A 48,183-nucleotide genomic window follows, 5' to 3' on the forward strand; every position below is an offset into this window, starting at 1 on the left:
CGCTCATCTTCCTCTTCGCCTCGCTCGTGCGCATCGCGATGAGTGCGACCTACGCTCCCATCGCGGCGCTGCTCGCGCAGATGTTCCGCCCGCAGTCGCGCTACACCTCGATCGCGCTCTCGTACGGTGTCGGCGCCGCGCTCTGGGCCGGCTTCTCGCCCTGGTTCGCGACGCAGCTCATCGCCTGGACCGGCAGCATCTGGTCGGTCATCGCGATGTTCATCGGCATGGCCGTGATCGCCGGGATCTGCACCCGTCTCGCACCGCAGCACTCCGACGAGGCTCCGGTCACCGCCTCCTTCACCGCCCGCACCGACACGACCGCGAACAGGCTGCCATGAGAAAGCTCACCCCCTTCGACCGTTCCGCCCAGACGGCCCCGCAGCTCGTCACGGCCCGCGTGATCCACACGGTGGACGCGGATGCCGCGGCGGCGACCGCGATGCTGACCGACCGTGGCCGCATCGTCGCGATCGGCACACGGGCAGAGTGTCTTGCGGCGGCCGAGCGCGCCGGCCTCGTGCCCGAGCACGTCGACCTCGGCGACGCGGTCGTCGTCCCCGGGTTCGTCGACGCGCACGCCCACCCCCTGATGTACGGGCAGCTGATGACCTGGGTCGACTGCGGACCCGAGAAGGCCGGCAGCATCCCCGAGATCGTGGCGCTGCTGCAGGCCGCGGCGATCGACGCCCCAGCGGGGCGGCCGGTGCGCGGATACGGCTACGAGCAGCGCAATCTCGCCGAGAAGCGGCATCCGACCCGCTTCGAGCTCGACGAGGTCGCGGCCGATCGCGAGGTGTACCTGATGAACGCCTCCGGTCATGGCGGCGTGGTCAACTCGTTCACGCTCGCGAGCAACGGCGTCGATCGCGATACCCCGAACCCCGACGGCGGCGAGTTCTTCCGCGACGCCGACGGCGAGCTGACGGGCGAGCTCTCGGACGCCGCCTGCAACATCCTCACCGGAGTGCACGGGGTGAAGATCGGCCACCACGGTCCGAACTTCCACCTCGCCGACGAGCCGGAGGAGCACCTGCGACAGCTGGATGCCGCGACGCAGCGCTTCCTCGCCGGAGGCGTCACCTCGATCGGCGATTGCCAGGTCACCCGTCGTGAGTTCGACATGTACCTGCGCCTCGCCGAGGCGGGCCGCCTCGAGCTGCGGGTGTCGATGTACCTGCTGTCGCACCTGCTCGACGAGGCGCTCGAGATGGGGCTGGTGGGCCAGTTCGGCAACGCTCACCTGAGTTTCGCCGGCATCAAGCTCTACGCCGACGGCACGCTCGGCGGCTGGACCGCGTACTTCCCCGACGGCTATGTGGGTGACCCGTGCCGCACGGGGCAGCTGTACCACGAGCCCGCCGAGTACACCGCGCTGATCAGCCGGGCGCACGCCGCCGGCCTGCAGACCGCGACCCACGCGCAGTCGCCCACGGCGATCGAGATGGTCGTGTCGGCGATCGAGGCGGCTCTCGCCGAACGACCCGACTCCGATGCGCGGCACCGCATCGAGCACTGCGGTCTGCCGACGCCCGAGCAGATCGATCGGATGGCCGCCTCCGGCATCCGCCCCGTCAACCAGACGCAGCACTACTTCAACTGGGGCGAGGGCGTCGAAGAGGCCATCGGCACCCCGGGGGAGCGCTTCAACCCGCTCGGCGAGTTCGAGCGCGCAGGCGTGCCGTTCACGATCTCGTCTGATGCCCCGGTCGCCGAGCCGATCCCGCTCGAGGCCATCCAGACGGCGGTCACTCGCGTGACTCGGCGCGGGCACAAGCTCGGGCCCGACGACCTGCGCGTCTCAGCCCTGTCGGCGCTGCGCGCCCACACGATCGAGGGTGCGGTGTCGATCGGCCGCGAAGACGACCTCGGCTCTCTCGAAGCCGGCAAGTACGCCGACTTCGTGGTGCTCTCCGACGACCCGCTCGGCGTCGACGCCGAGGACATCGCTTCGATCACGGTGCGCGAGACCTGGGTCGACGGCACCCGCCGCCACGTGGCCGCTGCGGTGATGGCCGGCGCATGAGCGAGGATTCGACCATGACCGAAGACCGCTTCGCCGACACCGCCGGTCGGGCGGTGCTCGAGACGATCCGCGGCTACGGGGTCGACGCCGTGTTCGGCATCCCCGGCACCCACAACCTCGAGCTGTACCGTCCGCTGGCCGACCTGGGCATCCGTGCGGTGACCAACCGTCACGAGCAGGGCTCCGGATACGGCGCCGACGGCTGGGCGCAGCAGACCGGGCTGCCCGGCGTCGTCATCACGACGTCGGGCCCGGGGCTGCAGAACGCGATGAGTGCGATCGGCACGGCGTTCTGCGAGTCGCGGCCGATGGTCGTGCTCTCCCCGGGAGTGCCGCTCGGGTCGGAGTTCGCCGACGTCGGGACTCTCCACGAGACGAAGGATGCCACGGCCATGGTCGGCGCGATCGCCGAGTGGTCCCGCCGCGTGACCAGCGCAGCCGAGGCGGTCGAGGCCGTGCACGACGCTTTCACGCTGTTCCGCACCGGCCGCCCCCGCCCCGTGCACATCGAGATCCCCCTCGACGTGCTCGAATCCGCGGCCGAGGTCCCCGCCGAAGCGCGCCGCCCCAGGGCGCTGCCGCAGCGGGCATCGGGCGATCCCGCAGCGCTGACCGAGGCCGCGCGCCTGCTGACCGGCGCCGAGCGCCCGGTGATCGTCGCGGGCGGCGGGTCCGTCGATGCGGCCCACGAAGTGACGATGCTCGCCGAACGCCTCGGTGCTCCGGTGCTCACGACGCTCAACGGCAAGGGGGTCGTCGACGAACGGCATGCGCTCTCGCTCGGCTCGAACCTGCGTCTCGCCGCAGCCCGAGAGGTCGCAGAAGACGCCGACGTCGTGCTCGTGATCGGCTCGAAGCTCGGCGAGGCCGAGCTCTGGGCTCCGCGGCTCGAGGCGCGAGGCGCAGTCGTGCGCATCGACATCTCGCCGCTGCAGCTCGACAAGAACCTCGCCGCGACCGTCGGCATCGTCGGCGACGCGGCCGCCGTTTCGGCAGGACTGCTCGCGCTGCTGCCGGCCGATCACCGCGTGCCGCGTGAACTGGCCGTCGAGCGAGCGGCGATCGACGCCGAGATGCGCGAGACCGCCCCCGACGCCGTGGCGCTCGCCGAGATCATCGTCGATGCGCTGCCCGACGACGCGGTCGTCGCCGGTGACTCCTCGCAGATCGTCTACATGGCGCTCGGCAGTGTGCTGCGCTCGGCGCGTCCGCACGCCCTGCTCTACACGCCCACCTACGCAACGCTCGGCTATGGCCTGCCCGCAGCGATCGGCGCCAGGGTGGCCCAGACCGAGCATCCCGTCGTCACCGTGATCGGAGACGGCGCGCTCATGTTCTGCGTGAACGAGCTCGTGACGGCGGTCGAGCAGCGCCTCGACATCACCGTCGTGTGCGTCGACAACGGCGGCTACGCCGAGATCCGCCAGAACGAGGTCGACCGCGGCATGACCCCGATCGGCGTCGACCTGGTGCAGCCCGACTGGGCGGCGCTGGCGACAGCGTTCGGCGCCACAGGGCGGCGGGCCGAGACCCCCGACGACATCGCACCGAGCATCCGCAGCGCCATCGCCGCCGGCGGCGTGCAGCTCGTGCACATCCCCACGCAGAGACAGGACTGATCATGACCGAGAACGTGGGCCCCATCGACGCCTCCGTGAACCCCCGCTACTCGGGGATCGCGACCTTCGCCCGCCTGCCGAGGATCGAGGACGTGCCGCGCGCCGACATCGCCGTCGTCGGCATCCCCTTCGACTCGGGGGTGAGCTACCGTCCTGGCACCCGCTTCGGGCCCTCGCACGTGCGCGAGTCGTCTCGGCTGCTGCGCCCCTACAACCCGGCGCAGGACGTCTCGCCGTTCGCGGTCGCGCAGGTGGTGGATGCCGGAGACATCCCCGTCAACCCGTTCGATCTCACCGAGGCCGTGACCGAGGTCGAACGCGCTGCGCTCGCACTCGGCGAGCAGGTGCAGCGGATCGTCACGATCGGCGGCGACCATACGGTCGCGCTGCCGCTGCTGCGTGCCGTCGCGGCGAAGCACGGCCCGGTGGCGGTGCTGCACTTCGACGCGCACCTCGACACCTGGGACACCTACTTCGGCGCACCGATCACCCACGGCACCCCGTTCCGCCGGGCGAGCGAAGAGGGGCTCATCGACCTCACCGCGAGCTGCCACGTCGGCACACGAGGACCCCTGTACTCGAAGAAGGACCTCGAAGACGACGAGCTCCTCGGGTTCTCGATCGTCTCGAGCGAGTACATCGAGGAGCACGGCGTCGAGGCCGGCATCCAGCGCATCCTGCAGCGCATCGGCGACAAGCCCCTGTACGTGTCGATCGACATCGACGTGCTCGACCCGGCCCATGCCCCTGGCACCGGAACCCCCGAGGCCGGCGGGCTCACCAGCCGCGAGCTGCTGCGCATCCTGCGTGCCCTCGGCGACAGCGACATCGTGGGCGCCGACGTCGTGGAGGTCTCTCCTGCGTACGACCACGCGCAGATCACCGGGATCGCCGCGAGTCACGTCGTGTACGAGCTCGTGTCGCTGCTCGCCGCCCGAATCGGTCGCAGCTGACAGCTCTCACGCATACGATGCGGCGAGCATCTCGGCGAAGAGCTCTTCGGCGTCGCGTTCGACGCGGCGGCGGGTGAACCAGTCGCAGATGTTGACGCAGTCGCGGTGCAGCAGGTCGAGGCCCTGCGGGTTCGCGATGATGTCGACGATCTGCGGCAGGTCGATCACCCGCACCCGGCCGTCGTGCACGAGCAGGTTGTAGGCCGAGAGGTCGCCGTGGGCGAAGCCGGCCGCGGCGAAGATGCGCATCAGGTCGACGATCTGGTCGTACAGCTCGGCCAGCTCGGCGCGGTCGCTGCGCACCGCCGCGAGTCGGGGAGCGGCGACGCCGTTCGCATCGCCGACGAACTCCATGAGCAGCTCGGTGCCGTTGACCTGCACGGGGTACGGGACGGGGGCGCCGAGCTCCCACATGCGGCACAGCGCATCGAACTCCGCGAACGACCACTGCGCGGCGGCGACCGCCCTGCCGTGCTCGGACTTCTTGGCGAGCGCCCTGGTGTCGCGGGTGTTCCTGGTGCTGCGGCCCTCGGTGTAGACGCCCGAGCGGTGGAAGCTGCTGTGGTCGGTGTCGCGATAGCGCTTGGCGGCGAGCAGCGTGCGGTGCGCGGGGTCGTCCGGCACCGCCCGTTCGAGCAGGAACACATCGGCCTCCTTGCCGGTCTTGAGGATGCCGAGCTCGGTGTCGAGCGCACCGGCGCTCGTCACGACCCACGCGGGCCACGGCAGGGGGCCGCGCTCCGACGGGGTGATCGCCGGCCAGGTGGTCCAGCGCTGGTTGTCGCCGGGTTCGACGTCGGCGAAGGTCGGGACGGATTCGAAGGGAGAGGCGTCGAACGTCGAGGCGGCCGACGAACGGGCGAAGAGACGGGAAGAGGATGCTTCAGAAGAAGCGAAGAGATCAGACACGGTATGTGGCTCCGAGAGAAGGAGGCCACCGCGGATCAGGAGCGGGCGGCCTCGAGAGGAAGGAAGTCGGCGAGGGGCGCGACAGAGACGGCGTTCATGTCATCCACTCCTCTCGCTGAGACCTTCCGGGAGAACCCCGGTGCGTCGTCGAGCCTAGAGGTCGCGGGCGGATGCTGTCCAGACCCGATCCGGTGCTTGCCAGGCCCGATCCGGTGCTCCCCGGGCCGAAGCCGGACGAATGGTCGGATGCCGTGGACGCCGCGTCGGGTGCAGCAGCCCCGCGACTGCGAGTGTTGAACCATGACCACGACCGCGCCCGTGCCCGTGACGACCGCCCGCACCGAGAGCATCCGCTACGGCGGGCTCATCGTGCTGATGCTGATGGGCTTCCTGCTCGTCACGGCGGAGTTCCTGCCCAACGGCGTGCTCACCGAGATGGCAGACGCGCTCGGCGTCACGCCGGGACAGGCCGGGCAGACCGTGACGGTCACCGCTCTCGTCGGCCTGATCGTCGCACCCACGGTCGGTCTGATCTTCCCCCGCCTCGACCGCCGGTCGCTGCTCATCTGGATGGCGCTCGCCGCCGCCGCATCCAACCTGATCGTCGCGATCGCGCCGAACCTCATCATCGTCCTGCTCGCGCGGTTCCTGCTGGGAGCGGCGATCAGCGCGTTCTGGGCGATGTCGATCACGGTCGCTGTGCGGCTCGCGGGACCCGAGCACCTCGGACGCGGGGTCATGTTCACCTCGGCCGGCGTCTCGCTCGCCACGGTCGCGGGCGTGCCGCTCGGCGTCATGCTCAGCGAGATCGTCGATTGGCAGACGGTGTTCGCGATCGCCGGCGTGCTCATGGTGCTGCTGTCCGTGGCGCTGCGATTCATGCTGCCGTCTGTTCCGGCCGAGCAGGCATCGAGCATCCGTCTGCTCGTCGACACCCTGCGGCGCCCCGGCATCGGGCTGGGCATGGTCGGGCACGTGCTCGTGGTGCTCGGGCACTTCCTCGCCTACACGTACGTGCGGCTCGCGCTCGAGCGCATCCCCGAGGTCGAGCCGTCGACGATCATCCTGCTGCTCGCTCTCTTCGGAGTCGGCGGCCTCGCCGGCAACCTCGGGCTCGGATTCTTCATCGACCGCACCTTCGCGTTCTTCGCGGTGTTCGCGCCGCTCGTGATCGCGGTGTCGGTGCTGTCGATGATCTTCCTCTCAGGGTCCGTTCTCGGCGTCGGCATCGTCGTGTTCGTCTGGGGCTTCTTCTTCTCGTCGTGGCTGCTCGTGGCCAACACCTGGGTGGGCCACCGCATGCCCGACCGGCTCGAAGCCGGCGGCAGCCTGGTCGTCGTCGGATTCCAGGGGGCGATCACGATCGCGGCGGGCCTCGGAGGACTGCTCGTCGACACCCTCGACGTCGAGTTCGTCTACGTTCTCGGGGCCATCTCGCTGCTCGTCGGCGCCGTGCTCTTCGGAATGTCGAACCGCAGGAGCACTGCGGCGGCGGCGCTCGTCTGAGTCGCCTCGTTTCCCACCCTCACCCGGGCACGGATTCGGATCGAGCGTTCGACACACCGACCGTCCGCCCACCGCGGGCGGCGTGTCGGGCTCGGACTCCGAAGTTGTGCCCGGCGTGGGCTGGCAGCGCAGGGCCGCAGCGGGCCGGGTGGGCTCAGACGGGGACGGCGGTCAGCTCGCCCGCCCGCCACGCGGACGGTGTCAGGCCGGTGCGGCGTCGGAACGCGCGACTGAATCCCTCGTCCGAGGCGTAGCCCAACTCGCGAGAGGTCTCGCTGACGGATCGGCCGGCGCTCAGCATCCGCTTGGCCGTGTCGATGCGCACCTCGGTGACGTAGTCGGCGGGGGATCGACCGATCGCGCTGCGGAAGCGCTCCGCGAAGACCGAGCGCGACATCGCCCCGACGCTCGCGAGGCGCTCGACGGTCCACTCTCGACCGGGCTGCTCGTGGATCGCGTCGACGACGCGGTCGAGGAACGGGTCCTTCGAGACCGACGGCCAGCCCGCGGGCGCGCAGCCGTTCGCGGCCCAGGCGCGGATGACCGAGAGCAGCACGGTCTGCGCCATCATGCGGCAGATCACGGGGTCGCCCTGTCTGACCGGGTACGACGGCGGATCCGTCGGCCCCATGCTGCCGGCGAGCGCCGCTGCCGCGGGTTCGAGAGAGTCGAACGACATGACGGTGATCGGGTCGGGGAGCACGGCGGCGAGCATCGACGCGCTGTCCGAGAACTCGAGGTCGACCACCACCAGGTCGGTCGCAGCACCTGCTTCGAGAGCGATCGGAGCCCGGCCGAGCGTGAGGAACGCATCGCCTCTGACGAGACTCGCACTCAGGGGCCGGTCATCGACGGCCACGATCTGTGCCGTGCGGTCGACGTCGAGGCGGCATCCGGTGGTGAGGGGCGGATGCCCGCTCACCGAACCGTCGGCGATGTAGACGAGGGTGGCTGCGCCCGAGGGGAGCGGCAGGAGGCCGCCCGCCGCCAGCGTGACGCGTCGAGCGATGCCCACGCGCAGGTCGACGGAGTCGAGCACCTGCCCGAGGGCTGCGGAATCGACGGTCACCATGCCTTCGGCAACGCTCGGGGGCGCACAGCTATTCCGGATACGCTGGAAAGACCCCCACCCGAGGAGTCCCGTGTTCCGCACACCCGACCGCCTGTTCCGAGTCCTCGCGATCGCGGAGGCGATCACCTGGACCATCCTCATCTCGGCGATCATCGCCCGTGCCGTCGGTGCGCCCGGCATCGTCGTGACGGTGGGTGGGGGCATCCACGGGTTCGTGTTCCTCGCCTATGCGGCGACCGCCGTGCTCGTCGCGCTCAACCAGCGCTGGCACCTGGGCGTCGCGATCCTCGCCGTGGTCAGCGCGATCGTGCCCTACGCGACGATCCCCATGGAGATCTGGCTGCACCGCACCGGGCGTCTCGCCGGCGACTGGCGGCTCGAGCAGACCGACGATCCGCGCGACGCTCGCTGGTACGACAGGCTCATGCGGTGGTTCCTGCGTCGCCCGTGGGTCCTGGCGATCCTGCTCGTCGTCGGCATCGTGGCGCTGTACGTGATCCTGCTGCTGGTCGGCCCTCCCGGCGGCAAGTGAGGCCCGACCGGCATCACTGCACGACGACGGCGTTCTTGTCGATGACCTCTGCCATCGTCGCGTCGATGTCGCCACCCGTGCAGTCGACGATCACGTAGAGCCCGACGCCGGTCGCGGTGAAGGCCCGCGCCGCCATGCTCCACCTGCGCTCACCGGCCTCGCCCTCGACCTGACGGTTCTCGACGTCGGTGTTGCCGCCGATCTGGTAGCTGAACGCGCCGGTGGTGGAGAGCGGGGTGATGGCCGCCGCATCCGCCTCGCCCAGGATCACGGCGAGCATCGCGTCGGAGCTGACGCTGTCATCGCCGGCGACCGTCGGCACATCGGGGATGAGCCCCTGCCAGAACTGCGCGGTGCACGTGTCGTCGATCGTGCCGTAGGTCCAGCCGCCGTTGCCGTCGTCGGGCTTGACGATCTTCCAGCCGTCGTCGACGACGAAGCCGTCTCCCCACTGGATATAGGCCGTGGCCGGCAGATCGGCACCCGCAGCGAAGGTCAGCGACGCGGGCAGGTCACCCGATGGCTGCTCCGTCGGGCTCGTGGTCGGTGCCGGGTCGGGGCCGTCGCCGTCAGGGGTGTTCACCGGGATCTGCGCATACAGGCATCCGCTGAGCGGCAGCACCGCCAATGCGACCGCCGAGGCGGCAGCGAGGCGGACGAGCGGAGAGACCTGCGAGATGCGCGTCATGCGGGTCAGCCTAGCCGGGGCCCGCGCGATCCTGCGGGACGATTCGCCCGGGCAGGGCCGTCAGTGCGCGGACGCGATGCCGACGGCATCCTGCACCATCACCGACGCGACGCGCGCCCCCGCTCCCGCCGCGACGATGAGCTGCTGGGGGCCGGGGATCGCCGCATCGCCGGCGGCGTAGAGCCCCGGGATGTCGGTGCGTCCCGAGCGGTCGGTCACGAGATGTCCGTCGTGATCGATCGACGGCGCGAAGCCGCGCAGGAACGACAGATCGGTCTCCCACTCCGGCCGGACGAACCCGCCCTCGACCTCGATGACGGCTCCGTCGTCGAGTCTGATCGCCTCGATGCGGCCGCGATCGCCGACGAGTTCGGAGATCGGACGCCGAACGACCGCGACGCCGGCCGCGGCCAGCTCGGCCTCCTGCGCGCTGGTCACGGTGTCGGCGCCGAGCGTGAAGACGGTGAGATCCTCGGTCCAGCGCGCGATGAGCCGGGCGCGGTCGGCGAGGTCATCCGTCGTGCCGATGAGTGCGAGTCGTCTTCCGCGCATCTCCCACGCGTCGCAGGCGGCACAGCTGAACAGGCTGATGCCGTAGAACCCGCGCAGGTTGGGCACGTCGGGGAGGGTCTCGCGCAACCCGGTGGCCAGCAGCACCGAGTGCGCGGCGACGATGTCGGTCGGATCCTTGCGGCCGATGGATGCCGTGAACCGGGGGCGCTGCCCACCGGCATCCGGCGCGAGCTCGGCATCCGCCCCGACTCCCGGTCCCCGCCGTGCGAGATCGAGCACTCGCACGCGGGTGCGCACCTCGATGTTCGGGTAGGCGGCGAGCTCCTCGCGCGCGATGCGCCGCAGCTCGTGCGGGGGCACGCCGTCGCGGGTGAGGAACCCGTGCGAGTTCAGAGTGGCGGCGTTGCGAGGGCGGTCCGCATCGACCACGAGCACGCGCATGAGTGAGCGTCCGAGATTCAGGGCGGCGGAGAGCCCGGCAGGGCCACCACCGATCACGAGCACGTCGTAGGCGTCCGTGTCAGTCATCAGTGCCCTTCTGTCGCGTCCAGTCTGCCACCTTGCGACTGAGGGTCACCTAACTCGGGGCGATCCCGGCGTGCGGGCTGAGTGCGACGACGTCGCCGATCACGACGACGGCGGGGGATCGCACCTGCCGGGCGGCGGCGAGGTGGGCGATGGTCCCGAGTGTGCCGACGGTCACCCGCTGGCGCTCACCGAATCCGTCTTCGATGATCGCGACAGGGCAGTCGGCGCCGCGCGCCCCCGCGGCGAGGATGTGCGCGGAGTGCCCGAGGGTGTTCACGCCCATCAGCAGCACGACGGTGTGGTCGCGCCCTCCGCCCAGCGCCTCGATCTGGTCGTGGGCGCTGGCGACGGTGAACGTCTCGGCGACGCCGCGCTGGGTCAGGGGGATGCCGGCGAGGCCGGGCACGGCCACGGCGCTCGTGACTCCGGAGATCACGTCGACAGCGATGCCGGCGGCTTCGCAGAACAGCTGCTCTTCGCGCCCGCGGCCGAAGACGAACGGGTCGCCGCCCTTGAACCGCACCACGCGGCGCCCCTCCAGGGCGAGCGAGACGAGCAGTTCGTTGATGCCGTCCTGGGGCACAGGGTGGTGGCCGGGGAGCTTGCCGACATCGATGACCTCGGCGTCGATCCGCACGCCCTCGTCGGCGAGCTGGGCGAGCACGGCCCGTGCGCCGAGGCGGTCGGCGACGATCACGTCGGCCGCCTGCAGCGCGCGGAGCCCCCGCACGGTCAGCAGCCCGGCATCACCAGGACCCGCACCGACGAGCGTGACGGTGCCGGGTGCTGTGACGGTGTTGGTGTCGGTGCCGGTGCCGTTCGTCATGGGCGTGCGGCTTCGGCGATCGGGCCCGTGGTCGAGAGAAGGCGCGCAGACGCCTCGTCGTAGCGGGCGACGACGAGGTCGATCAGCGGCTGCGGCACGATCGTGCCGTCGAGCAGGGGAGGCGTGATCGTGCGGCCGTCGGCCTGGCCCGCGGTCATGTCGAAGAAGAAGCCTCGGGCGAGCAGATAGGTCGAGACGACCGCTTCGGGATGCTGTCGCAGTGCACCGGGCAGGTCTGGCTGACGCGCGGCGAGGTAGGCGAGTTCGACCCGCGCACCGAGTCGGAGCGAGAGCAGCGAGGCCATGGCCTCGGCGTCGGTCAGCGAGGCCGGGTCACGGGAGCCGGCGACCGCGAGGATCACCGGCTGACGGGAGTCGAGATCGACCGCGGGTGTCTCGGCCGATGCTGCAGCCAGGCGATCCGCCAGCACCTCGGCGAGACGCGGGTCGGGCCCCATCGGGTCGCTGACCACGGCATCCGCCTTCTTCGCCGCCATGCCGTGCAGGTCGTGGTGCACGTGGAAGCCGCGCGAGAGCAGCAACGGCACGATCACGACCGGACCCTCGATCGTCGGCAGGAGGTCGGCCGCGTCTGGCTGCTGCACGTCGACGAAGGCGCTGCGCACATCGACGTCGGGGAGGGCCGCTGCGACGGCGTCCACCAGATCGGCGATGGCTCGGGCACCCTCGGCATCCGAGGTCCCGTGCGAGACGGCGAGCAGGATCGGGCGGCGCATGCTGAGACTGTAGGCGAGCCGTGTGACGACGGTGTTTCGAGGATCTCGCCTCGAGTCGAGAGCTGATGTGCAGTGCACTGCAGTGCAGTGCTGACTGGGCGCAGCCGCCCGGTCAGGTGGCGGGCGCGGAGCTCCGCCACGTGCGCAGCGCGAGGAGGACATCGGGGTCGAGCCCCGCCGACTTCGACCATTCCTCGAGATCGAGCGACTCGTACGCGTCGGTGAACGCTGATTCCGGTGTGTGACCGAAGCGCGCCAGCACCGCTCGGCGTTCCTCGGCGTGCTGCGATCTGCTGCGGAGCGCCTCCATCGCGGCCGCGTTCGCGAATGAGGTCGCGTAGTCGAGCCGCGCGGCCTCGGTGGTCACGTCGAGGGCGCGCAGCAGCATCATCGTGACGAGACCGGTGCGATCCCATCCGGCCGCGCAGTGGAACAGGATGCCGCCGGGGCGCGCCGTCGCGATCGCCTGCAGCACCCCCGCCATGCGATGCGGCAGGTCTGTCAGGTGCGGCACGTAGTAGAGGGGCGTGCCCCAGCGCCCATCGGCCTCGAGCGGCTCCCAGAAGTCGCGTTCCGCTCCGTCGAGATCCACGGCGATCACGTCGATGTCGCCTGGCGCACCGGGCGTGCGCTCCTCCGGTCGGCGCAGGTCCACCACTGTGGCGATCCCGCGTTCGCGCAGGAGGTCCCACCCCTCGGGCGATACGAGATCAGGGGCATCGGAGCGGATGAAGACGCCATGCGGGGTGACAGTGCCGTCCTGGCGCTGAAGGCCCCCGAGGTCGCGCGCGTTCGCGAGGCCGGGGATGTCGAGGGGAGGGTGGCTCACGCGGGGATTCTTGCACGGCGGCCTGATTCCGCACCCGGAATCCAAAGTTGAGCCAGTTCATATCAACTTTGTTTGACAGCATCCGGAGGTCGGAGTACAGTTGAGTCATCGCGACTCAGGTTTGCCTGATCGCCCCGGATTTCCAGACCACATCAACCTCAGCAACAAAGGAGAATCACATGGCACGTGCTGTTGGAATCGACCTCGGTACGACGAACTCCGTCGTCAGCGTCCTCGAGGGTGGCGAGCCGAAGGTCATCGCCAATGCCGAGGGCTTCCGCACGACCCCCTCGGTCGTCGCCTTCACGAAGGACGGCGAGGTGCTCGTCGGCGAGACCGCGAAGCGCCAGGCCGTCACGAACGTCGACCGCACCATCGCATCCGTCAAGCGCCACATCGGCACCGACTGGACGTTCGACGTCGACGGCAAGAAGTGGACGCCGCAGGAGATCTCCGCGCGCATCCTCCAGAAGCTCAAGCGCGACGCCGAGTCGTACCTGGGTGACACGGTGACCGACGCTGTCATCACCGTCCCCGCGTACTTCAACGACGCCGAGCGTCAGGCGACCAAGGAGGCCGGCGAGATCTCGGGCCTCAACGTCCTGCGCATCATCAACGAGCCCACCGCCGCGGCTCTCGCGTACGGCCTCGACAAGGGCAAGGAAGACGAGCTCATCCTGGTCTTCGACCTCGGTGGCGGAACCTTCGACGTCTCCCTGCTCGAGGTGGGCAAGGACGACGACTTCTCGACCATCCAGGTGCGCTCGACCTCGGGTGACAACCGCCTCGGCGGCGACGACTGGGACCAGCGTCTCGTCGATCACCTGATCAAGCAGTTCAAGGAGACCACGGGCGTCGACGTCTCGGGTGACAAGATCGCCCTGCAGCGTCTGAAGGAGGCTGCGGAGCAGGCCAAGAAGGAGCTCTCCTCCTCGACCTCGACCAGCATCAACCTCCCGTACCTGTCGCTGACCGAGTCGGGCCCCGTCTCGCTCTCCGAGACCATCACCCGCGCGAAGTTCGAGGACCTCACCAAGGACCTGCTCGACCGCACCAAGAAGCCCTTCGAGGACGTCATCCGCGAAGCCGGCATCAAGGTCGCCGACATCGACCACATCGTGCTCGTGGGTGGATCGACCCGTATGCCCGCCGTCGCCGAGCTCGTCAAGCGCGAGACCGGCAAGGAGGCGAACAAGGGCGTCAACCCCGATGAGGTCGTCGCCGTGGGCGCAGCCCTCCAGGCCGGTGTCCTCAAGGGCGAGCGCAAGGACGTCCTGCTCATCGACGTCACCCCCCTCAGCCTCGGCATCGAGACCAAGGGCGGCATGATGACCAAGCTCATCGAGCGCAACACGGCCATCCCGACCAAGCGTAGCGAGACCTTCACCACAGCAGACGACAACCAGCCGTCCGTCGCGATCCAGGTCTTCCAGGGCGAGCGTGACTTCACCCGCGACAACAAGCCGCTGGGAACGTTCGAGCTCACCGGAATCGCCCCGGCTCCCCGTGGCATCCCGCAGATCGAGGTCACGTTCGACATCGACGCCAACGGCATCGTGCACGTGTCCGCCAAGGACAAGGGCACCGGCACCGAGAAGTCGATCGTCATCTCCGGCGGCTCGTCGCTGTCGAAGGAGGACATCGAGCGCATGGTGCGCGAGGCCGAGGAGCACGCGGCAGAAGACAAGGCGCGCCGCGAGGCCGCCGAGGTCCGCAACCAGGCCGAGACGCTCGCGTACTCGATCGACAAGCTGATCACCGAGAACGACGACAAGCTGCCTGAAGACGTCAAGACCGAGGTCAAGGCCGACGTCGACGCGCTCAAGACGGCTCTGGCCGGCGATGACGACGAGGCCGTGAAGACCGCGTTCGACAAGCTGAACCAGTCGCAGGGCAAGATCGGCGAGGCCATCTACGCACAGTCCCAGGCAGAGGGCGCTCCGAGCGCCGACGCCGCGGGCGAGGCTCCGGCCGATGACAGCTCCTCCGACGAGGACGTCATCGACGCCGAGGTCGTCGACGACGAGGACGAGAAGAAGTAATCATGACGGACAAGAACTTCGAAGGTGACGACGAGGTTCGCAGCGAGGGGTCGGATGCTCAGGCATCCGGCCCCGCGCCGCAGAACCCCGACTCGCGCGAGGCCGCGGCCGCGGAAGGATCCGACGAGACGCCGGTCGACGGTGCACCCGACGATCTGACGGTCGACGACATCCTCGGCGCCACCCAGACCGGCGAGGCCGCGGCAGAGGATGCCGTGCTCGCCGACCTGGAGTCGACGCTGCTGAACGACCTCAAGCGCCTCCAGGCCGAGTACGCCAACTACCGCCGCCGCACCGAAGAGCAGCGCCAGGTCGAGATCGAGCGCGCGAAGGGCGAGGCCGCCAAGGGCCTCATCCCCGTGCTCGACGATCTCGACCGCGCCGCCCAGCACGGTGACCTGGTCGAGGGCACACCCTTCGCCGTCATCGCCGGCAAGGTGCGCACGGTGGTCGAGCGGCTCGGTGTCGTCTCGTACGGCGAGAAGGGCGAGGAATTCGACCCGCAGCGCCACGAGGCGATCTTCCAGCAGCCCACGCCGGGCGCCGACAAGACCACGGTGCTCGAGGTCGTCGAGGTGGGTTACCGCCTCGGTGACGTCGAGCTGCGTCCCGCGAAGGTCGTCGTCGCCGTACCCGCAGAGTAGGTGATCGATGGCTAGCCAGGACTGGTTCGACAAGGACTTCTACAAGACCCTCGGGGTCTCGAAAGACGTCAGCGACGCCGATCTCAAGAAGACGTACCGAAAGCTCGCTCGCAAGTACCACCCCGACTCCAATCAGGGTGACGAGAAGGCCGAGGCGAAGTTCAAAGAGGTCAGCGAGGCGTACTCGGTGCTCTCTGACGCGGAACAGCGCAAGGAGTACGACGAGATCCGCGCGATGGGCTCGGGCGCACGCTTCACGGCGGGCGGCACGGGCGCAGGCGGCTTCGAAGACGTCTTCAGCCGGTTCGGGCAGCAGGGGCGCGGGCAGCAGCAGTCCGCCGACTTCGAGGACATCTTCGCGATGTTCAATCAGGGTCAGGGCGGCTCGTTCGGCTCCGGTCGGTTCGGGCAGACGTCCGGCGGGTACCGAGGCTTCGGAGGCCCCCAGAAGGGCGCCGACGTCACGGCGCGCACCACGCTCGACTTCGCCACCGCCGTGCAGGGCGAGACGATCAGCCTGCAGGGCGACGACGGCAAGCCGTTCAAGGTGAAGATCCCCGCCGGTGTCGCCGACGGTCAGAAGATCAGGCTCCGCGGACGCGGCCGCCCCTCGCCCGACGGTGGGGAGAACGGCGACGTCGTGGTGCAGATCGCGGTACGACCGCATCCGGTGTTCACCCGTGAAGGGCTGAACCTCCGCGTGGTCGTGCCGGTGACGTTCACCGAGGCCGCGCTCGGCGCGACCATCGAGGTTCCGACGCTCGGCGGCGACACGGTCAAGCTGCGCGTCGCCCCCGGCACCCCATCAGGACGCGTGCTGCGCGTCAAGGGACGCGGCGTGACCACAGCGAAGGGCACGGGCGATCTGCTCGCCGAGCTGCAGATCGCGGTGCCGTCGCACCTCGACGAGGCCGCTCGCGAGGCGCTGGAGAAGTTCCAGTCCCTCGAACCCGCCGAGAACCCGCGGGCAGACCTCATGGCCAAGGCCCGACGGTAGAGAAACCGCGATGAGAACGATGATGACGAACGCGAACACCGAGGAAGAGGTGATCCACAGTGGCTGACCAGCGCATGGATGCCGACACCCCGGTGTTCGCGATCGCCGTCGCCGCCGAACTCTCGGGAATGCACCCGCAGACTCTGCGACAGTATGACCGCATCGGACTCGTGGTGCCCGGTCGCACATCCGGCGGCTCGCGCCGCTACTCCACCCGCAACATCGAGCAGCTCCGCGAGGTCGCCCAGCTGTCTTCCGAAGGCATGAGCCTTCCGGCCATCGCGCGACTCCTCGATCTGGAGGATGAGAACCGGATGCTGCGGCGCCGCGTCGTGGAACTCGATGCCGCCCTGCGAGCCGAGCGAGAGAGTCGCCCCGGTGTCCGTGTGTTCGCCGCCGGTGCATCGGGTGTCATCCCGATGCCGAACGGCCGCCGCATGCGCCGCTCTGCCGAGGTCGTCCTCTGGCATCCGGGTGGCGGAAGGGACTGACCTCCCGCTCGACTGCAGCTAAGACGACCGCCACACCTTCGTTGCGAGGTTCGAGACCTCTTTGTCGAGGGCGTCGAATCGATGGTCGAGTATGTCGATGCGACCGTTCAGATGCGCATCGAGCGCTTCGATCTGGCCGGACAGTTTTCCATCGAGCGCTTCGATCTGGCCGGACAGCCTTCCGTCGAGCGCTTCGATCTTGCCGGTCAGTGTTCCCTCGAGGCGGCCGATCTCGGCGCGCACCACCCTGCCGAAATGGGTCGTCACGAGGGTGAAGCCGCCCAGGAGCGCGGCGCCGAACACCCCTATGAGCGTCCAGACCTGAGGCTCGTTCATCGTCATGACTCCATCCTGTGAGCGTGGCGCCAGAATGGCAGTGTTGTGTCGTCCGACACCTTCTGCCCGCGCCCGATCCCGCGGTTCTGAGGACAGCTCGAGCGCGATGCGGGATGGTGCAGGAGGGGTCGGCGCACCCGCGCATCCATTCGCGCGCGGTATCGTTGCGACACGATGAGGATCACGCGTCGCACACTGCTGATCGGCGCCGGAGCCGGTGTCCTGGGAGTCCTGTTGGCCTCCTGCACGCCCGAGCCGGCGCCGTCGCCCACGCCCGACCGCTCGCCGACCCCGAAGCCGACGAGCGACGCGATCACCCCGGCGGCGTTCGCCCGCAGCTCGTGGTCGACCGACCCCTTCGCGCTGGGAGCTGCGAGCTTCACGCCGGTGGGCACCCAGGCGACCGCCCGCGACGCGCTGGCCGAGCCGATCGATGACCGCCTGTTCCTGTCGGGCGAGGCGACCGACTCGGAGGCTCCCGGCACGATGGCCGCCGCGCTCCGCTCGGGTGAACGGGCTGCCGAGCAGCTCCTGCGTGCGGCAGACGCGGGTGAACGCGTCGCGGTCATCGGCGCGGGACTCGCCGGTGCGACCGCCGCCTCGCGACTCGTCGCCGACGGGCTGCAGGTCACCGTCTTCGAGGCGCGCGACCGTGTCGGGGGCCGCATCCACTCGGTCGTCGACGACAAGGCGTGGCCGTTCCCGGCGCAGCTCGGAGGCTGGCTCTTCGTCGCCTCCGACAACGCTCTGCTCGACTCCCTGAACGCGCTCGACATCCGCACCGCGCCGATCGCCGGATCGCTGTGGCGATCGAGCGAGGGCGACGTCGGCGCGGTGTCCGCCGAGCCCGTGCAGGCCGCCATCGCCACGGCCCAGCAGGGGCTGACCGACACGTCGCTCGAGGATGCGCTCACCGCGGCCGGCGCCGATCCGACCGAACCCGGGCTCGCGGCCCTGCTCGCCTCGATCGCCGCATCGTCCGGGGCCGACGCCGACGAGGCGTCGACCTGGTTCCCGCCGATCCTCCCCGCCGACGAGTACACCGCACCTCTCGCCGATCTGACCCCCGTCGTCGAGGGCCTGCTCGAGGGCGCCAAGCTGAGCCTGTCGTCGCCGGTCAGTCGGGTCGCGTACGACGAGGCCGGGGTCAGCCTCGGCATCGCCTCGGGAGAATCGCTGTCGTTCGACCGGGTGCTCATCACGGTGCCGCTCGGCGTGCTCAAGAGCGAGGGGCTGCAGTTCGCCCCGGCGCTGCCGTTCGGCCACCGCGGCGCGATCGACGACCTGGGCATGGGGCGCATCGAGACCGTGTGGCTGCGCTTCGACGATCCGCTCATCGCGGCGACCCCGCCGGCGGAGGGCGAGACGGAGGGCGAGACGGATGCCGCCGCCGAACCCGCGATCTGGCATGTCGTCGGCGGCGACGTGTCGATCCGCACCTGGATCAACCTCGCTCCGGCGACCGGCGAGAACATCGTGGTGGGCCTCGTCGGGGGAGATGCGGCGGCGGACTTCGCCGAGCTCGACGACCAGAAAGCGCTGGAGGCGGCCATCGCGTCGCTCGCGCCGTTCCTGACGGCGCCTGCCTGACCGGCATCCCGGCACGCCGGCGGGCCCCGGCTCAGACCTCAGTTCTCAGACCGGAGCCCTCAGACCTCGGGGCGCTCGTGCCCTCGCCGTCGCATCCTGCTGACGAGCACGATCACGGTGGCGACCAGCGCGAAGATCGCGAGCGCGATGCCGCTGGTGATCAGGAACTCCGGGGGGCCCGACACCTGCCGCGGGTCGAGGAAGTAATACGGATACCAGCCCACCGAGGGGCCGCGCCACAGTGTCACACCACCCCAGGCGAGCGGGAACGCGAGCGCCGTCGGCACCACCCACCACGGCACTCCGCGATGCCCCGGCGTGAGCACCCAGGCCAGCGCCGTGCACGCGGGCAGCCAGAAGTGCAGCACCTGATCCGACCACGGCACGTCGACCCGGATGCCGCGGAGACCTGCCTGCCAGACGATCAGCGCGAAAGCGAGTCCGGCGGTGATCGTCCAGGTGAGCACGAGAGCCAGCGATACGGTGAACCACCGCGGATCGGTCGCGCGGATGAAGGCCAGCACCGCTCCGATCAGCAGCACCACGACGAGTGCGCAGTTGGACTGCACGGTCAGATAGGCGAAGAAGTTCTCGCCGGCGATGGTCCGCGAGCTCAGCCCCCAGAACAGCCGGTGCACGAGTGCGACCGTGCAGACGGTGGCCGTGGCCAGGCGCAGCACGCCGAAGAGCGATCGTGCCCTCACCTTCGCCCCTGCCCCTTCCCGGCTGCGCCCATCGTCGTCCCGAGCGCGAACCGCGCCATCCGGCGAGTCTACGGAAGCCCGCGGGTGCGGGGGCTGCGGCGACCCGCATTCAGGAGATGGAAAAGTGCTCTTCCTAGCGTGAGAGCAGGGATCGACCCTGCTCCGCGCCTGGCGCGCGGTGTCCTGCCACGAAGGAACATCTCCTCATGACGAACACCACCGCCCCCTCTGCCGCCACCTCGCTCGGACTCCTCGTCCTTCGCGTCGTGGTCGGCGCTGTCTTCGCCGCTCATGGAGCGCAGAAGATCTTCGAATACACGATCCCCGGAACCATCGGCAGCTTCGCCGGCATGGGGGTGCCTCTGCCCGAGATCGCCGCACCCGTCGTCGCGTTCATCGAGCTGATCGGCGGAATCCTGCTGGCGCTCGGCCTCTTCACGCGCCCCGTCGGCATCCTGCTCGCCGTCGACATGGTCGTGGCACTGTTCGCCGTGCACCTTCCCGCCGGCCTCTGGGTCGGCGAGGGCGGCTACGAGTTCGTCGCGGTGCTCGGCGTCGCCGCGCTCGCGCTGGCGTTCACCGGCGCCGGGCGCTTCTCGCTCGACGGCGCGTTCCTGCGCGGTCGCGTGCCGGCCTGGCTCAGCTGACTGCGAGGCCGTGCTCAGCGAAAGCCGAGAGGGGGAGCGTCGTCGCGGCGCTCCCTCTGCTGTCTCACCCGTGTGTATCCTGTCAACAGTTAACAGGAGGTCACCGTGACAGAGACCGTCAAGCGCGGAGAGTCCCTCGGCGCGCAGGTGGCGCAGGTCCTGCGCCAGCGCATCGTCCGCGGAGAGCTGGCACCCGGCGCGCGGATCACCGAGGAGGCGCTCGCCGAGGAGTTCTCGGTGAGCAGAGGGCCTATCCGCGACGCGCTCACCCAGCTCAGCTTCGAGAAGCTCGTCGAGGTGCAGCGCCCGCGCGGCGTATACATCACCGGACTCTCGCAGGACGACGTCGACCAGCTGTACAGCCTGCGGGGCGCTCTCGAGCAGCTGGCGCTCTCGCGGGCCATGAGGGTCGACGACGACGCGCGCTGGGCGGCGATGGCCGCCGCCGTCGGGCGGATGGGGGCTGCGGCCGACGTCGGCGATCACGCGGCCTTCGTCGCCGCCGACCTCCAGTTCCACTCGGAGATCTACGCGCTGGCCGACCACCCGCGACTGCAGGGGGCCTGGAGCCAGTATCTGCCGACCTTCGCCTCCCTCCTCGAGGTCACGATCAACCACGATGACGACCTCCACGAGTCATCCGACGACCACATGAAGCTCATGGACGTGATGCGCTCCGGCACGCCGGAGGAGGCGGCCGCGGTGCTGACCGCGCATCTCGACGGCGCCCGCGATCGGATGCTGAGCGAGCTCGCCGACCGGCCGACCTGATCGCGAGCCGGCGGGCCCGCCTCGATCAGCAGAGCTTCGACCAGCAGAGCTTCGGTCAGCAGGGCTTCGATCAGCAGGGCTTCGATCAGCAGGCCTCGGATCGTCGCTCTGAGTGTTGACTGTTAACAGTCAACACTGCTACGGTCGGGATGTCGACAACAAGGTCGACCCACGTAGAGGAGCAAAGATGCCCCGCATGCGCATCACCCGGGCGGCCGCCGCGATCGCGGCCGTCGCCGCCACCGCTCTCGTCCTGTCGGCCTGCACCAAGGTCGAAGAGGGTGAGGATGCGGCATCCGCCTTTCCCGAGAACGACATCCGCCTGATCATCCAGGCCAACCCCGGCGGCGGGTCCGACCTGTCGTCTCGCGCCCTCGCCACCGAGCTCGAGGGGATCCTCGGCGTCAGCGTCATCCCCGAGAACATGCCGGGTGCCGCAGGGGCGCTCGCCATGGAGTACGTCGGTGCGCAGGACCCGGACGGCTATGTGATCGGCTTCGCGCCGGTCGAGATCGCCATGCTGAACACGACGCAGGGCGCGAACGTGCTGCCGGAGGACTTCGACCTCCTCGGCCAGATCATGCTCGCTCCCGGCGTCATCACGGTGGGAGCGAACAGCGGCATCGAGTCGCTGGAAGACCTCGTCGCCCAGGCGAAGTCCGGGGCCGTCACGGTCGCGAACTCCGGTGCGGGCTCGATCTGGGAAGCCGCGACCATCGGCCTCGGCGATGCCACCGACTCGACCTTCACGCCCGTGCCGTACGACGGTGGAGCGACGGCCGTCGCAGCCGCAGCCTCCGGCGAGACGGTCGCCGCCGTGTCGGGACTCGGCGAAGCACTCGCGCAGGGCGAGGCCGTGCGCATCCTCGGTGTCATGAACGACGAGCGTCACCCCGATGCCGAAGACGTGCCCACGGTCGACGAGGCGATCGGCGAAGACGTGGTCTTCGGCGGCTGGGGCGGCATCTACGCCCCGAAGGGCCTGCCGGACGACGTGAAGAGCGAGCTCGAGGCCGCCGTCAAGGAGGCCGTCGAGTCCGACACCTACCAGCAGTTCCAGAAGGACGCCGGCAACCTCGTGGTCTACCGTGACTCGGCCGAGTGGACGACGTTCGTCGACGAGCAGTTCGACCTCTTCAAGGACCTCCTGGGCTGACCGGCCCGGGAACGCGGGGCCGGTCTCATCGCCGGCCCCGCACTATCCCCGCCGCACGTCAGACCAGGGAAGGAGAACCATGTCCCACGCCGATTCCACCCCCTCGGTCGAGAGGGTCGATCAGGACGAACACCAGGGCGCACCGGCGTCCAGACCGCTCGAGATCGTCTTCGGGGTCGTCTCCCTGGCCTTCAGCGCCGGCTACCTGTTCCTCGCCACCCAGATCCCGCTGCGCCGCGAGGCGCTCCCCGGCCAGATCGACGCACGCTTCTGGCCCATGGTCATCGCCGTCACGGCCGTCGTCATCTCCCTCGCCATCCTCGCGATCGCGATCACCCGACCCGCTCCCGGCCGTGAGGATCTCGATCGCATCCAGCCGGGTGGCACGGTCCGCGTGATCGCCACCCTCGCGATCGCCGGCGCCTTCATCGCCGTGTGGTCGCTCGGATCCGTCATCCTCTTCGGCTACCGCATCGAGGTCTTCCCGATCGCCGCAGCCGTGCTGATGGCCGCCCTCATGCTCCTCTACGGTCACCGCCGCTGGCTGAGCCTGATCATCTACTCCGTCTCCGTCACGGCGTTCGTCTACGTCGTGTTCGGCATGCTCCTGAGGATCCCGCTGTGAACGCGCTCATGGAGGGGCTGAACTCGCTCCTCGACATCTCGATCCTGCTCTACATGCTGGTGGGGCTCCTGCTCGGCTTCATGGTCGGCGCCTTCCCCGGGATCACCGCGACCATGGCCGTGGCGCTCGCCGCCGGATTCACGCTCACGCTCGAGCCCGTGCAGGGCCTCGCCGTGCTGCTGACGATCTACGTCGCCGCCAACTTCGGCGACCGGGTGCCCTCGATCCTCATCAACACCCCCGGCACGCCTGCGTCGATCGCCACCACGCTCGACGGCTATCCGATGGCCAAGCAGGGGAGGGCGGGACTCGCGCTGACGATCTCGGCGATCGTGTCGGCCGTCGGCATCCTCGCCTCTCTGGTGCTGTTCGCGGTCGCCGCCGTGCCGATCGCCAGCTTCGCCCGCGACTACTTCAAGTCGCCCGAGCTGTTCGCGCTGGTGGTCTTCGGCATCTCGATCATGATCGGCATCTCGTCGAAGTCGATGCTCAAGGGCATCCTCGCCGGTCTCTTCGGCCTCATGCTCGGCACCGTCGGGACGTATGCCGCCACGGCCGACCAGCGCTTCACGTTCGGGGTGCTCGAACTGGTCGAGGGCGTCAACTTCATCGCCGTCATCATCGGCCTCTTCGGCATCGCCGAGCTCTTCGACCAGCTGCTCACCTACCGCAAGAGCAACGTGCGCCCCATCTCGAGCCTCGGTCGCTGGTGGCCGAATCGCTCGGAGCTGAAGCAGAGCGGACGAGCCACCGCGGTCGGCGGCGCGGTCGGTCTCGGCGTCGGTCTCATCCCGGCGGCGGGTGGCGACATCGCCGGCCTCATCGGCTGGGAGCGCGCGCGCAAGGCGTCGAAGCACCCCGAGATGTTCGGCAAGGGATCGATCGAGGGCGTCGCCGCCTCCGACACCGCATCGAGCGCCACGCTCGGCGGTTCGCTCACGACCACCATGGCGCTCGGCATCCCCGGCGACTCGGTGATGGCCGTGATGATCGGCTCGATGATCATCTGGGGCATCACCCCCGGACCCACGCTGTTCACGAACCGCCCCGACCTCGTGGTCTCGATCGTCGGCATCATGCTCGTCGCGACCCTGCTCTCGCTCGGCCTGAGCCTCGTGCGCATGAAGGGCATGGTGAAGCTGCTCGACGTGCCGCAGCCGTACCTGTGGAGCGGCATCCTGATCTTCTGCATCATCGGCACGTATGCCACCTCGAACAGCCTGTCGACCGTCGTGACGATGCTCGTCTTCGGTGTGATCGGAGTGCTGCTCAAGCGGATGCAGGTGCCCGCGGGCCCGATCGTGCTCGGCCTGCTGCTCGGTCCGCTCGCCGAGGAGAACCTGGCCCGCACCCTCGCCATCCTCCCGACCCGACCGTTCTTCGAGGTCGTCAGCCCGATCGCGATCGTGCTTCTCGTGCTCGCGGTGCTGTCGATCGTGATGCCGGCCATCCGCGCCGCCCGCACGCCCCGTGCCGAGCGCGCCTCGCTGGAGGACTCGATCCTCCAGGCCGAGAGCCGCGAGCAGATCGAGAAGGCGCACGGCGAGCTCGCCGCCGACCCCGACCTGCTCACCTCCACCGTGCGCAACGTCGACACCTCAGCCCGCGCCGCCCGCAAGGCTCGCAAGAACTCCAAGGAGAACGAGAAGTGACCCGCTACGACATCCTCACCGCCGTGCCCACCGCCTTCCACAGCGACGGCGCACTCGACCTCGAGGGGTCGCGAGCGATCTTCCGGTTCGTCGCCGAGTCGGGCAACGAGGGCGCCTTCGTCCTCGGCACGACGGGCGAGTTCCCCGCCGTCGACGCGACCGAATTCGCGGCGATCGTCGAGGCCGCGCTGGCCGAGCTGAAGGACCGGATGCGCGTCGTCGTGCATGTCGGCCAGCCCAGCACGTTCGAGGCGCTGCGTCTGGTCGAGATCGCCAAGGGCCTCGGTGCGACGGAGTTCGCCGCCCTCACCCCGTACTACCTCAAGGCGACGGACGACTCGATCTACGACTACTTCGCGGCGCTGTCTGACGCGATCGGCGACGGTCGGCTCTACGTCTACATCTATCCGGCGCGCAGCGGCAACCCGGTCTCGGTCGAGCTTCTCGCACGCCTCGCCGAGCTGCCCAACATCGTGGGTGCCAAGGTCAGCGAGCTCTCGCTCGACGAGATCGCCGCCTACCGCGCCGCGGTCCCCGCCGACTTCGATCTGTACACCGGTGCCGACCGCGACCTGATCGCCGCCGTGCAGGTGGGCGCGCAGGGGGTCGTCTCGGGGGTCTCGTCGGTCACGCCGAAACCGTTCCGCGCCCTGGCAGACGCCGGCCGCTCGGGCGATGCCGACGCGATCGCCGCCGCCCAGGCCGCGGTCGACGACGTCGTCTCGCTCATCGGCGGGGACATGGCGCGCATGAAGGAGGCGTACCGGGTGCTCGACGTCGTCGACACGCACTGCCGCATGGCGATCGCCGAGCCGACGGATGCTGAACGCCGGGCCGTCGCCCAGGTGGTGGCCGCGCACCGCTAGGAGAGCGGCCGGAGAGACCGGGAGGGGTGGGCGGCGTGGCTTCGGTCGGGCCGCCTTCTCCCTGCCGGTGGTTCTCATAGCCGGCACGGGGGAGGATGGGTTCATGTCCGTCAACCCGTACGACTCCCGGCCATGGCTCGACTCCTATGCGGAGGGTGTCCCCGCGGACATCGAGACCCCGTCTCAGACGCTGACCGAGATGATGGCGGCGAGCGTCCGGACGTTCGCCCGTCGACCGGCTCTCGAGTTCTTCGGCGCCGTCACGACGTACCGTGAGCTCGGCGATCAGATCCTGCGCGCCGCCGAGGGACTGCGACGTCTCGGCGTGCACAAGGGTGACCGCGTGGCGCTCGTGCTGCCCAACTGCCCGCAGCACGTCGTGGCCTTCTACGCGGCGCTCCGCCTGGGCGCGATCGTCGTGGAGCACAACCCGCTCTACACGGCCAGGGAGCTGCGGCACCAGTTCGAGGATCACGGCGCCAAGGTCGCGATCGTCTGGGACAAGACGGTCGACACGATCGCGGACTTCCCCGCCGACCTGCGGGTCGAGCACATCGTGAGCGTCGATCTGACGGAGGCCATGCCCGCCTCGCAGCGGTTCCTGCTGCGGCTGCCCATCCCGAAGGCGCGGGCATCGCGGGCCAAGCTGACCAGCACCCCGAAGGCGCGAAGAGCGCTGCCCTGGAAGAAGCTGGTCGACCACCGCGCGCTCTCCCGCCGCGTCGACGCCCCGACTCTCGACGACACCGCGCTGCTGCAGTACACGAGCGGGACGACGGGTGTCCCGAAGGGGGCGATCCTCACCCACGCGAATCTGCGGGCCAACGCGATGCAGGGTCAGGCCTGGGTGCCCGGGCTCGTCGCCGGCGAGGAGACGTTCTACGGGGTGCTGCCGCTGTTCCACGCCTACGGCATGACGCTGTGCCTGACTTTCGCCATGAGCATCGGCGCGAAGCTGGTGCTGTTCCCGACGTTCGACCTCGACCTCGTCACGAAGGCGGCGCGCACGAGTCCTGCGACCTTCCTCCCCGCCGTGCCGCCGATCTACGATCAGCTGGCGCGGGCGGCATCGCGTGGCACGATCGACCTGTCGACGGTCAGATTCGCGATCTCGGGCGCGATGAGTCTGCCTGTGGCCACGGTGCAGCGCTGGGAGGAGGCGACCGGCGGCCTCCTCGTCGAGGGCTACGGCATGACCGAGAGCTCGCCCGTCGCTCTCGGCAATCCGATGGGGCGCGGTCGCCGCCCCGGAACCGTGGGCGTGCCGTTCCCGAGTACGGAGATCCGCGTGGTGGATCCGGCAGACACCGACACCGACGTTCCCGTGGGCGAGCGGGGAGAGCTTCTCGTGCGCGGCCCACAGGTGTTCCAGGGATACTGGCGTCGGCCGGGAGAGACCGCCGACGTGCTGCTCGCCGACGGGTGGCTGCGCACGGGCGACATCGCCGAGGTGTCGGCAGACGGTTTCGTGACGATCGTCGACCGCCTGAAGGAGCTCATCATCACCGGCGGGTTCAACGTGTCGCCGAGCGAGGTGGAGGATGCGCTCCAGGCGCACCCGGACGTGCTCGCGGCCGCCGTCGTCGGTCTTCCGCGCTCCAGCGGCGGCGAAGAGGTCGCAGCTGCCGTGGTGCTCCGAGACGGCGCGACGCTCGACGCCGGCGCCCTGCGCGACTTCTGCCGCACGAGGCTCACGCCCTACAAGGTTCCCAAGCGCATCGTCACGATGGACGATCTTCCGCGTTCGCTCATCGGCAAGGTGCTGCGCCGTCAGGTGCGGGATCGGATGCTCGCGGGCTGAGTCGCGGTCGCGGTCGCGGTCGCGGGGCGGTGTCGGGCGTTCTCGCGAGAATCGTGCCGGCGCGGATGACGCAGAGAGCGCTTTGGCCCTGGTTTTCTGAAATCGATTTCGCTAGGTTCGGGAGCACACAGTCCGCTGATCGAGGAGGATCATGCCCCGTGTCCCATCCGCATCACGTCGTCGCATCGCCATCGCGGCATCCGTCATCCTGGCTCTCGCGCTCGCCGGCTGCTCGGGCGGTGGCGGCGTGAGCGTCGATGCCGATCCCCGCAAGCCGTTCGTGCTCGAGGGCGTGTCGAACCTCACGGAGATCGCGCAGCTCACCGGCCCCGACGCCATGAACGACACCGCAGCGGTCTCGGTGGCCGGCACCGACCTCGGGTCGATGACGAACGTCGGCGACCGCACGTTCTTCTTCTTCGGCGACACCTTCGGCGAGCGGGATCCCGAGTCGATCGGCGGTCAGGGAGGGTTCTGGCGGTCGAACGTCGCGGCCTGGACCACCGATGACGACCCCACTGACGGCATCGACTTCGAGGGGTGGGTGGAGGACGACATCGGCTTGGCCGCCGCTCTGATCGAGGGGGATCACGACGCCAACGGAGCGGGAGGAGAGGTCACGAAGATCCCGACCTACGGGTTCGCGATCGGCGAGACGATCTACGTCTCCTACATGTCGGTGAAGTTCTGGGGCGAGCCCGGCGCCTGGGACGCCAATCATGCTGCTCTGATCGTCTCGCGTGACGGCGGCGAGAGCTGGTCACCGGTCGAGGGCGTGGAATGGCCCGGAGACTCGAACTTCGTGCAGGTCGCGACGGCCGAGGTGTCAGAGGGCGGAGAGGACTGGATCTACTTCTGGTCCATCCCGTCCGGCCGGTTCGGTGGGGTGCAGCTCATGCGTGTGTCGGCCACCGAGGCCGCCGTCGAGGACCAGTCCGCGTACTCCTACTTCGCGGGGGTCGATGGCGAGACGCCCCGATGGAGCAGCGACATGGCGGATGCCAAGACGATCGTCGACGGCACGATCGGGGAGCTCTCGGTGATGTGGTCGACGTACCTCGAGCGCTGGATCATGACCTACTCCGACGCCGGCAACGCGTACATCCGTGAGGGCATCACGCCCTGGGGGCCGTGGGGCGAGCCGATCGAGCTCGTGTCCGGAAGCGAGTACGAGGGTCTGTACTCGCCGTACCTGAACCCGCGCTACGTCACCGACGGGGGACGCCGCATCCACTTCGCGCTCTCGTTGTGGGGGCCGTACAACGTGTTCTGGTTCTCCGTCGATCTGGAACGCGCCGAGTGACGAGAGCGCTCCGGATCTCTTGCGCATGAAATCGATTTCGCCTACTCTGGCGCATACCCGGTCACCGTGGATCGTCTGGCACGGCCGGTGTCCTTCGGTGAAGAGCCGAGCACACAGCAGCGACTCGATGAGGAGTCCGTTCCTGAGGAGGAACCAATGAGAATCACCACACGCACACGGAGGGCGGCGGTCGCCGCCATCGGCGCACTGTCGGTCGGCGCGATGCTCGCGGCCTGCGGATCCGGTACCCCCGGCGAAGCGGCGGGCGGCGGCGACGAGGAAGGCGTCACGACGATCCAGTTCTGGCACCGCAACTTCACGCCGGTGGAGAACGAGTGGTACGAGGGCATCATCAAGAAGTTCAACGAGTCACAGGATGAGATCAAGGTCGTGGGAACCCAGGTCCCGGGCGACGCGTGGGACCAGAAGATGAAGGCCGCGCAGGCGGCGGGCAAGGCGCCCGACATCTACACGCACCCCGGCAGCATCCAGGACGCGGTCAATGCCGGACAGCTGCACGAGCTCGACTCGATCGTGCCCGCCGACGCGCTCGCCGAGATCTCGGACGCGGCGAAGCCCGTCTCGGAGGTCGACGGCACGTACTACGCCTACCCGCTGCTGCTCGAGCCTCAGGCCGTTCTGTTCTGGAACACCGACATGCTCGACAAGGCTGGCGTGGACTCGACCTCAGGGCCGACCACGTGGGACGAACTCCTCGACGCGTGCGCCAAGATCCAGCCCACTCTCGCCGACGGGCAGTACTGCATCTCCCCGGCGCAGGACGCGGCGACCTTCGCCTGGTCGACCGTCGGCCAGCAGTACAACTTCGCCGGCCACACCGCGCTCGCGGACGACTGGACCAAGGCCGACATCGACGACGCGGGGTACCGCGACATGATGGAGCAGTACAAGACGCTGTGGGACAAGGGCTACATGCCCAAGCAGCCTCTCGCCGACTACGGCGGAGGCAAGGACTTCGGCGAGCAGAAGGTGGCCTTCAAGGTCTCCGGATCCTGGATGCTGTCGGAGATCGGCTCGGACTACCCGGATGTGCTCGGTCTGACCGGGATCGGACCCATGGTGAACTCCGCCGAAGCCGACGGTCGTACCGCGACCACGCTCGGCAACTTCAAATGGGTCGTCGACGCCAAGACCAAGAACGCCGAGGCGGCGGGAGAGTTCCTCTCCTGGGCGATCGCCGGAGATCCGGAGAACCTGGTGCCGTTCTTCGTCGACACCCAGTTCACCAAGGCGCCGGTGCGCCAGTCGGTGCAGGATGCCGTCGCCGCCGATCCGGCCGCGGCCGACGCGCCCTGGTCGACGGTCATCGTCGACGACATCGCGCCGAACGCCATCCCCGAGCCGACCTACCCGTGGGACGTGTCTCTCGCTGTGGGCACGGCCTTCGAGTCGGTGATGAAGGGGTCCGCGTCGCCCGATGCCGCGATCGAGACGGCGAACAACGCCATCCAGACGGTCATCGACCGCGAGGGGCTCGCCGACAAGGCACCCAGCGAGTAGAGCGCGAACCGGGGGTGGGCGGCGGTTCGTCCGCTCGCCCCCGGTCAGCGTCCGCTGACGACAGAAACGGGACCCAACGATGGTCAGTGCAGTCACCGAGCGCCCGCCCGCTTTGCGGGCGAGGGCGAACAGCCGCCGACACCGCGACACCAAGGTCGCCTACCTCCTCCTTCTCCCGCTCGTCGCCCTGCTCGCGATCTTCGTGATCTGGCCGGCGATCTACGCGGGATTCCTCTCCTTCCAGAACTGGAGCTTCTACAAGGAGCCTGAATTCGTCGGGCTCCGGAACTTCATCGCGGTGCTGAACGACCCGCTGTTCTGGGCCTCGGTCGGACGCGGATTCATGTTCGTCCTCATGACGGTGCCCCCGATGCTCCTTCTGGCGTTCCTCTTCGCCAGCCTCGTCGTCAGCGTCTCGCGACGGTTCGCGGGCATCCTCAAGGTCAGCATCTACATCCCCACGATCATCTCGTCCGTGATCACGTCGATCATCTTCGTGCTGATGTACGACTACTCCGGCGGACTGCTGAACTGGGTGCTCGGGTCGTTCGGGATCGACCCGGTGGCGTGGATCGGCGACCCGAAATGGGCGCTGCTCGCGATCGCCATCCCCGCGATCTGGCTCGGGATGGGACTCACGTCGCTGATCATGGTGGCGGCCATGGTCGACATCCCCACCGAGTTCTACGAGGCCGCCGCGATGGAGGGCGCCAACTGGTGGCAGAAGACGGCGTACATCACGCTGCCGCAGATGAAGAACATCCTGCTCTACCTGCTGATCACCGGGTTCGTCGCGGCCATCCAGCAGTTCGAGCTGCCTCTCGTGATGACGGGCGGCGGCCCCTTGGACTCCACCACCCTGCCGAACCTGTTCATCTTCAATCATTTCCGCAACGACATCAACGTCGGCTACTCGATCGCCGCGGCGCTGGTGATGTTCGTCGTGCTGGGCTCGGTCTCGGCCATCGTCTTCAAGTTCGTCAACTCCGAGAGGCTGGTGGACTGAGATGGTCGCCGTCATGCCCGTAGACACCACGCGGGCGATCGTGCTCGCCGGCAAGGAGCCGTCGCGCCGCGCTCGCCTTCCGCGCACCCCCGGCTCGTGGGTGACCGTGATCGGCAAGTTCATCGCCGGTGCGGTCTTCCTCGTCGCTGCGCTCTTCCCGTTGGCCTGGATGGTGATCGCCGGGTTCAAGTCGAAGACCGAGGTCATCCAGACGCCGTTCCAGTTCTTCCCCGAGGTGTGGAGGTGGGAGAACTACGCGCAGATCCTCGCCGACCCGACGTTCACGCGCACGATGCTGTGGACCTTCGGCGGTGCCGTGCTCTTCACCCTGCTCACGCTCACCGTCAACTCGCTCGCGGCCTATGCCTTCGCGCGACTCGACTTCCGCTTCCAGCGCACGCTCTGGGTGATCGTCATCACCACCATGTTCATCCCCGGGATGACGATCCTGCTCACGAGCTTCATCGTCGTGACGAGGCTGTCGATGCTCGACACCCTCGCCGTGCTCGTACTCCCCGGGGCTGCGAGCGCGGGGACGGTGTTCTTCATCCGCCAGTTCTACCTCAACATCCCTGCGAGCCTCGAAGAGGCCGCGATGCTCGACGGGTGCGGCCGCTTCGCGATCTTCGTCCGCATCTTCCTGCCGCTCTCCAAGCCGCCGTTCGTCGTGATGGGGATCACGGCGTTCCTCGCATACTGGAACTCCTACGTCTGGCCGATCCTCACGATCACCACACCCGAGCGATTCGTCGTGCAGCAGTACCTGGCGACGTTCCGCTCCGAGCGCACCACCGAGCTGGGCCTGCTCATGGCCGGTTCCGTGCTCGCCGCCGCACCCGTGATGATCCTTTTCCTGATCTTCCAGCGTCAGATCATCGGCAACATCAAGATGGCGGGTCTCAAGTAGGGCGCTGCGCGGGCTCAGTACTGCGGGATCATCAGCTCCGCACCACCGCGGAGCGCCGACAGGTGGGCGACGATGCCCGGCGCGGTGACACCGGCGGCGCGGCGGGCGTCGATCTCCGGCAGGCGCCCGTCCGTCACGGAGGAGACGAACTCGTGGACGAGGTGCGGATGCGAGCCGCCGTGCCAGGCCTGCAGCTCGACAGCCGGTCGCCCGCCGGGCGGCCGGTAGACGTGCGGCCTCGTGTGTGGGCGAAGAGCCTCGGGCATGGTGCCGTGGCGATCGGGAGGTGCGAGCTCCGCCCGGGCGACAGGTCGACCGGGGCCGGCCCCGTCTGCGGGTCCCGCGGTGTGGATCACGACAGGGCCGCCCTCAGCCGAGGGCCACTCCAGCGCGGCTCGCTCGCCGTAGACGTTGAACCCCTCTGTGTAGGAGCGTGCGTTCTCGAAGAACGACACGGTGACCTGAACCACGAGCGGCTCGGGCGCCGACAGGGTGAAGAGCGCCGATTCGAGCGGGAAGGGATTGCCATTCGCGCCTCGGTGAGAGGCGCGCAGTGTGCCCGAACCCAGGCAGCGCGCGCTGCGGGCCGTGACGCCGGCGATGCCGAGCAGCGGGGCGACGATGTGCGTCGCGTACTCCATGGGGGCGTAGCCCATCCAGTACGAAGCGAATCCGTCGAGATCCTGCATGTGCGCCCCGCTGAGATATGTCAGCCGCCCGAGGGCGCCGGTCTCGCGCAGGTGCAGCGCGTGCAGGTACTCCCTTTGATACAGGGCCGTCTCCATCATCATGTAGCGACCGGCTGAGGATGATGCGGCATCGATCACGCGAGCGATGTCGTCGAGGGTCGTCGCCATCGGGACGGCACTCGCGCACGAGCGACCCGACGCGAGCACCTGCAGGGTCTGCTCGACATGGAACCGCACAGGCGACAGCAGATGCACCGCATCCCAGTCGCCGGCGGCGAGAGCCTCGTCGAGCGACGAGTAGGCCGCATCCACGCCGAGCTCAGCCGACACCGCCGCCCGGCGCTGCGCGTCGGGCTCGACGAGGCCGACGCGCAGCACCTCGGGATGCAGCGCATAGAGCGGCACGAAGTCGCGGCCGAATCCGGCCCCGACGACGAGGACGTCGATCATCTCGGAGGAGTGGCCCCGAGGTCAGGCACCGGAGCGGTGCCTAGGTGGACCTCCAGGTCGTCGGGCGAGGGAGTCCGGGGGCGCCGGGCAGTGGGCCGATCGAGGTAGAACAGAGCGGTCGAGGCGATGTCGTCGCGCAGCGGCAGGTAGCGCCAACCGCTCCGCCATCCGAGAGCCTGGATGTCGACCTTCGGGATGCCGGTCGCGAAGTGGATCGGGTCGAGCAGATGCCAGCGGTACATGCCGAAGCGCTGCTGACTCACGTACAGGCCGTCAGGCCTGATGACCTGCGGCATTCCCAGGTACGGGGTCGAGAACGCGGTGTATCCCTCTCCGGGGATGTCGAAGTTCCAGGCTCCGCCGAAGTAGTCCTCCGTACCGGTACCGCAGATCGTCGGGTGATCGGTGTCGTCGTCGAGATAGAATTTGATCTCGCCCTCGCCCCACCAGCCGTTGGAGTTGACGCCCCAGGCGATGTAGGTGCCGACGTACTGGCCCTGGCCCTCGATGCCCTCGAGGATCACGTGCGGTGTCAGATCCTCGAGCGGGTTCGAGCGCCGCCACTGGGCGTGGAAGTACGCGTCGTTCGAGTAGTCGCCGCCGATCTCGTAGGTCACCTGGAAGTAGATCCGCACGTCCACGACAGAGGTGTTCTCGATCGTCAGCCGTGCGCCGTCCTTGAAGGGCATCGGCCAGTACGAATTAAAGCCGCCGTGCGGATTCGCCGCGATCGTCTGCGAGTTCACCTGGGCGAAGACGCCCCACCCGTTGCAGAAGAAGTCGCCGTACGGCACCTCGACGGCCGGCTCTTCGGCTCCGTCCCAGTACGCGCGCAGCAGCAGGGTGCGCCAGTTGTCGGTGTGCGTGGTGATCCAGATGTGCGTGATCTTGCCCGCGCCTCCGATGTTCGCGAGGTCGAAGGTCTCGCCGGCTTTGACGTCGACGCTGGGGGAGATCTTCCAGCCGGGGCCGAGGTCTCGTGCGCACGTGGCGCCCGTGCCCTCGGTCGCCCGGCCTCCGCCCCCAGCGGATCCGTCGAAGTTCTCGGGAGAGATGGAGCGCGTCTGCACGCTTCGCAGCGCTGCGAGGTTTGCGAGATCGGAGGGAGCAGAAGTCATGGCCGCCAATGTAATCGATTTCAGAAGAGAACGCCATAGACGGGATGCGTGCGCGATACTGTTGCTTCAGATCCGGCGTTGCCGGACGAAGCAGTGAGGTTCGAATGGCCACGATCTACGACGTCGCGGAGCTGGCGAAGGTCTCTCCCGCCACGGTGTCGCGCGTCTTCAACGGCACGAGCGTCTCTGAAGACAAGGTCGCCGCGGTGCGCGCCGCTGCGGCGACGCTGAACTTCACGCCGAATCGGACGGCCAGGACGCTCCGTCGCCAGAGCTCCGAGGTCATCGCGCTCGTCATCCCCGACATCGAGAACCCGTACTTCACGGAGATGGCCCGCGGCGTCGAGGACGTCGCATCGGAAGCCGGCTACTCGGTCGTCCTGTGCAACTCGGACGCTCAGGTCGAGAAGGAGGCGACGTATCTGCGCATCGCGATCGCCGAGCACATGTCGGGCATCATCATCGCGACCGCCGACGAGACGTCGAACCTCGACAGCATCCTCGCGACCGGTCGGCCCGTCGTCGCGGTGGACCGCAGCACGACCTACGACATCGACGGCGTCGTCATGGCGAACAGGGCGGCGGGCACATCGGCTGCGAAAGACCTGCTCGGCGCCGGATATCGACGCATCGCGTACATCGGCGGACCCGAGCACATCGACACGGCGGCCGAGCGAGCCGCCGGTTGGCGGGCGGCGCTCGGTGCGGCACGGCCGGGCCTCGATCTCGACGAGCTCGAGCGCTTCGCCACGTTCCGCGTCGACGGCGGGCGCGAGGCGATGGAGGAGCTTCTCGCCCTCCCCGAGCCGCCGGATGCGGTGGTCGCGGGCAACAACCTCATCGGCGTCGGCGCGATCCAGGTGCTGACGGAGCACGGTCTGACCCCGCCGCAGATCGGTGTCGCCGTGATCGGATCGCTGCCGTTCACCACGCTGTCACCGACTGCGGTGACGGTGGTGCGACTGCCCGCCCGGCACATGGGGGTGACCGCGGCGCGGATGCTGCTGGAACGCATCGGGGGCGATGCTCAGCCCTCGCGCACGGTGGTCCTGCGCAACGAGATCCAACCGGCGAGCATCGTCAGGGTCTGACGGGATTCCGCGACTCGACGGGGTCGTGCGGGAATCGTCGCGTCATCTTCTTGCGCGCTGAAATCGATTTCGCGTACAGTTGCGGGAGATTTCAGAATCATGGGCATCGGTTTCAAGGAGGACGCCATGCGCTGCACCTTCGGGGCGGACATCGCGACGACGCGGGCGGGAGCATCGGCATGACCCGCCGTGCACCCGGGATCCCGCACACCTCGCAGGCCACCGCCTTCCCCCTCGGCGGGATCGGGACCGGCAACGTCTCGGTGGGCGCCCGCGGCGAACTGCGCGACTGGGAGTTCGAGAACCTGCCGGACAAGGGCAGGCGCAACCCGCACTCGTTCTTCGCGATACATGCCGCGCCCGAGCGCGGGCCCGCCGTCACGCGCGTGCTGGAGGCGCGGCTCACGGGGCGGCATGATGCGGACGCCGGCTACGCGTTCGATCAGCTCGCCGGACTCCCGCGCCTCGACGCCGCGACGCTGCACGGCGAGTACCCCGTCGTCGACATCGACTTCACGGATGCGGTGCTTCCGGTCGACGTCTCGCTGCGCGCGTTCACGCCCCTGGTGCCCCTGGACGCCGATGCCTCCGGCATCCCCGCGGCAGTGCTCCGCTATCGCGTCACGAACCCGGGCGATGAGACCGTGGCCGTCACCGTGGTCGGCAGCGTCTCGCACACGGCTGGTCGAGGGACGCCGGGACCGGAAGCGCCCTGGGGCATGCGCGCGACGCAGAACGTGCGCTGGCGCGAGGACGGGGACGTGCGAGGCCTGGACTTCGGAATCGACCTGCCCGACGACGACCCGGGGTACGGAACCCTCAGCCTCACCACGACCGACCCCTCGACGACGGCCAAGCCGCAATGGGTCACCAGCTACTGGCCGGACGGCGCGCGACTGTTCTGGAACGACCTCAGCGACGACGGACTGCTGCAGGCAGAGCCGCGCCTCACTCTCGAAGACCGTCCGCGCGGCCTGTTCGCCGAACTCGACGCCGACCCGGGCGCCGTGCCTCTGACCGAGGAGCAGATGCTCGCGAAGCTGCCGCGCCTGCGCACAGGGTCTCTCGGCATCGTGCATGCGCTGGCCCCGGGGGAGAGCCGCGACTTCGAGTTCGTGCTGTCGTGGAGCTTCCCGAACCGTCGCCGAGGGTGGCACGGGCACATCGTGTTCGCGGATCCGCCCGGCGACGACATCGTGAAGAACCACTACGCGACCCTCTGGCCGGACGCCTGGGCCGCGGCTGCACACCTGCACGCGAACCTCACGGATCTCGAGGCCACGACGGATGCCTTCGTCGAAGCGCTCTACGGGGGCTCCCTGGACCCGGTCCTCGCCGATGCGATCGGCGCGAACATCGCCGCTGCGCGATCCACGACAGGCTTCGTCCTCGAGTCTCCGAACGCTGAACTGGGTGAGGGCCCGGTGTTCGCCGCATGGGAGGGGTCGTTCGACCACGGCGGTTCCTGCGAGGGAACGTGCACTCACGTCTGGTCGTATGCGCAGACGCTCGCCTGGCTCTTCCCGTCGCTCGAGCGCAGCGCCCGCCGTGTCGAGTACCTGCTCGAGACCGACGAGGCCGGTGCGCAGAAGTTCCGTGGCAACCGCGTCTTCGGCGGACCCTCGTGGTTCATGGGGCCTGCGGTCGACGGACAGCTCGGCACGCTGCTGCGCCTGCACCGCGAGTGGCGGTTCAGTGGGGACGACGGGTTCCTGTGTGAGCTGTGGCCGGCGGCATCCCGCACTCTGGACTACGCGATCCGTGAGTGGGACCGCGACGGCGACGGCCTGCTCGACGGGGAGATGCACAACACCTACGACATCGAGTTCCACGGGGCGGAGCCGCTCGCGAACGGCGTGTACCTGGCGGCGCTCCGCGCTGGGGTCAGGATGGCGCGGCACCTCGGCGAGACGGAGCGTGCCGTGGCCTGGGCGCATCGCGCCGACCACGTGGCCGCCGCGATGGACGAGACGCTCTGGAACGGGGAGTACTACCGACAGGTGATCGACGACCCGGATTCTCATCGCTACCAGTACGGCGACGGAGTGCTGTCGGATCAGCTTCTCGGTCAGTTCCACGCCTCCGTGAACGGCCTGGGCAGCATCCTGCGCCCGGAGCGTATCGAGTCGGCTCTCGCAGCGGTCGTCGCGCACAACTTCCGCGACGATCTCACCGCGCACGAGAGCACCCAGCGCGTGTACGCCCTCAACGGTGAGGGCGGGCTGCTGCTCGCCTCCTGGCCGCGCGGCGGACGCCCGGCGATCCCGTTCGTCTACTCCGACGAGGTGTGGACGGGGATCGAGCACCAGGTCGCCGCGTCGCTGCTGTTCGCCGGCCGCGTCGATGATGCGCTGCGCATCGAACGGGCACTGCGCTCGCGCTACGACGGCACCCACCGCAGCCCGTGGAACGAGATCGAGTGCGGCAACCACTACGCCCGCTCACTCGCATCGTGGGCGCTGCTGCTCGGCGCGAGCGGAGCGCAGTGGGATGCGCCTGCCGCGACACTGGCCTTCGCACCCGCGACCGACGGGCCCTTCCGAAGCCTGTTCACGACGGGGGCCGGCTGGGGTCGGGTCGAGATCGACGATGAGACGCTGACGCTGCATCTCGACGGCGGCGCTCTCGACCTCGACGACCTGCGGCTGCGTGAGCGCAGCATCGGCCGCGGCATCCGCCTCCGAGCCGGAGAGACGCAGAGCTTCCCGTTCGGAGACTCCCAGACCATTCGACCGACCAGCACCACCAGCACCATCGGAGAGGCATCATGACCACCTACACCCTGCCCACACCGGCATCCCGACCTGCAGCCGCGCCGAAGACCGCGTATCTGATCGCCTCCGGCGACCTGCGCGAAGCGGCGAACACCGGCGGCTGGCCCGTGCAGGTGGAGCTCGAGGCGGGCGTCACCGGCGTTTTCCAGGATCTCGGCTGGACAGTCATCCGCGCCAACGACGTCGACCCCGCGACCGGGCACGGCTTCATCTCGAGTCAGCGCATGGGTCTCGAGGTCTTCAAGAACATCCCCACGGATGCTCCGCTCATCGTCGCCGAGGCCGTGTGGCAGTACTCGCACCACGTGCTCGCGGGGCTGCGCACGCACGAGGGCCCGATCCTCACGGTCGCGAACTTCGCCGGCGACTGGCCCGGCCTCGTCGGACTGCTCGGCCTGAACGCCGGCCTCACCAAGATGGACAAGCCCTATTCGTCGATCTGGTCGGTCGACTTCACGGACGACTGGTTCACGGCGGGCATCAAGGAGTGGACCGAGACCGGGTCGATCACGCATGATGCTTCGCACGTGCGTCCGCTGCCGGAGCTGCCGGACAGCCCCGAGAAGGCGCTGGGAGAGGCGCTCGCCGCAGAGCTGCTCGCTGAGAAGGCCATCATCGGGGTCTTCGACGAGGGCTGCATGGGCATGTACAACGCGATCTTCGACGACGAGCTACTGAACCGCACCGGCATCTACAAGGAGCGTCTCTCGCAGTCGGCGCTCTACGCAGAGATGCTGAACGTCACCGATGACGAGGCGGATGCCGCCTACACCTGGCTCACGGATGCCGGCATGACGTTCCGGTACGGCGAGGACGCCGAGACCGAGCTGACGCGCGAGCAGGTGCAGTGGCAGCTGAAGATGTACATCGCCGCCCTCCGCATCGCCGACGACTTCGGGCTCGATGCGGTCGGCATCCAGTATCAGCAGGGTCTGAAGGACCTCGTGCCGGCCTCTGACCTCGCCGAGGGAATCCTGAACTCGACCGAGCGTCCTCCGGTGACCTCCCGCGACGGCTCGCGGGTGCTGCACGAGGGCCGCGCCTTCCCGCACTTCAACGAGGCCGACGAGGGCGTCGCGGTCGACGCGCTCGTCACCGACCGGGTGTGGCGCGCGATGGGGCTCGTGCCCGACAACACGCTGCACGACGTGCGCTGGGGCGAGGACTTCGACGGGCAGTTCGTCTGGGTCTACGAGATCTCGGGCTCGGTGCCCGCGTCTCACCTCGGCGGATGGCAGAACGCCGAGGGGTGGCGCCAGGGCCATGTCTTCTTCCCCGGGGGCGGCGCGACGATCAACGGCGTCTCGAAGCCGGGCGAGATCGTGCTGTCGCGTGTGTTCATCGCCGACGGCATCCTGCAGGCCGACATCTTCCGGGCCTCGGTCGTCGAGCTGCCGGCCGAGGAGACTCAGCGCCGCAAGGATGCGACGAACCCCGAGTGGCCGATCGCCCACGTGGTGCTGCACGGCATCTCGCGCGACCAGTTCATGGCCCGCCACAAGGCCAACCACGCGCAGCTCGTCTACGCGCCGGATGCCGAGACCGCCGACAAGGCCCTCATCGCGAAGGCTGCGATGTTCGCCGGCATGGGGATCAAGGTCAACCTGGTCGGAGACGTCGCGATCTGAGCGAGGGGGCTGCGGGCTTCCGGCCTGCGGATCATTACAGTGAGGGGATGAGCCCGGCGAGACGCGTGACGATCACCGACATCGCGCGGCTCGCCGGGGTCTCGCCCGGGGCGGTCTCGTTCGCTCTGAACGGTCGCCCGGGGGTGAGTGCCGAGACGCGCGCCCGCATCCTCGAGGTCGCCGCACAGCACGATTGGCTGCCCAGCTCGACGGCGCGGGCGCTGGCGGGTGCGCGTGCCGGAGTCATCGGATTCGCGGTGAACCGGCCCGCACGCACGCTGGGCGCCGAAGCCTTCTTCACCGATCTCATGGCCGGCGTGCAGTCGGCTCTCGCGCCGCATCGTCTCGCGCTGCAGACGGTGCTCGTGGCGTCGATCGACGACGAGATCGCGACCTATCGGCGCTGGCGCAGCTCGCACCAGGTCGACGGGGTGGTCGTGATCGATCCCCGTGACGATGATCCGCGGATGCCGGTGCTGCGCGATCTCGGCCTCCCCGCTGTCGTCATCGGCAGCGTCCGTTCCGCGCTCGGACATCCTGCGACTCTGCAGGTCGACGACCGACGCGTCGCGCACGCGCTCTTCGAGCACCTCGTCGGTCTCGGTCATCGCCGCATCGCCTATGTCTCGGGTCCGGCCGAATTCCAGCACACCAGGCTGCGGTCCGAAGCCCTGTCGGGGCTGGCCGCCCGGGGGATCGCCGGTGCGGTGATCCCGACCGACTCGTCACCGGCCGCGGCGTCCGCCGCTCTCGTCCGGCTGCTCGCGGACGAGGCATCGCCGAGTGCTGTCGTCTTCGACAGCGACGTGATGGCCATCGCGGGCCTCCGAGCCGCACAGGAGCGCCGCATCGCGGTGCCCTCCGCTCTGTCGATCGCGTCGTTCGACGATTCGACGGTGGCCGCACTCGTGCATCCGTCGATCACGGCCATGACGCGAGACACGTTCGGACTCGGAGCGGATGCCGCGAACTTCCTGATCGAGCAGATCGCCGCGCCAGCGCCGCTTCCCGACCGCAGCGGTTCGGTGCCGGTGCTGACAGTGCGCGAGAGCACGGCGCAGGCGGGCTGAGACCCGCGCGCCGGTGGTCTCGGGCTACTCCGCCCGGTGCTCGACCACCGTGTTCTGCGACTCGTACGACCAGGGCTCGACGGTCGGACGGACGAGTTCGGTGATGCCGCGCGCCGCGAGCACGGTCGGATCCGCGGCATCCTTCGAGGTGATGAACGCGGGGTCGGCTCCGGCCTCGCACGCATCGACCCAGGCCTGGAAGATCGAGCCTCCGGGGCTCATCGCGCCGCGGCTGACGGGAGTCTCGGCCTCGTCAACCTCGACGACGATCCCGAGGGTGCGCGTCGGCGTCTCGCGTCGTTCCCGCAGCTCGGGGATCAGCTCGGCGAACCGGCGTCCGATCGGCTTCGCCTCGCCGTTCTGGTCGACCAGGCCCAGCGTGTACTCGAGTTCGGGGAAGTCCGCGAGACTGCGGCTCACATCGTGCGAGCACCACCACGTGACACCCCAGAGGTCGTCGGTGCGCACGACCGAGCGCAGGGTGGCCTCGAGGAAGTCGGGGGTCTGCTCCGGTGTCAGGCAGTTCGAGGGGGCGCCGACCTCCTGCAGCCAGATCGGCTTTCCGTGTTCCGTGCTGAAGGCGCGGGCGAGCTCGATCATGTACTCGGCGTGGCGATCGGATGCGACGGAGCGGCCGCCGTACTTCTGCGCCGTGCCGTTGAAGATCCACGAGTGCACGGTCGTGATGTCACCGAGGCGCGAGGCGAGCGCCGGCGTGAACCCGTGGCCGTCCATGTACCAGGCGGCGTCGTACTCGCTGTGCACGTGCTGCTGCCTCGGCGCCGAGCTGTGCGCGGCATCGAGGAGCGTGGTGATCCAGTTCGCGGCCTCGGCCTCGGTGACCGGCCAGGGGGAGGGGTGGGTCCGTGCCGAGAACTGGTTCGTCTCGTTGCCGAGCGTGAAACCGAGGAAGTTGTCGGCGTCGCCCAGCCGCTCGCCCAGACGTGTGACGAGTTCGGCCTGGCCGCTCAGGGCATCGGGGTGGGTGAACATGTTCTTGTCGTGCCACGTGAACAGCCACGACGGGATGAAGTCGAAACTCGACAGATGCCCTTGGATCACGTCGACGCTCGCGTCGAGCCCGAACTCCGCGGCGACGTCGACCACCGCACGCACGTCGTCGACGGCTGGGGCGCGGATCAGGGTGCGGTTCGGCTGCAGCACCGTCCACAGCGGGAAGATGCGCAGGTGATCGAGGCCCAGCTCGGCGAGCGCGGCGAAGTCCCGGCGCACCTCGTCGAGGTCGAGCGACATCCACGCGTGCATCCACTGGGAGCGGGGCGTGTAGTTGGCGCCGAAGCGAAGAGGGGCGTCAGAGGAGGGCATCGCTGTCCTTTCGGGGGTCGGTGCACAGACTCTAACGCGATTCGGCTCTCGCAGCTATATCGCTTTAGTAAAATAGGCTGAGAAACCCGGCTTCGATGGAGAACACCGCATGCATGATGGCACCTCGCTCACCGTAGGCCGCGTCAGGCGGGTGCTCGACGAGCGCATCCGCCCGGCGATCCACTCGGCATCCGTGCCGCTGGAGGTGGAGGTCAACGAGCTGCCGGGGGAGCCGATCAGCCCGAGTGCCGGGCTCGCGCTCGACTTCTCACCCGCGTCCGTCCCGAGCGCGTGGGGTCCGGCCTGGTCGACCACGTGGTTCCGGCTCTCGGGCCGCGTCCCCACAGAATGGGCGGGCCGCCGCGTCGAGGCTCTGATCGACCTCGGCTTCAGCGATCACATGCCCGGCTTCCAATGCGAGGCGCTCGCCTACCGCCCCGACGGCACGCCGATCAAGAGCATCAACCCGCGCAATCAGTGGCTGCCGATGGCCGACGCCGCCCACAGCGACGAGCCGGTCGAGCTCTACCTCGAGGCGGCCGCCAACCCGGTGCTGCTCGACCATCACCCCTTCCTGCCGACGCAGGAGGGCGACATCCGCACCTCGTCGCGTGAGCCGCTGTATCGCCTCCGACGCCTCGACCTCGCGGTGTTCGAGACCGAGGTGTACGAGCTGTCCCTCGACCTCGAGGTGCTGTTCGAGCTGCAGGCCGAGCTGCCCGAGACCTCTCCTCGTCGCATGCAGATCCTGCAGGCGATGGACGATGCCCTCGACGTGCTCGATCTGCAGCATGTCGCGGCGACGGCATCCGACGCCCGTGCCGTGCTGGTCCCTGCCCTCGCTGCTCCGGCAGAGGCCAGCGCGCACCGTGTCTCGGCCGTCGGGCACGCGCACATCGACTCGGCCTGGCTGTGGCCGCTGCGCGAGACGATCCGCAAGGTCGCTCGCACGACGTCGTCGATGACGACGCTGATCGAGGAGCAGCCGGAGTTCCGTTACGGCATGTCCAGCGCGCAGCAGTACGCCTGGCTCAAAGAGCACCGCCCCGAGGTGTGGGAGCGCGTCAAGGCCGCCGTGACCGACGGACGCTTCCTGCCGCTCGGCGGCATGTGGGTCGAATCCGACACCGTGATGCCCTCGGGTGAATCGCTCGTGCGGCAGTTCTCGTACGGTCAGCGATTCTTCGAGCGCGAGTTCGGCATCCGCTCGAAGGGCGTCTGGCTGCCCGACAGCTTCGGATACTCGCCAGCGCTGCCGCAGCTCATGCGCCGCGCAGGATTCGAGTGGTTCTTCACTCAGAAGATCTCGTGGAATCAGCAGAACGTGTTCCCGCACCACAGCTTCCTCTGGGAGGGCATCGACGGGTCGCAGGTGTTCACGCACTTCCCGTCGATGGACACCTACAACTCTCAGCTCAGCGGAGAGGAGCTCGCGAAGGCGTCGAGGCAGTTCAAGGAGAACCGCGTCAGCTCGCGGTCGATCGCCCCGGTCGGCTACGGTGACGGCGGTGGCGGCACCACCCGCGAGATGACGGGCAAAGCGAAGCGGCTGCAGAACCTCGAGGGCAGTCCGCGCGTCGAGTGGGAGCATCCCGATGACTTCTTCGAAGCCGCTCGCGCCGAGATCCCGCATCCGGCCGTCTGGGTCGGCGAGCTGTACCTCGAGCTGCACCGCGGAACCCTGACCAGCCAGCACGCCACGAAGGCGCTGCACCGCTGGTCGGAGCACGCCCTCGTCGAGGCCGAACTGTGGGCGGCGACGGATGCCGTGCGCACCGGCGCCGCGTACCCGAAAGCCGAGTTCGACCGCCTGTGGGAGACCGTGCTGCTGCACGAGTTCCACGACATCCTGCCCGGCACGTCCATAGCGTGGGTGCATCGTGAAGCCGTCGAGGTGCTCTCGAGTGTGCTCTCGGATGCGCAGGATCTCGCAGCCGCCGCCCGCCGGTCGCTCGCCGGTGAGGGAGAGCACGAGCTGCGGTTCGTGCCGACCTCGGTCGGAGGCGGTCGCGCTCTGGGTGCCGCGTTCGTCGAGGCGCCAGCCGCGGCATCCGTCCTGCTCTCGGGCGAGAACGGCGGATGGCGCCTCGAGAACGAGCTCGTCTCGGTGCTGGTGTCTGCGGAAGGCCTGATCGTCTCGGCGGTCGACAAGGCATCCGGTCGCGAGGCCGTGGCCGAGGGTCGCGCGGCGAACCTGTTCCAGCTGCACCAGGACTTCCCCAACATGTGGGATGCGTGGGACATCGACAAGTACTACCGCAACAGCGTCGAGGACCTCACCGGCGTCGCATCGATGTCGGCATCCGTCGTCGATGGCACAGCCAGCGTCGTGGTGACCCGGGCGTTCTCGGAATCGACGATCGAGCAGACGATCATCCTCGCTCCCGGCTCCCGCACGGTGGCGTTGCGGTGCGACATCGACTGGCACGAGACCGAGAAGCTGCTCAAGCTCGCGTTCCCGCTCGACATCCAGGCCGCGAACACCGAGGCCGAGACGCAGTTCGGCTACCAGTCACGCGTGACGCACACGAACACGAGCTGGGAGGCGGCGAAGTTCGAGACCTCGATGCACCGGTTCGTGCTGGTGCGCGAACAGGACTTCGGCGTCGCCCTCGTGAACGACTCGATCTACGGCTACGACACGTCGCGCGAGGTGTCGGATGACGCGGTCACCACGACCGTGCGACTGTCGCTGCTGCGGGCGCCGCGGTTCCCCGATCCCGACACCGATCACGGTCACCACACGATCGAGGTGGGCATGGTGATCGGAGCGGATGCCGCGCTCGCGACGGCCGAGGGGATCACCCTCAACAGCCCGGCGACGCTCGTGCGCGGCGCCCGGGAGGTTGACGCGCTCGTAGCGGTGGAGGGCGAGGGCATCGTCGTGTCGGGGGTGAAGCTCGCGGACGACGGATCCGGCGATGTGATCGTGCGGGTCTACGAGGCGCTCGGGCGGCGCGTGGCGGGCTCGGTGGTCGCGGACTTCGAACACCGCGAGATCCACGAGGTGTCGCTGATCGAGGATGCGCTCGACGATGCGCGCATGGGTGGCGAGCTGAGACTGCGACCGTTCGAGGTGCGGACGCTGCGCATCGTCCGCTGACGGCTCGGGATCACCGGGTGCTCGCTGCGCGGAACGCCTCGTAGTCGGCGAGAGAGACGTCGGCGTATGCCCGCGCCCAGGCGAGCAGCGCGGTGCCGATCGCTCTGCCACCGCCGATGTAGCCGGCGACCTCGGCTGCCGTGACCGACTGGCTGTGCGCCCGGGCGATCACGGCGGCACACGCCTGGGCGTAGGTGATGAACGGCCCGTCGTCGAGCTCCTCGACCTCGACGCTCCCTTTCATGTCGTGGAACTGACGCACGTAGAAGTCAGAGGCGGGGCTGCGCAGATGGCCGAGGAACGGATCGGAGAGCGCCTGCAGGATCCGCTGCATCGCAACCACTCGGGCGCCCTCGCCGTGGGATTCGATCCGCGCGCTCAAGGACTCGGGCTGGGGGATCCGTCCGTACTCCACGAGCACGCTCTGCGACGCCTGCTTCGGCTGCATCAGGAGGGTGCCGTGCTCGCCGTCCTGGAACAGCACGAGGTAGCAGCGGGTCCCGACGCTGCCGACCCCGACCACTCGTCGCGCCACATCGCCGACCGTGTAGTGCTCGAACAGCAGCGCCACGTCGGGGCTCGCCGTCGCCCGGTACTGCGCGACGAGGTCGTGCACCAGCGAGAGCAGGTCCGCATCGACCGGCGTGGTCGTCGGGTCCTGTGGCAGGAAGCGGCGTCGCCCGGCGGCATCCGCCTCGGTGAGCCGTCTCACCGCACGCTCGCCCGTGCGTCGCTGTGCTTGGGTGACGGCGCTGCGGATCGCTTTGCGAGAGGTCTTGTCGAGCATGCTGCGGGTGGATTCGACGTCGAAGTGCGTGAAGTAGCGGTCGCGGGGACTGAGCGCCGAGATGCGCCGCATCCCGCGCGTGTAGGAATCGACAGCGCCCAGCACGGCCTGATCGATCACTGCCTCCGGTCGCCCTGTCGCGTGCCCGCCGACCACGATGCTGGCGGCGAGCCGCTTGACGTCCCATTCCCACGGCGCCCAGGCGGCCTCGTCGAAATCGTTGAGATCGAACATGAGGCTGCGCTGCGGTGAGGCGTAGAAGCCGAAGTTCGACACATGAGCGTCTCCGCAGGAGGCGACGAGGATGCCGCTGTGGGGCGCATCGGCCAGATCCGCCGCCATGAGAGCGGCCGTCCCCCGGTAGAAGGCGAACGGGCTCGCCGACATCCGCTCGGTGCGCAACGGCACGAGCTCCGGGATGCGGGTGGCGTTCTGAGCGTCGAGGATGCCGAGGGGGTCGCGCGTCCCACCGGCGAGCGTGGCGAGTGCGCGGCGTGGTGTGCGCTTGCGCGCCGTCTCGCCACGGGCGAGCAGGTCTGCGGGGGAGGGTGGCGCGGACCACTCGGTGCTCATTCGGCCATTGTGGCAGTCGCTGTGCGGGAGGACGATAGGCAGATGGTCACCCTTGACGATGTGCGTGAGATCGCGCTCGCGCTCCCCGGCGTGACCGAGCGACCCGGCGGTCATACCGGGGAGCCGTCGTGGCGTCTGCCGAGCGGGCAGATCGCATGGATCCGCGGGCCCAGCAAGGTGGATCTCCGTCAGCTCGCCGACCTCGGACTCGAGTGGCCCGAAGGTCCGGTGCTCGGTGTGCGGGTGGCGAGCCTCGAGGAGAAGGCGACGCTGCTCGCGGCGGAGCCCGACGGGCTTTTCTCGATCCCCCATTTCGACGGATACCCGGGACTGCTCGTGCAGCTCGACACCGTCGAGAAGGACCGCCTCGCCGAGATCATCGCGGATGCGTGGCTCGTGCGCGCGCCGGTGCTCGTCGCGAAGCAGTGGCTCGCGGAGCGCGGGCTGGACTGATCAGGCCGTTGTGAGGAACGGCCGAGCGGCGTCGAGGAGCGCACGTGGGTCGTCGGCCCAGAGCCTGATGCGGTCGACCCGATGCGTCCCACCCTTCGGAGCGAGACCGGGGAGGCGGATCGCGAGCAGGCGCTCGAGCTCGATCTCGATGTTGGTCTCGTCCTGCATCCGCTCGGCGTACTCCGAGCCGGTGACGCGTGGCTGTTTGGGCTCATCGACACGGCGATCGATCGCGATCGACGCGATGTCGGCCCAGGTGACCGGCACATCGACTTCGAGGCCGCTGCGCACGCGGATGCCGTCGGGGCCGACGGAGTGAGGGCGCATGAGCATCGCGCAGAGCAGTCCGACCATCCAGGTGACGCCCCAGATTCCGAGCACCAGCAGCGTGATCCGCACGGCCGGCCAGGGGTGCACGATCAGGTCGAGGATCGGGATCTCGACTGCGGAGAGGCCGATGAAGATGAACAGCACGGTGAGCACGGGGCGGTGATAGCCGACTCCGGTGCCGCCCGCAGGGATGGCCGGACGACGGGTGATCGCCCGCGCGATGCTCGAGTAGACGCGGAGCTCCGCGATCCATGCGCGATGGAGGAAGTTCAGGATGCGCGCGAGCGGCGTCGGGGTGTGGGTGGTGTCGTCGCGCAGTTGCTCGGTCATGGAGTGCCGTCCTGTGCCTGTGCCTGTGCCTGTGTCTGTGCCTGTGCGCTCGCCGCGGAGGTGACGAGGGTCTCGAGATGCGCGATGACGGCTGCCAGGCCGCGCTCGACGGTGGCCCGATCGTCGGGCGCGATCGCGTTCAGCAGGGTCTCGTTGAGCTGGGCGTGCTCCTCCTGCATCCGCGCCATGGTCTCGACCGCGGTCGGCGTGAGCTCGACCAGTACGGCACGGCGGTCGGAGGGGTGCGGCGTGCGACGGACGTGGCCGGAATGCTCCAGCGCGTCCACGAGAGCGGTGATGTTGCGGGGAGTCACCTCGCAGAGGGTGGCGAGGGCTTGCTGGGTCGACGGGCCGGCGTGCTGCAGGACCCAGAGAAGGTGCACTCGGGTCGGTGTGAGATCCGTGCCGGCGAACGCACGGGCCATGTCCTTCTGGAACAGATCGGCGATCTGGAGGAGGCGGTCGACGAAGAGGGGTTCCATGGCTGTTACCCTACTACATTGTTACCTATGTTCACTATGCCTGATTGCTGACGCGCGTGGCCCGCGCTGTGTCATTCTGAGAGATTGGAATACGGTTCTGATCTGGGGTAATTCGGGGTGGTTTCGGGTCTTGAATGTCGGTGGTTCCGGGTTGACTTACGGGTATGAACAGCACCGCGGAG

43 protein-coding genes (1 of these 43 cut by a window edge) are annotated in these 48,183 nt (G+C 68.9%); 28 read left to right on the plus strand and 15 right to left on the minus strand.

Features of this window, described 5'->3' with window-relative positions:
- The 4 genes in view from ASF80_RS13090 to speB are tightly spaced (at most 14 nt apart) and all read left to right on the plus strand, a layout consistent with a single transcriptional unit that may run on beyond the window.
- Positions 1-341, plus strand: partial view of an MFS transporter gene (locus ASF80_RS13090; protein ID WP_056311388.1) — the 3' portion only. Its footprint begins 982 nt before the window's first position; only the last 341 of its 1,323 coding nucleotides appear in the window; the start codon falls outside the window, past its left edge; it ends in the stop codon at positions 339-341.
- A complete protein-coding gene (locus ASF80_RS13095) occupies positions 338-2,026 on the plus strand; it encodes an amidohydrolase (protein WP_056311391.1) in 1,689 nt (562 codons plus the stop codon). The genes ASF80_RS13090 and ASF80_RS13095 overlap by 4 nt, the downstream gene beginning before the upstream one ends.
- Before the next feature lie 14 nt (positions 2,027-2,040).
- On the plus strand, positions 2,041-3,645 hold the full coding sequence (locus ASF80_RS13100) for a thiamine pyrophosphate-binding protein (protein WP_157521055.1): 1,605 nt from the start codon (positions 2,041-2,043) through the stop codon (positions 3,643-3,645).
- 2 nt (positions 3,646-3,647) lie between these two features.
- Entirely contained in the window at positions 3,648-4,598 is a 951-nt protein-coding gene (gene speB / locus ASF80_RS13105) for an agmatinase (RefSeq protein WP_056311396.1), read from the plus strand.
- Positions 4,599-4,604: 6 nt separating this feature from the next.
- Here the strand turns inward: speB and ASF80_RS13110 are convergent, their stop codons facing one another.
- Complete coding sequence (locus ASF80_RS13110; protein ID WP_056311397.1) at positions 4,605-5,507, minus strand: serine protein kinase RIO; 903 nt, start codon at positions 5,505-5,507, stop codon at positions 4,605-4,607.
- A 300-nt stretch (positions 5,508-5,807) separates the two neighbouring features.
- Here ASF80_RS13110 and ASF80_RS13115 point away from each other — a divergent pair, with 300 nt between their 5' ends.
- Positions 5,808-7,013, plus strand: coding sequence for an MFS transporter (locus ASF80_RS13115; RefSeq protein WP_056311399.1), 1,206 nt, complete (start codon positions 5,808-5,810; stop codon positions 7,011-7,013).
- Between the two features lie 154 nt (positions 7,014-7,167).
- Here the strand turns inward: ASF80_RS13115 and ASF80_RS18785 are convergent, their stop codons facing one another.
- The gene (locus tag ASF80_RS18785) at positions 7,168-8,085 is read right to left on the minus strand and encodes a helix-turn-helix transcriptional regulator (protein ID WP_082488313.1); all 918 of its coding nucleotides are present in this window, start codon (positions 8,083-8,085) and stop codon (positions 7,168-7,170) included.
- Between the two features lie 70 nt (positions 8,086-8,155).
- On the opposite strand from ASF80_RS18785, the gene ASF80_RS13125 reads away from it, so the two are divergent.
- Entirely contained in the window at positions 8,156-8,617 is a 462-nt protein-coding gene (locus ASF80_RS13125) for a DUF3817 domain-containing protein (protein WP_056311401.1), read from the plus strand.
- A gap of 13 nt (positions 8,618-8,630) precedes the next feature.
- On the opposite strand, the gene ASF80_RS13130 is transcribed toward ASF80_RS13125, so the two are convergent.
- The 5 genes from ASF80_RS13130 to ASF80_RS13150 form a co-directional block, all read right to left on the minus strand.
- Positions 8,631-9,305, minus strand: a complete 675-nt coding sequence (locus ASF80_RS13130; RefSeq protein ID WP_056311403.1) for a hypothetical protein — start codon at positions 9,303-9,305, stop codon at positions 8,631-8,633.
- Positions 9,306-9,365: 60 nt separating this feature from the next.
- The gene (locus ASF80_RS13135; protein ID WP_056311405.1) at positions 9,366-10,346 is read right to left on the minus strand and encodes an NAD(P)/FAD-dependent oxidoreductase; all 981 of its coding nucleotides are present in this window, start codon (positions 10,344-10,346) and stop codon (positions 9,366-9,368) included.
- A gap of 49 nt (positions 10,347-10,395) precedes the next feature.
- Entirely contained in the window at positions 10,396-11,172 is a 777-nt protein-coding gene (gene cobA / locus ASF80_RS13140) for a uroporphyrinogen-III C-methyltransferase (RefSeq protein ID WP_056311408.1), read from the minus strand.
- Entirely contained in the window at positions 11,169-11,909 is a 741-nt protein-coding gene (locus ASF80_RS13145; RefSeq protein ID WP_056312126.1) for a sirohydrochlorin chelatase, read from the minus strand. The genes cobA and ASF80_RS13145 overlap by 4 nt, the downstream gene beginning before the upstream one ends.
- Before the next feature lie 112 nt (positions 11,910-12,021).
- Positions 12,022-12,738 (minus strand): tyrosine-protein phosphatase, encoded by a 717-nt coding sequence (locus ASF80_RS13150; protein WP_056311409.1) that lies wholly within the window; start codon positions 12,736-12,738, stop codon positions 12,022-12,024.
- 179 nt (positions 12,739-12,917) lie between these two features.
- Between ASF80_RS13150 and dnaK the strand changes: the two genes are divergently transcribed.
- The 4 genes from dnaK to ASF80_RS13170 are packed head-to-tail and all read left to right on the plus strand — an operon-like array spanning position 12,918 to position 16,912.
- Positions 12,918-14,780 carry a molecular chaperone DnaK gene (gene dnaK / locus ASF80_RS13155; protein WP_056311411.1) on the plus strand — a complete coding sequence of 621 codons (1,863 nt, stop codon included), beginning with the start codon at positions 12,918-12,920 and terminating at the stop codon, positions 14,778-14,780.
- A gap of 2 nt (positions 14,781-14,782) precedes the next feature.
- Positions 14,783-15,424 (plus strand): nucleotide exchange factor GrpE, encoded by a 642-nt coding sequence (locus tag ASF80_RS13160; RefSeq protein WP_056311413.1) that lies wholly within the window; start codon positions 14,783-14,785, stop codon positions 15,422-15,424.
- A gap of 7 nt (positions 15,425-15,431) precedes the next feature.
- Positions 15,432-16,421, plus strand: a complete 990-nt coding sequence (locus ASF80_RS13165; protein ID WP_056311415.1) for a DnaJ C-terminal domain-containing protein — start codon at positions 15,432-15,434, stop codon at positions 16,419-16,421.
- Between the two features lie 59 nt (positions 16,422-16,480).
- The gene (locus tag ASF80_RS13170; RefSeq protein ID WP_056311417.1) at positions 16,481-16,912 is read left to right on the plus strand and encodes a heat shock protein transcriptional repressor HspR; all 432 of its coding nucleotides are present in this window, start codon (positions 16,481-16,483) and stop codon (positions 16,910-16,912) included.
- A gap of 18 nt (positions 16,913-16,930) precedes the next feature.
- Here ASF80_RS13170 and ASF80_RS13175 read toward each other — a convergent pair whose 3' ends face one another.
- Positions 16,931-17,215 (minus strand): hypothetical protein, encoded by a 285-nt coding sequence (locus tag ASF80_RS13175; protein WP_235559971.1) that lies wholly within the window; start codon positions 17,213-17,215, stop codon positions 16,931-16,933.
- Positions 17,216-17,422: 207 nt separating this feature from the next.
- Here ASF80_RS13175 and ASF80_RS13180 point away from each other — a divergent pair, with 207 nt between their 5' ends.
- Positions 17,423-18,838 (plus strand): flavin monoamine oxidase family protein, encoded by a 1,416-nt coding sequence (locus ASF80_RS13180; protein WP_056311421.1) that lies wholly within the window; start codon positions 17,423-17,425, stop codon positions 18,836-18,838.
- 59 nt (positions 18,839-18,897) lie between these two features.
- Here the strand turns inward: ASF80_RS13180 and ASF80_RS13185 are convergent, their stop codons facing one another.
- A complete protein-coding gene (locus tag ASF80_RS13185; protein ID WP_056311423.1) occupies positions 18,898-19,542 on the minus strand; it encodes a Pr6Pr family membrane protein in 645 nt (214 codons plus the stop codon).
- A 206-nt stretch (positions 19,543-19,748) separates the two neighbouring features.
- On the opposite strand from ASF80_RS13185, the gene ASF80_RS13190 reads away from it, so the two are divergent.
- The 11 genes from ASF80_RS13190 (at position 19,749) to ASF80_RS13240 (ending at position 31,797) form a co-directional block, all read left to right on the plus strand.
- On the plus strand, positions 19,749-20,189 hold the full coding sequence (locus ASF80_RS13190) for a DoxX family protein (RefSeq protein WP_056311425.1): 441 nt from the start codon (positions 19,749-19,751) through the stop codon (positions 20,187-20,189).
- Between the two features lie 105 nt (positions 20,190-20,294).
- Positions 20,295-20,960 carry a GntR family transcriptional regulator gene (locus tag ASF80_RS13195; protein ID WP_056311428.1) on the plus strand — a complete coding sequence of 222 codons (666 nt, stop codon included), beginning with the start codon at positions 20,295-20,297 and terminating at the stop codon, positions 20,958-20,960.
- Positions 20,961-21,147: 187 nt separating this feature from the next.
- Positions 21,148-22,116 carry a tripartite tricarboxylate transporter substrate binding protein gene (locus ASF80_RS13200; protein WP_056311430.1) on the plus strand — a complete coding sequence of 323 codons (969 nt, stop codon included), beginning with the start codon at positions 21,148-21,150 and terminating at the stop codon, positions 22,114-22,116.
- Between the two features lie 79 nt (positions 22,117-22,195).
- Positions 22,196-22,741 carry a tripartite tricarboxylate transporter TctB family protein gene (locus ASF80_RS13205; RefSeq protein WP_056311432.1) on the plus strand — a complete coding sequence of 182 codons (546 nt, stop codon included), beginning with the start codon at positions 22,196-22,198 and terminating at the stop codon, positions 22,739-22,741.
- Positions 22,738-24,393: a tripartite tricarboxylate transporter permease gene (locus tag ASF80_RS13210; RefSeq protein WP_056311434.1), complete on the plus strand. Its 1,656-nt coding sequence runs from the start codon at positions 22,738-22,740 to the stop codon at positions 24,391-24,393. The genes ASF80_RS13205 and ASF80_RS13210 overlap by 4 nt, the downstream gene beginning before the upstream one ends.
- Positions 24,390-25,259, plus strand: a complete 870-nt coding sequence (locus ASF80_RS13215; protein ID WP_056311436.1) for a dihydrodipicolinate synthase family protein — start codon at positions 24,390-24,392, stop codon at positions 25,257-25,259. Before ASF80_RS13210 ends, ASF80_RS13215 begins: the two co-directional genes overlap by 4 nt.
- Before the next feature lie 103 nt (positions 25,260-25,362).
- Complete coding sequence (locus tag ASF80_RS13220) at positions 25,363-27,060, plus strand: long-chain-fatty-acid--CoA ligase (RefSeq protein WP_056311438.1); 1,698 nt, start codon at positions 25,363-25,365, stop codon at positions 27,058-27,060.
- A gap of 151 nt (positions 27,061-27,211) precedes the next feature.
- Entirely contained in the window at positions 27,212-28,363 is a 1,152-nt protein-coding gene (locus ASF80_RS13225) for a DUF4185 domain-containing protein (RefSeq protein WP_056311440.1), read from the plus strand.
- Between the two features lie 156 nt (positions 28,364-28,519).
- The gene (locus ASF80_RS13230) at positions 28,520-29,884 is read left to right on the plus strand and encodes an ABC transporter substrate-binding protein (RefSeq protein ID WP_056311442.1); all 1,365 of its coding nucleotides are present in this window, start codon (positions 28,520-28,522) and stop codon (positions 29,882-29,884) included.
- 79 nt (positions 29,885-29,963) lie between these two features.
- Positions 29,964-30,890, plus strand: a complete 927-nt coding sequence (locus ASF80_RS13235) for a carbohydrate ABC transporter permease (RefSeq protein ID WP_056311444.1) — start codon at positions 29,964-29,966, stop codon at positions 30,888-30,890.
- 13 nt (positions 30,891-30,903) lie between these two features.
- Positions 30,904-31,797: a carbohydrate ABC transporter permease gene (locus tag ASF80_RS13240; RefSeq protein ID WP_235559972.1), complete on the plus strand. Its 894-nt coding sequence runs from the start codon at positions 30,904-30,906 to the stop codon at positions 31,795-31,797.
- A 14-nt stretch (positions 31,798-31,811) separates the two neighbouring features.
- On the opposite strand, the gene ASF80_RS13245 is transcribed toward ASF80_RS13240, so the two are convergent.
- Positions 31,812-32,936: a Gfo/Idh/MocA family protein gene (locus tag ASF80_RS13245; protein ID WP_056311448.1), complete on the minus strand. Its 1,125-nt coding sequence runs from the start codon at positions 32,934-32,936 to the stop codon at positions 31,812-31,814.
- Positions 32,933-34,054: a glycoside hydrolase family 172 protein gene (locus tag ASF80_RS13250; protein WP_056311450.1), complete on the minus strand. Its 1,122-nt coding sequence runs from the start codon at positions 34,052-34,054 to the stop codon at positions 32,933-32,935. The genes ASF80_RS13245 and ASF80_RS13250 overlap by 4 nt, the downstream gene beginning before the upstream one ends.
- Before the next feature lie 104 nt (positions 34,055-34,158).
- Here ASF80_RS13250 and ASF80_RS13255 point away from each other — a divergent pair, with 104 nt between their 5' ends.
- The 4 genes from ASF80_RS13255 to ASF80_RS13270 all read left to right on the plus strand — a co-directional run bounded on the left by ASF80_RS13255 (position 34,159) and on the right by ASF80_RS13270 (position 40,617).
- The gene (locus tag ASF80_RS13255) at positions 34,159-35,145 is read left to right on the plus strand and encodes a LacI family DNA-binding transcriptional regulator (RefSeq protein ID WP_056311453.1); all 987 of its coding nucleotides are present in this window, start codon (positions 34,159-34,161) and stop codon (positions 35,143-35,145) included.
- A 179-nt stretch (positions 35,146-35,324) separates the two neighbouring features.
- Complete coding sequence (locus ASF80_RS13260; protein WP_082488315.1) at positions 35,325-37,916, plus strand: GH116 family glycosyl-hydrolase; 2,592 nt, start codon at positions 35,325-35,327, stop codon at positions 37,914-37,916.
- The gene (locus ASF80_RS13265; RefSeq protein WP_056311455.1) at positions 37,913-39,547 is read left to right on the plus strand and encodes a fucose isomerase; all 1,635 of its coding nucleotides are present in this window, start codon (positions 37,913-37,915) and stop codon (positions 39,545-39,547) included. Before ASF80_RS13260 ends, ASF80_RS13265 begins: the two co-directional genes overlap by 4 nt.
- A gap of 47 nt (positions 39,548-39,594) precedes the next feature.
- Complete coding sequence (locus ASF80_RS13270) at positions 39,595-40,617, plus strand: LacI family DNA-binding transcriptional regulator (protein ID WP_056311457.1); 1,023 nt, start codon at positions 39,595-39,597, stop codon at positions 40,615-40,617.
- 24 nt (positions 40,618-40,641) lie between these two features.
- On the opposite strand, the gene ASF80_RS13275 is transcribed toward ASF80_RS13270, so the two are convergent.
- Positions 40,642-41,943, minus strand: a complete 1,302-nt coding sequence (locus ASF80_RS13275; protein ID WP_056311459.1) for a glycoside hydrolase 5 family protein — start codon at positions 41,941-41,943, stop codon at positions 40,642-40,644.
- A gap of 109 nt (positions 41,944-42,052) precedes the next feature.
- Here ASF80_RS13275 and ASF80_RS13280 point away from each other — a divergent pair, with 109 nt between their 5' ends.
- Entirely contained in the window at positions 42,053-45,046 is a 2,994-nt protein-coding gene (locus ASF80_RS13280) for an alpha-mannosidase (protein ID WP_056311461.1), read from the plus strand.
- Between the two features lie 10 nt (positions 45,047-45,056).
- On the opposite strand, the gene ASF80_RS13285 is transcribed toward ASF80_RS13280, so the two are convergent.
- Positions 45,057-46,406, minus strand: a complete 1,350-nt coding sequence (locus ASF80_RS13285; RefSeq protein ID WP_056311465.1) for a DUF2252 domain-containing protein — start codon at positions 46,404-46,406, stop codon at positions 45,057-45,059.
- 42 nt (positions 46,407-46,448) lie between these two features.
- On the opposite strand from ASF80_RS13285, the gene ASF80_RS13290 reads away from it, so the two are divergent.
- Positions 46,449-46,859: an MmcQ/YjbR family DNA-binding protein gene (locus ASF80_RS13290; protein WP_056311467.1), complete on the plus strand. Its 411-nt coding sequence runs from the start codon at positions 46,449-46,451 to the stop codon at positions 46,857-46,859.
- On the opposite strand, the gene ASF80_RS13295 is transcribed toward ASF80_RS13290, so the two are convergent.
- Positions 46,860-47,519 carry a hypothetical protein gene (locus ASF80_RS13295; RefSeq protein WP_056311469.1) on the minus strand — a complete coding sequence of 220 codons (660 nt, stop codon included), beginning with the start codon at positions 47,517-47,519 and terminating at the stop codon, positions 46,860-46,862.
- Complete coding sequence (locus ASF80_RS13300) at positions 47,516-48,001, minus strand: MarR family winged helix-turn-helix transcriptional regulator (protein ID WP_082488316.1); 486 nt, start codon at positions 47,999-48,001, stop codon at positions 47,516-47,518. The genes ASF80_RS13295 and ASF80_RS13300 overlap by 4 nt, the downstream gene beginning before the upstream one ends.
- Positions 48,002-48,183 lie beyond the last annotated feature (182 nt).

It is taken from the genome of Microbacterium sp. Leaf159 (genome assembly GCF_001423615.1).
GTDB lineage: Bacteria > Actinomycetota > Actinomycetes > Actinomycetales > Microbacteriaceae > Microbacterium.

What these genes read in the sequence shown, in the direction of transcription:
- ASF80_RS13200 (WP_056311430.1), top strand. Translation starts at nt 21,148, where the DNA reads ATGCCCCGCATGCGCATCACCCGGGCGGCCGCCGCGATCGCGGCCGTC.
- speB (WP_056311396.1), top strand. Translation starts at nt 3,648, where the DNA reads ATGACCGAGAACGTGGGCCCCATCGACGCCTCCGTGAACCCCCGCTAC.
- ASF80_RS13225 (WP_056311440.1), top strand. Translation starts at nt 27,212, where the DNA reads ATGCCCCGTGTCCCATCCGCATCACGTCGTCGCATCGCCATCGCGGCA.
- ASF80_RS13275 (WP_056311459.1), bottom strand. Translation starts at nt 41,943, where the DNA reads ATGCCCTCCTCTGACGCCCCTCTTCGCTTCGGCGCCAACTACACGCCC.
- ASF80_RS13135 (WP_056311405.1), bottom strand. Translation starts at nt 10,346, where the DNA reads ATGACTGACACGGACGCCTACGACGTGCTCGTGATCGGTGGTGGCCCT.
- ASF80_RS13290 (WP_056311467.1), top strand. Translation starts at nt 46,449, where the DNA reads ATGGTCACCCTTGACGATGTGCGTGAGATCGCGCTCGCGCTCCCCGGC.
- ASF80_RS13255 (WP_056311453.1), top strand. Translation starts at nt 34,159, where the DNA reads ATGGCCACGATCTACGACGTCGCGGAGCTGGCGAAGGTCTCTCCCGCC.
- ASF80_RS13190 (WP_056311425.1), top strand. Translation starts at nt 19,749, where the DNA reads ATGACGAACACCACCGCCCCCTCTGCCGCCACCTCGCTCGGACTCCTC.
- ASF80_RS13180 (WP_056311421.1), top strand. Translation starts at nt 17,423, where the DNA reads ATGAGGATCACGCGTCGCACACTGCTGATCGGCGCCGGAGCCGGTGTC.
- ASF80_RS13100 (WP_157521055.1), top strand. Translation starts at nt 2,041, where the DNA reads ATGACCGAAGACCGCTTCGCCGACACCGCCGGTCGGGCGGTGCTCGAG.
- ASF80_RS13270 (WP_056311457.1), top strand. Translation starts at nt 39,595, where the DNA reads ATGAGCCCGGCGAGACGCGTGACGATCACCGACATCGCGCGGCTCGCC.
- ASF80_RS13165 (WP_056311415.1), top strand. Translation starts at nt 15,432, where the DNA reads ATGGCTAGCCAGGACTGGTTCGACAAGGACTTCTACAAGACCCTCGGG.
- ASF80_RS13280 (WP_056311461.1), top strand. Translation starts at nt 42,053, where the DNA reads ATGCATGATGGCACCTCGCTCACCGTAGGCCGCGTCAGGCGGGTGCTC.
- ASF80_RS13230 (WP_056311442.1), top strand. Translation starts at nt 28,520, where the DNA reads ATGAGAATCACCACACGCACACGGAGGGCGGCGGTCGCCGCCATCGGC.
- ASF80_RS13245 (WP_056311448.1), bottom strand. Translation starts at nt 32,936, where the DNA reads ATGATCGACGTCCTCGTCGTCGGGGCCGGATTCGGCCGCGACTTCGTG.
- ASF80_RS13220 (WP_056311438.1), top strand. Translation starts at nt 25,363, where the DNA reads ATGTCCGTCAACCCGTACGACTCCCGGCCATGGCTCGACTCCTATGCG.
- ASF80_RS13095 (WP_056311391.1), top strand. Translation starts at nt 338, where the DNA reads ATGAGAAAGCTCACCCCCTTCGACCGTTCCGCCCAGACGGCCCCGCAG.
- ASF80_RS13205 (WP_056311432.1), top strand. Translation starts at nt 22,196, where the DNA reads ATGTCCCACGCCGATTCCACCCCCTCGGTCGAGAGGGTCGATCAGGAC.
- ASF80_RS13240 (WP_235559972.1), top strand. Translation starts at nt 30,904, where the DNA reads ATGCCCGTAGACACCACGCGGGCGATCGTGCTCGCCGGCAAGGAGCCG.
- dnaK (WP_056311411.1), top strand. Translation starts at nt 12,918, where the DNA reads ATGGCACGTGCTGTTGGAATCGACCTCGGTACGACGAACTCCGTCGTC.
- ASF80_RS13145 (WP_056312126.1), bottom strand. Translation starts at nt 11,909, where the DNA reads ATGCGCCGCCCGATCCTGCTCGCCGTCTCGCACGGGACCTCGGATGCC.
- cobA (WP_056311408.1), bottom strand. Translation starts at nt 11,172, where the DNA reads ATGACGAACGGCACCGGCACCGACACCAACACCGTCACAGCACCCGGC.
- ASF80_RS18785 (WP_082488313.1), bottom strand. Translation starts at nt 8,085, where the DNA reads ATGGTGACCGTCGATTCCGCAGCCCTCGGGCAGGTGCTCGACTCCGTC.
- ASF80_RS13285 (WP_056311465.1), bottom strand. Translation starts at nt 46,406, where the DNA reads ATGAGCACCGAGTGGTCCGCGCCACCCTCCCCCGCAGACCTGCTCGCC.
- ASF80_RS13295 (WP_056311469.1), bottom strand. Translation starts at nt 47,519, where the DNA reads ATGACCGAGCAACTGCGCGACGACACCACCCACACCCCGACGCCGCTC.
- ASF80_RS13130 (WP_056311403.1), bottom strand. Translation starts at nt 9,305, where the DNA reads ATGACGCGCATCTCGCAGGTCTCTCCGCTCGTCCGCCTCGCTGCCGCC.
- ASF80_RS13260 (WP_082488315.1), top strand. Translation starts at nt 35,325, where the DNA reads ATGACCCGCCGTGCACCCGGGATCCCGCACACCTCGCAGGCCACCGCC.
- ASF80_RS13250 (WP_056311450.1), bottom strand. Translation starts at nt 34,054, where the DNA reads ATGACTTCTGCTCCCTCCGATCTCGCAAACCTCGCAGCGCTGCGAAGC.
- ASF80_RS13300 (WP_082488316.1), bottom strand. Translation starts at nt 48,001, where the DNA reads ATGGAACCCCTCTTCGTCGACCGCCTCCTCCAGATCGCCGATCTGTTC.
- ASF80_RS13265 (WP_056311455.1), top strand. Translation starts at nt 37,913, where the DNA reads ATGACCACCTACACCCTGCCCACACCGGCATCCCGACCTGCAGCCGCG.
- ASF80_RS13160 (WP_056311413.1), top strand. Translation starts at nt 14,783, where the DNA reads ATGACGGACAAGAACTTCGAAGGTGACGACGAGGTTCGCAGCGAGGGG.
- ASF80_RS13115 (WP_056311399.1), top strand. Translation starts at nt 5,808, where the DNA reads ATGACCACGACCGCGCCCGTGCCCGTGACGACCGCCCGCACCGAGAGC.
- ASF80_RS13235 (WP_056311444.1), top strand. Translation starts at nt 29,964, where the DNA reads ATGGTCAGTGCAGTCACCGAGCGCCCGCCCGCTTTGCGGGCGAGGGCG.